Source organism: Marinomonas shanghaiensis, from assembly GCF_003259175.1.
Classification (GTDB): Bacteria; Pseudomonadota; Gammaproteobacteria; order Pseudomonadales; family Marinomonadaceae; genus Marinomonas; species Marinomonas shanghaiensis.
Genome location: NZ_QGOK01000008.1, coordinates 115,343 through 173,013 on the forward strand (window position 1 = coordinate 115,343; position 57,671 = coordinate 173,013).

The following is a 57,671-nucleotide window of genomic DNA, read 5'->3' on the forward strand; positions in this document are numbered from 1 at the left end:
CACTTAATCCAGTGGTTATGATTGCGGGCAACGGACTAACAGAGTCCGTTCTTACTGAAATCGATCGCGCCCTTGAAGATCACGAACTGATTAAAATACGCATTAGCATCACAGATCGCGAAGTACGTACGGCATTGATTGAAGAAATCAATAAAATCATGAAGTCTGAAACGGTACAAACGATTGGCAAAGTAGCACTTTTTTACCGCGCTGCGCTAAAACCCAATCCTAAATTGTCTAACTTACTTCGTTAACAGACCACACTGAGATAGTCTTTTTTGCTCAAAAAACAGACTATCTCTAAACTCTTTAAAATAATGGCCGATACCTTTGACAGCGAATAAAGGAGTCGGACCATGATATTTATAGAAGCGCTCAACAGAGCAAGTACCCAAACCAACGAAAGAAAGTTGATTGCGAGAAATAAATATCGCCCTATCATCAGCAACAAAGACTCGGTTGATCTCAGTTCTGCGGCCCATCAGGTCAAAGAAATACACTTAGACAGCCAAACAAAAAACACGCTTACCGCCTCAACCAGCATTTTCGCCAATCTCATTGAGCATGTATTAAGTCACATACTGCAATCTGCTCTTCATCTTCACTCACCAGAAGAACTCAATTTAGACACCAAAGAGTGGAAAATATTTTTACAAGTCCCGCCTTTACACGCTGAAAAGACAAAAAAAACAGACGATTACCTAGCTCCAGAAGTCCCGCAAAGACCGCCTGCGAAACAACTTATCTTCCATATTCCCGTCAAACCACTATATGGCATCCCTATTGAAATGACGGTTTTATTGTCCCCTCACAACGGGTCGCCGGAAACACCCATTTTTTTTCACACGCTACCAAAAGAAAATTTGCTGCCCATTTTACGCACGCCCTATTCGCCAGAATTTCTTGAGCAACAGATCACGCACTACCACATATTATTAGACCAAGATGGTGAACAAGATCAATTGTCGTCACTCCATGCACACATCAATCAAAGCAAAATCGCTGAAAACAACACCCAATCTGCTATTTACGGCTTGCGAATTTGGAGAGCAAAAAACAATGTTTTAACCCCCGCCGTGCTAGGAGATAGTAAAGTAGGATTACTGTTTGTCGGCCATTACACGCCCATTGAGGGAAACCCAGTCACTGAGGAAGAGAGAGCCAGACAAGCCAACAATCTTTATACAAAAGCATAAAAAAACCCTTCGCATCTGCATACGAAGGGTTATTTCTAAAGACGTCACAGACAAGCAACGAAAAGACTAAATACTGAAACTCGCACCACAACCACAGGTAGACGTAGCATTAGGGTTCTGCACGACGAAGCGCGAACCTTCTAAATTTTCTTTATAGTCTACTTCTGACCCAACTAAGTATTGGAAGCTCAACGGATCTACCACCAAAGTCACGCCATTACGCTTTACTTCCGTATCGTCTTCCTGGTGTTCTTCATCAAACGTAAAGCCATATTGAAAACCGGAACAACCTCCACCCGTCACATAAACACGTAACATGAGCCGATCATTCTCTTCTTCTTCAATTAAAGATTGCAACTTTGCCGCTGCTGCGTCTGTAAATTCGATAGGATCAACCGATTCAACCATGCTCATTTTGACACCACTATAACAATTCCCGATGATCAGATTATCCGCTTAACCTAGTAATTTAGTCAAGTATTGATCAATGTTCGCGGGTTGAACGAAAACGAACCTGAGGCCATTTCTCTTCCGCCATCATCAAATTTACTCGTGTTGGCGCCAAATAAGTGAGGTGACCACCACCATCAACAGCCAAATAATCACGGCACTTATTCTTAAACTCTTCAAATTTCTTAGCGTCGTCGCAGTCTACCCAGCGCGCCGTATTAACGTTTACTGCCTCATAAATACATTCTACTTTGTACTCATCCTGCAAACGGTACGCCACAACCTCATACTGTAGTTGCCCCACCGCACCCACGATTAACTCGTTATTACGTTGCGGCATGAACAATTGAGTGGAGCCTTCTTCAGACAATTGCTGAAGGCCTTTTTGCAAGGCTTTCATTTTCATCGGATCTTTCAAGCGAACACGACGAAACAACTCCGGTGCGAAGTGAGGAATACCAGTGAACTTTAAATCCTCCCCTTCCGTGAACGTATCCCCGATCTGAATCGTGCCATGGTTATGCAAACCGATGATATCGCCAGAAAAAGCCTCTTCTACCCCTTCACGATCGCCCGCAGTAAACGACACGGCGTCCGTCACTTTAATGTCTTTGCCAATACGACAATGGCGCATTTTCATACCGCGACTGTAGGTTCCCGAACACACTCGCATGAACGCAATACGGTCACGGTGCTTAGGGTCCATATTGGCTTGGATTTTAAAGATAAAACCAGAAAATTTTTCTTCCACGGCCGAGACTTTGCGACTGTTGGTTTCACGATCAATCGGCGATGGTGCCCACTCGACAAAACCGTCCAACATTTCACGCACACCAAAGTTAGATAAGGCCGTACCAAAGAAAACAGGCGTTAACTCGCCCGCTAAATAAGCCGCATGATCGAATTCATGGCTTGCACCACGTACCAGCTCGATCTCGTCTACGTACGCTTCCCAGTCATCACCCAATAAAGCCTTTGCTTCGTCCGACTGTAAGCCTTCGATACGAATATCGTCCATCAAAGTATGACCACGACCACGAACAAAGACATGAATCGTATCAGTGTATAGGTTATAAACCCCTTTGAAGAAATCACTCATACCAATTGGCCAAGTGATTGGAGCTGCGGCAATTTTTAAAACATCTTCAACTTCATCTAACAAATCAATCGGATCACGAATGTCTCGGTCCATCTTGTTGATGAAAGTCAAAATAGGTGTATCACGAAGACGACAAACGTCCATCAACTTGATTGTTCGATCCTCTACCCCTTTCGCACCATCGATAATCATCAATACCGAGTCAACCGCAGTCAGCGTACGATAAGTATCTTCCGAGAAGTCTTCGTGTCCAGGTGTATCAAGCAAATTAACAATACGATCTTTATATGGGAACTGCATGACAGAAGAGGTGATCGAAATACCACGCTGCTTCTCCATCGCCATCCAGTCAGATGTTGCATGCTTATCGCCTTTTCGGCCTTTCACAGAACCCGCCGTTTGAATCAGCTGACCAAGCAATAAAAGCTTTTCTGTTATCGTCGTTTTACCAGCGTCAGGGTGGGAAATGATCGCAAAGGTTCTTCTTTCATTTACTTCATTGAGAAAATTCTGGTTTGCCATTAAAAATATCTTTTAGGTTATACGCGGGCGTTGTTCGCATCTTGTGAAAGATCAGCACAGCATAATCAGCGCTTGCCAACCCCGTCATGTTAATCGTGATTACGTTTGACGCTATTTTCGCTGATCTCGAGGTTATACACAATCAATGTCCCTATAGAAGATCGTTTTAATGAGATAAATAATTCTTTAGCGCCACCAGAGAGCCTATTGTATGAACATAGCATTGCACCCAATCAGTTCGCATAAAACGCCTGTAGAAAAAAATCAGTCGTATTTTTTATACACAAACATGCATCGCAAACAGGTCGTATGACACAAACCAGACTAGACGTCCGCTAAAATAGACACCTGATTTCTACCATTATGCTTTGCTTGGTACAAAGCCTGATCCGCCGCCTCAATAAGGGTATCCGCATCGCCCAACCCATTTGAACTGCACACCAAGCCAGCCGAAAAAGTACAAGTAAACTGACGGTCCACTCCACTGAACTGGATATTTTTAAACGAATCTAAGAGAGATTCGAGCAATCTCTTGGCATTATTTACAGAACAATCGGGGAGCACTACTAAAAACTCTTCACCACCATAGCGCCCCGCTCGATCACTGCGACGTAGCCTTTTTTGCAATAACGTCGCTATCGTACTAATAACAATATCACCGACAGCATGACCATGTGAGTCATTCACGCTTTTGAAATGATCAAGATCGACCATAGCCACACAAAAGTGCTGCCCGTTACGCTTCATTTTTTCAAACTCAGTATAAACTGTGTCTTTGATTGAGCCGTGTCTCACCAACCCAGTTAAACTGTCACACTCAATCATAGATTTAATGTCGCGATTTCGAGCCAACCTTAACTTCACTGCACTCACCAAATGTTGATTACTGATTGGCTTAGTTAAAAAGTCATCAGCACCATAAGATAAAGCCTGCAATTGCCTGTGAATGTCATGCTCAGCCGATAAAAAAGTGATATGCAAACTACTAAGTTGGTCGTATTGACGGATCAAACCTGATACATCAGGACCTGAGTAGTCTGGCATATGCATATCTAACAACAACAAATCTGGCTTAAAAGACAGTAAATCTTGGATAATATATTTGGCCGACTCAATAACCTGAACCTCTATTCCTGCAGCACCCAGTACCCAGCTATAATGCTCTGCCAATAACGAATCGTCGTCTAATATACTCACCTTTTTATCCACAAAGTTCATCTCATCAAACAGACGAATAATTCTTTGCAAGATACGAGTGGAGTCTAGCTGACCAACAAAAAACGCTTGGGCCTGATGACGCACCGCATTAATACGAGTCTCAAAATCATCGTCCTTAGAGCAAAGCATTAATTTCGTCTTGTTTTGTACAATACAATCGAGTAAATCATGCTGAGAAAATAAGGAATCGCCTGCCAATTGCGTCTCGCAAAACAATAAGCCTGGCATGCTATCTTTGATTGCGAGAGAGCATTCAGCGTAGGAAGAAAAACTTCTGACTGTAAAGTCAAATGCCGTCAGTTGAAGTTCAAGTTCTGAACGAAAATTTGAGTCGGACAACACAAACCAAACACTTTGAATCGTGTTTGGAGCATTCAGGGCTTTACCCAAAAATTGAAACGTTACTGGCTGATCTTTATTAGAATTAGATTCTTCAATAAAGTTATTAATCGCTTCACATAAATTGAGTCGGGCAACATCTGAGTCTGTCTTATCGCGAATAAGCAAGGCATTCACTTCAATTTGACGCGCTAAGCGGCCAAGAAAGTGCAACCCAAAACTACCACAAGAACCGGCTAATTGATGGGCTTTGCTAATAACATCTGGCAGTTGTGAAAAGTCGTTCTCACGTATCGACACAAGGACTTGCGAAAAAAAATCCGTCCTTTGACTTAGAACATGCTTAAAATTAGCCTGCAATGACTGCATCGCTAATTGAATGTCTTCAGGTGTTTTTTTAGTAGGCAAACTTAGTGACCCCTATCCATAAATAAATTTAAGACGTTACTGGTATTGGTAAATGAAGATAAAATCTCGCTCCAGACGTTTTATTTGATGTGTAGCCAATCGTCCCTCCCATTGCTTCCACTAACTCTTTACACAGCGCAAGCCCTAATCCAGTCCCGCCCTTCATTTTTGAAGTGCTTGTGTCGGCCTGAGAAAAACGCTGAAAAATACGGGAACGAAATTCTTCTGGAACACCTTCCCCCTCATCTTCTACCGAAAGCTCGATATAATCGGCTATTTTTTGAGCAGACAATGTTACCATGCCCTCATTAGGCGAGTACTTAACAGCATTGGATAATAAATTTGCTAATATTTGCATCAAGCGATGTTCGTCAATAAGAATGGAGATCTCGTCTATACATTCTGCAATATTTAAAGCGAAGCGAACGCTTTTTCCGCCCAAATACAATTGGTGATCATGTATGGATCTTTGAAGCACCGACCTAATATTCGTCTCTCTCATTTCAAACGACATTTTGCCAGCCACAAGCTTCTCAATATCCAGTAGATCACTTATTAGATGTATTAGCTGATTACAATTATTACTTGCGATATTCAGTAATTTAGCAGACTTTTCAGATAAAGATGCAAGTTCACCCGACTGCAGCAAATTCAGTGCACCTGAAATAGACGTCAATGGTGTTCTTAACTCATGACTGACCGTTGCAATAAATGCTTCTTTCATTTTCTGCAACCTCATTCTTTCCGTAATATCTTGTACCGACCCGACCATAATCAACTCAGGATTTTTCTCTTCTGGTACAAACTGTGACAATTCATGTACCCAACGAATTTCGCCATCTGAGCGAATAATACGATGCACCATATTATAGATGCCAGACTCTCTAGCTTGCTCCTGTCCCTGCTCTACTTTTTTCACGTCATCAGGGTGAATCATACTTTTAAATAAAGAAAGGCTGGGCTGAATATCCTCAGAGTTGAAACCAAGTATTTGATAGATAATGGGAGACCACCACAGCGAACCATGTTTAAGCGATATTTTCCAATACCCTATTTGCGCCTGCTCACTAGCAAGATCTAAACTTTGCTGAGCCACTTTTAATTGCTGATTAAGCTTTTCAAGGGTTAAATAATATTCTTTTGTTTGAGTGATATCTTGAATGTAACCATGCCATAGCGTGCTACCATCGGGCATTTTTTCAGGTGTCGCATTACCTGACAGCCACATAATAGATTGATCTTCTCGGTGTACTCGATACTCATCTTGCCAAACCGTTTGATGCTCACGTGACACCTCAATACTTTGGATAATCGCGTCTAGATCATCTGCATGTATTCGAGAAAATGCCGCTGAAGCATCATCAATAACATCATCTGGAGTAACACCATAGATAGATTTAATAGCGACACTAGCATAAGGAAACGCAGAGTGTCCGTTAGGCCATAACTGAAATTGATAAACCATACCGGGCAGTTGTTGAGTGAGCTTGATTAAACGCTCTTGCAATTTCTTTTCATTGCTTACGTCTAATATAAAGCCGTTAAGATAAAGCACTTGCCCAACATCGTTATATTCTGCCGCTCCTCTTTCTTCAACCCAACGAATAGAGCCATCGGCATGTATAATCCGATAATGAAGTAACCAGCTTGATTTGTCATTAAGGGCAACCTCTATGCTATGCTCAAGACGCGCTCTATCCTCAGGATGGATAACGCTACTATACGTACGCACAGCGTTACCAATAAAATCACTCGACGGGTAGCCAGACAAAGGATCAATATGACCGCTCATAAACAGCATGGTCCAACTCTCGTCCGCCTTACATCGATAGGTTATTCCCGGAATATTCGCGACTAAGGTTCTAAACTGATCTCTGCTTTCGAGTAGAGACATCTCGGCATTCATCTGCTCTGAAATATCAGCGTGGGTTCCGTACATCATCAATGGCTTACCATCTTCCGTCCATGAAACCACTTGCCCTCTATCATGGACCCAGACGTAATGGCCATTTTTATGTTTCATGCGACATTTATGGTCGTAAAAAGCACTCAAACCATTGAAATGCTCTTCGAGTAACCGACCAGATTCAGCCAAATCGTCCTGATGAGCGAAAGACAACCAAGTTTCAATCGAAATAGGTTTAAGTTCATCCAGTTGATAGCCAATGATATTGGCCCAACGCTCATTGAAAATCGTCTCCCCTGTCTGAATATTCCACTGCCAGGTGCCTATTCTGGTGCCATCAAGCACAGAGCGATACATCTGCTCACTAATGAGTAATTTATCATGGACATATTCTTGCAACCGGTCTTCTATTTCTTGCTCAACGGCTCGTGCAAACTCAAACGCAATTTCACGTTCTTCAACAGAAAGAACACGGGGTTGACGACCAAGGAAGCACAGTGTGCCTACTGCTTGTCCATCGTATTTGAGGGGAACTCCAGCGTAAAAACGAATAGATGGCTCGCCCACGACTAGGGGATTATCAGCAAAGCGCTCATCTTGCAATGTGTCTGATATCTCAAGAATATTGTCACTTAAAATAGCATGACCACAAAATGAGATGTCACGGTCTGTCTGGCAAACCGCTAACCCTTGCCGAGATTTAAACCATTGTCTATCCTCGTCAACCAGTGAAATCAGTACGATATCACTCTTTAAGCTAAACTGCGCCAAGCGCGTTAATCGATCAAAACGCGGTTCTGACGGTGTATCAAGCATTTGAATCAGATGAAGTGCTTCGAGGCGTTTAACTTCATTGTCAGGCTTACTTGGTATTTGCATAAAAGATACCTACCACCCTTGTACTTTACACACCTTGATGGCACTGGTCATAAATAGACAATAATTCATTACCTAAGTTAGCGGCATCAAAAGGCTTTTCAATCACAGCAACCGCACCCGCTTCTAAATATTGTTTCTTTTCGGATTGTTGAACACGTGCCGTCATGAAAACAACCGGAATAGATTGGCAACTTGGTATTTTTCGAATTTCTGCTAACGTTTGTAATCCATCCATACTAGGCATCATGGCATCAAGCAAAATCAAGTCAGGTTGCAATCCTTCCACCGCAGCACTTGCATCCTTACCATTGTCAAACGAGAAGAGAGTAAACCCAAAGAGATCCACCAGCGCCATTTCTACAATCACTCGAATAGACTCATCGTCCTCTACATGTAAAATTGTATTTAATTCCATTAATCCCACCATCTCTGTTTTATTCTATATCAATCCATTTTATACATTTTAGCTTGATTTAGACGTTTGAATACGCGTGTTAATTCCATTCAGTAATTCTTGGCTAGACAACCGCGATTTAAGCATCACCGCCTCTACTTTGCTCGCTTCTTGTACGGCTATATCCTCACCCGATAATATGACGACTTTAGTGGCTGGCATAGACGCTCTTATTTCAGGCAGCAGTTCCCAACCCACCCCATCTGGCAGACTAACATCTAACAAAATAACGTCAAACGGCTTTTGTTTTAACTTTATCCGCGCCTCCTCTAAGGTACGAGCCACCTCAAAGTCAAACATTTCACCCGCCATCGCTCGAATCACTTCATGCAAATCAGCATCATCTTCTACATGCAGTACACGGGAATGCCGTTCACTTTTCAACGACAGCTGATGATGCACAATATTAAGAAGACGTTGCTGATCAATAGGTTTTGCCAACCAATCAATATTAGAAACATCCCCACTAATCTCTAAACGTCCTTGCTCTACTTTGGCTGAAACTACCACTATCGGCAAATTTAACGTCTCTGAATCTTGTCGCAACTTTCTAATAACATCTAGCCCTCCTATGTCTGGTAGCATTAAATCAACACTAACCAGATCATAGCTTTGCACCTGCAAACGATTTAAAGCATCTTGGCCTGTGAGAGCAATATCGACAACATAACCCGCTTCTTTCAACATAATACGCAGTAAATTAGCGACGTCTGCATCGTCCTCTATTACCAAGATACGTTGTGTTTTCGTCGTAATTTCAGTGTTCATATGGTTTACAACTGAAACATTGTTAATAGGCTGCATCAGGGGTAGTTCAAAAAAGAAACGTGCTCCTTCCCCTTCAACAGACTCAAAATCTACATGCCCTCCCATTCGCTCAACCAACTCACGAGTAATAGCAAGACCGAGTCCTGTTCCCTCTTTTGCTCTCGTATCAGAAGAATCGGCTTGCGCAAAGCGCTGAAAAATTCGAGTTCGAAAAGCCTCGGGGATACCAGGCCCATGATCAACCACACTGACAACAACTTTATCATTGAAGGTTTCTACCTCAACAGATACACGACCATTTTCAGGTGAAAACTTAATTGCATTGGATAGCAGATTAACCAGTACTTGCATCAAACGCTGACTGTCCACTTTGATCAATGTGTCACGGGCATTGGTTGTCAGTGTCGCAGTCACTCGACGCTCAGAGCTAAACTCTTGCATGGACTCTAATGCTTGCTCAAGTAAGGGCGTTAACTCTTGCACCTGCATATCAAATTGTAGTTTACCAGCGGTAATTTTCTCGAAATCTAATAAGTCATTAATCAATAAAGCAAGCCGCTTACTATTACGATGAGCTGTTATTAGTAGCTTATTGGCTTTTTCTGGCAAGACACCAAAGCTTCCTCCTACCATTAAACCCAATGCTCCGGATATAGAAGTGAGTGGTGTTCGTAACTCATGACTCACAGTGGAAATAAACTCACTTTTCATCTGGTCAATACGTTTTCGCTCTGTAATATCCTCAGCAATACCAAGATAACCAATAATATTATGCGCTTCATCACGCATCGGCGTGACAACAAGTGAAACGGGAATATGCTCGCCATTTTTATGCACGTAAGTCCACTCCCGCGTCTCAACACCTTGAGCTTCTGCCTTCTCTGCAAATACTCTAAAACCTTCTATTGGTTTACGTAACTCTGCCGTTAACTCGGCCGCCCTTGCTTTCACCTCGCTATCAAGATGAAAAATATTCGCTTTCTGTTTATTAACCATATCCAACTTAGTGTAGCCGAGTATATTCTCAGCACCTTTATTGAAAGATGTTATTAAACCATTAGGATCGGTCGCAATAATAGAAAACTCCGAAGCCGCCTCCAGTACACTGGATAAAAAACGCTCAGTATCTCGAATAGTAGCATTGGCCGCTTTTCTCTCGTTTTCGAGGCGATTCATTGCTCGTACTAACGCTCTTACTTCGGGTCCTCCTTGCTCTTGGAGGTCGACGTCAAAGGTATTTTTTTCTACCATCTTATCGATTCGATGAGTCATTTTTTCGATCGGGCGAGTTAAACTTCGTGCCATCCACACGCCCACTAAGCTAACCAACACCATGGCACACAGTGTAATAAATAAAAAATGACGGTAAGACGCTTTAGCTGGTGCTATCGCGTCTTCATAGGGTATGGCACGTAACGCAATCCACCCTAGAGTATCTAACTTTTCGGTCGCTACTAAATACCACTTTTCGTTGTATTCAACTAACGTACCTGCCGATGCTAGGGACAAAGCGGCATCGACCATAGCATCAGTGCCCTCAGGAGGAAGTCGTTGAGGCGAAGTAAACCTTTCCTGCATAGATACAAAAAGACGATGTCGAGGATCAACCACCACACTGAAAACACTGGAGTCGTCTTTTAGTGCAACCTTTGAATCAATAAGAGGAGTGTTCGATAAATCAAGCAAACCGGCAACAAAACCTTTTATTTCGCCATCAGAAGAAAGAATAGGCTGAAGAAATGAAAGCAAGGGAAGACCCGTTACTCTGCCTAAAATAGGTTCAGAAATAATGGCTTTTTTGGTGAGAAAACTTCGCTGAAAATGCGGTCTGTCTAAGTAACTGGTTCCTAATCTATTGGGCACATAAATACTTTCCGCTATAGCAACGGCATTCGCATCAAAAGCCAATAAGCCATCGGGGAAGAGCTCTCTTGCCACAGAAGGTTTTGATAGTAAAGTTTGTAGAGATTGAGTTTTTAATAGCTCATTATTGTCATCTAAAAATCGTGTCGAAAATGCCTCTAATCCCAGTACCCGCTGCTTTAATGACAGCTCCAATTCCGATGCTAAACGCTCTATTTGTACAGACTCTCGTTCAACCACAAGTTGAGTGTAGTCATCAACAATCAATCGGTAAAAAGTGATTAACATCCCACACACTAATATACCAATAGTGAGAAGAATTAATAGTATAACTCGAACATTAAGCGACAACCGGCTCATTTTTTTCCCTATATTTTCTGAGTAATATTTTTTTCAACATTATCCTACTACTTTACAAAAACGATCTACTTATATTCATAAAAACTCCCTATTCATCATAAAAATCACACCGGATTTTTTGCTATCAAATAAAATTAAGCGTAAAATCTTTAATTGGCAACTTTATTATAACGTGTGAAATTTATTGGTACGGTTTTACGATCTGTTCTACACTATCTGTAGAACGCAGGCTATGGGAGTTCTTTATGAATGTCTTGCATCGGAACAATGTGCATGTATCAACCCACCATGTTAACAAACCCACTCTACTTTATGCCCACGGCTTTGGATGCAGTCAAGCCATGTGGAATAATGTGATACCAGCCTTTAAAGAGAAAGCCAAGCAGATTTCTTTTGATTTTGTTGGAAGTGGTCAATCAAGCATTGCTGACTACAGTTTCGAACGTTATAGAAGGTTAGAAGGATACGCTCAAGATGTTATCGAAATTTGCGACGCTCTAAAACTTGATTCCGATGTCATTTTTATTGGCCACTCAGTCAGTTGCAGCATTGGGGTGCTCGTCGCAAACGAGAGACCAAATTTATTCAAAAAAATGATTTTTTTAGGCCCTTCTCCTTGCTTCTTGAACATGCCACCAGATTACCAAGGAGGCTTTGAGCGAGCAGACCTTGAAGGATTGTTGGAATTGATGGATCAAAACTACCTTGGCTGGGCTAGTTATTTAGGGCAAGTCGTGGCGGGTTCTGACAGCGACACTAAAATAGCGGGTCAATTATCTGATAGTTTTTGCTCAACCGACCCGATCATTACCAAGCACTTTGCAAAAACCACTTTTTTCTCAGACAACCGTCACGATTATGCAAAACTCCGTGTTCCTAGCCTAATATTACAGCATAAAAGCGATGTCCTTGCGTCTATGGAAGTAGGCACGTTTTTACACCAACAACTTAAAAACAGCACATTGCGAATCCTTGACGTAGCAGGCCATGCAGCACACATGAGTCACCCTCATCTGGTGATTGATGCGATTGAAGAGTATCTTCAATCGGATTTACAGTCATGACGCAACACTCTGAACTTGACGCTCTGCCCTGCCCTCTGGTTATTACTGACCAAGAGGGTGGTATCGTGTTCATCAATGAATGCGCCGTAACGTCTTTTGAACTGACAAGCCCACATAAAATAGAGCATATTGAGCAGCTTTTTCCTTTACCAGCTAGGATCTTTTTGCAAACCCACCTCTGGCCTATGTTAAGAGCCAATGGTGTCATCAAAGAAATGTATGTAAAAATCAATCTGGCAGATGGAATCACTCTGCCGATTTTATTAAACGCCCAATCCGGACACTTTGATGAGCAGCCCTGTTATCATTGGGTTATGTTACCCGCTGCCGAACGTGCCAGCTTTGAGCAAGAATTACTTAAAGCCCGCCAACAACTACAGGAATACGCACAAGAAGCCAACTCAAACCGTCACCTTCTGCAAACAGTACTTGATGGCGCTGAAGACATCGCAATCTTAGCCGTATCAGAACACGGACTTGTTATATTCGCTAACAAGGGAGCAGAGACACTGTTTGAACAACAACTCAACAACCTAAAAGATCAACCTATCCACACCCTACTCAACCCCGTGACACCATGCGCAGAATTAGACGCATGGTACAAAACCATGTTATCAACAGACATACCATTTTCTATGGTCAATAATGCCTGCGTATTTGATACCAAAATTCATCAAAGAAACACAAAAGCAATCGACATTCATATTCAAATTAGAAAGATAGAAACGGAGTTTAGTACTAACAATATTCAATTTATCATTATCATAAGCAACATTAGCCAAAGAAAGGAATACGAAGCCCTACAAAACAATTTCATTACCACCATAACACATGAACTGAAAACACCATTAACCTCCATTCTTGGTGGGTTAAATATATTAAAATCGGGAAAAGTTGGATATCTCTCTAAAAAATCAAGATATCTCATCAACATAGCATTAGACAATAGCAATAAACTTAAAGACTTAATCAATAACATTATTGACTTCTCTGAAATAAAATCTATCTCGACCCCCATGTCCATGCAAAGCGTTTTTTTACAACCGTTATTAGAAAAGTCCATCGAAAAGCAACAAGATTACGCAAACAAAAAACAAATAATACTATTGTTGGAAGGTCCTACTGAAAATATACCTGTCTACCTCGATCCTGTACGTTTTTTAAAGGTTATGGCAACTTTAATTTCTAATGCTATAAAATTTTCAACGTCGAATACGACGGTTAAAGTGGTTTTTTTTGTGGAAAATAAATACGTATTGTTAAGAGTTGAAGATCAAGGAATAGGCGTTAGTCCAGACTTTATACCTTATTTATTTGCCCCCTTTCGCCAACAGGACAGCAAGACAGATCGCCGCTATGAAGGTACAGGGCTAAGCTTAGCGGTAAGTAAGGGCCTAATAGAAGCCATGGGAGGAGAAATATCCTTTCTACCGACGCAAAAAAACGGTTCTATTTTTCAAATAAAGCTGGCCACTAGCTTCCGTAGTCAAAAATAACGGAATATTAAGCTCTTAAAATCATACAGCACGGCTCGTTCAGAGCAATTTACAAGCGAATAATGTCAGTAACAGGCTCCCCAGATGTCCAGTCTACCAACTTGATGTCGGGTATACACAAGCTTTCCAACCAAGCAAGAGTGATCACTCCCCAGGGAAAACCAAAGCTTTTTAAACAATATAGATCACCTTGCCAAAGCAAATCGTACGATGTCCCATTCATCAAACTTGGGGCACAGTTAATTTGACTCAAATTATCAATCAAGCCGCTGCCATTGGCTTTTAGTAACGCTTCTTTTGCCGTCCAGAGCTGAAAAAAACTTTCTTGTCGATGACAACACAAATCAAGCTGCTTTCTCTCATCTGGATGACACACCATGTCAATCATAGACTCAAGATCCTCCATGTCTTTGTAACGCTCTATGTCCACACCGACAGCGCACTTATCTCTAGATTCGACAAACGCCACCGCCACAGACTCTACACTGTGACTCAGATTAAAAGCGATGTTTTCTGGTATAAAAGGCTTACCAGATGGCGTTCGATCAAAACGCCACTCTGAGGCTTTATTGTGCGGAAAATAATGACTCAAAACACGACGTTTGAATGCATGTGCAAAAGTGTATTGTTCACCTAAATGCACGAAGCGAAACGAAGCCGCGCGCTGCTTTTCTAAGACATCCAGACTATTTTCAAGGGCAAAGGCTTTTTCACTGTACGCTAAGATCAACGACATTGTTTTTCCCAAATGGCTCACTCTCCATCATCAGGATCATGATATATTTCGATTAAATGAATTACCCAGTGCTTTGACATGGGACATTTTTGTCCTCAGCATCACCCAAGAGCCACAGAAACAACACATAAAAGTTGGCATTGATTTTTCATTGTATTGACAGACTGAGTCTATCTGTACAAAAGTCTCACCCCATTATAAAAATAACAGGACACATAACAAATGGGCATTCCCACATTATTTTGGCTTCGCAATATTGGCATTGGTGGTCGGCTCTTTCTCGCCTTTGTGCTGATTTCTTCTATCACGATTGTCGCAAGCGGCTTGGCAACCAATACCTATTTGCAATTGAGCGATCGTCTTTTACTACTAAAATACCAAGACATTCCGGGCCTAGATGCCGCCGCTAGACTAAACGATAAAAGCCGTCTCATCGTCGCAACCGCGCCACTTCTGGTCACCAGTGATGCCGCCATCTCCAGAGAACAAACCATGGAGGCACTGAGTCTGGCGATTAGTGAGATGGACGCGTTAATGCGTAACCTACCCGATTATAATCGATACTTTTTGGAGCTCATCACCCAAATTCAAAACAGCCTCACCCTCTTGAACCAAAGCGTTGAGCGACGCGAAGTCATAAGACGAGAATTAGCACAATCTTCTTTGCTTATCTTCCCTTTATTTCAAGCCCTGATTCAGCAACTGGATAATCTAGAGCGAAGTGCAGAATTAGAGCAAGTGATTCATCGGCTTCATTACTTTTCCGGCTTAATGGAAAAAATCAGCAACGATGCGTCATTCAACGAATTGGATTACACCTTTTTACGGTTGGAAAAGTTAGGCGGTCAGATTGCTCAATACATGACCTTACTACCGCAGATTTCACCGGCCCTCGAACAAGATGCACTAAGCCTTTTGCAAATGAGTTCTCGCCAAGGCGAACTTTTTCTACTGAAAAACGAAGAATTGGATTTACTGTATCAGCAAAGCTTCTTGCTTGAAAACAGTCAACGACACATTCAACAATTGGCAGCTCAAATCAACCAATACACGAATTACACCAACACCAGCATTCGCGGATCACTAGAAGGCGCGATAAAATCCATCAACAGCAGCATTCGTAATATTTTACTGCTGTCACTCATCAGCCTAAGTATCGCCTGTGCGATCTCTTGGTTTTACGTCCGACGTAACGTGCTGCAACGTATTATCGAGTTACAGCAAAACATGCGCGCCATTGCCAGCTCACAGCTAGACACACAAATCCGTATCGTAGGCAACGACGAAGTCTCCAGCATGGCCAGAGATCTGCGATACTTTCAACAAACCGCTATTGAGGTTGAACGAACCAACCAAAGGCTCGCCGCTGAAATCGAAGAAAGAGTCGCCGCAGAAGCACAGTTAAAAGCGACACAAAATGAGCTGGTGCAAGCCGGAAAACTCGCCGCATTAGGCCAACTTGGTGTAGGCATTACCCATGAAATCAACCAGCCCTTAACCGCCATCGCCAGTCACCTGCATACAGCGGGACGTCACATGGAAAAAAACCAACAAGATAAGGCGCAAAACAGCCTAGATAAAATAGGCCAACTACTCACCAAAATCACGCGTATCACCAAACATCTTAAAGCGTTTGCGCGCGTAGCAGGTACAGAACTCACACCTGTCTGTCTGGCTACGGTCATAGAAGATGCCATCGAATTGATGTCTAACCAAATTGATGAACAAAACAGCACACTCCACTATCAGCCCTGCGCATCGTCGCTGCACGTATTAGCCGAACCGATTCGTCTTGAACAAGTAATGGTTAATCTTATTAGTAACGCTGTTGACGCCCTGTCTAGCGCATCGGTCAAACAATTAGGCATAGCGGTATACGAACTCGACGATAAAGTCATGGTCGAGGTGAGTGATACGGGAATAGGCATAGAAGCAGACAAAATTGAGCAAATATTCGATCCCTTTTTTACCCAAAAAGACGTAGGCCAAGGTCTCGGACTGGGTTTATCCATCAGCTATAACATAGTGCAAGACTTTGGTGGTCAAATCAAAGTGGTGTCCACACCCGAAAAAGGTAGCCGCTTTACCTTAGTATTAAACAAGGCAGAAAAATAAATGAGCAATGCAAATAAAGTTATTATTATCGACGACGATCAGGCCATTATCGAAGCATTAACCGAAATGCTTGAACTCGAAGGTTTCCAAATCAGCAGTTATTTAAGCGCCGACAAAGCCATTTCCGCCTTAAACCAGCAGACGACTGCGGTCGTTTTAAGTGATGTCAGAATGCCTAAAATGGATGGCCTAAGTCTGCTGGCACGCATTCAAACGCTGGACAGCGAGCTGCCTGTTATCCTAATGAGTGGTCATGGAGATATTCCAATGGCAATAGAAGCCATGAAGGAAGGCGCTTACGACTTTCTCGAAAAACCGCTGCAACCTGCGCAACTGATCAACCAACTGCAACGCGCAGTGGAAAAAAGACAGTTAGTATTAGAAAACCGCAAACTAAAGCAAAACATTGCCCAACAAACCGGCCTAGAATCACTGATTATTGGCGAATCGGCGGCCATCAAGAGCATTCGTCAACATATCTCCTCTCTAGCACAAGCAAATATCGATACCATTATTTACGGTGAAACGGGCTGTGGCAAAGACGTTGTCGCCCGGGCTTTGCATCAGTTTAGCCATAGAAATAAAGGTCGATTCATTGCCATCAACTGCGGCGGCATCAGTGAAAGCTTGATTGAAAGCGAGCTTTTTGGTCACGAAGCTGGTGCCTTCACAGGCGCAAATAAACGCCACATTGGCAAAATAGAAGCCGCCAACGGGGGCACCTTGTTCCTCGATGAAATTGAAACCATGCCACTGCCCGCTCAAATTAAATTATTAAGAGTGCTGCAAGAACGTACAATTGAGCGCGTCGGCAGTACCCAACCCATTCCCGTTGAACTGACTGTCATCGCCGCCAGCAAAGACAATCTTGCCCAATTGGGCGAAGAAGGCAAATTCCGTAAAGATCTATTTTATCGTCTCAATGTCGCCAGCCTCACCATTCCACCTCTCAGAGACCGTCCAGAAGACATCCTTCCCCTTTTTCATCATTACGCTCATAAGGCCGCAGAACATTTTTCTAGACCCTTGCCCTCAATCACTTCCGCCTACTTAGAACACTTAATTCAGCATCCATGGCCTGGAAATGTCCGTGAACTGAAAAATGCCGCCGATCGTTTTGTGCTTGGCATCAGCGAAACCTCTCTCGCCTCCATCAAACGCGAAGAGGATGTTAACGGCAGTTACGAAGAACGCATGGAGCAATTCGAACGTCACATAATCGAAGAAGGGCTAAGAGTCACAAACGGTCAATTAAACGAAGCCGCCGAACTATTAGACATGTCACGCAAGACCCTATATCGCAAAATGAAAAAACACCAATTAGACAAACAACACTTTAAAGCGTCCGAGGATGAAGGACAAGAATGACCCATTTCACTTTTATGATGAGACTAGAAAGTCCCAAAGCCCCCATTCTCTAGCTTAAAAAAATACACAACCACATGTTTTATATAGACTTTTCACTATTGGCATTGGCTTTGCTATGTTTTATGTGCTCACAAGTCAGTCAATCCTGTGCTCTCACAAGATTGACTCATCTCCGACAACGGAACCTCCCGACCGGTGATAACAATAAAAAATACATCTCGAGGAAAACAATAATGTCTATTAAATTACTGACTGGTTTAATGCTCTCTGGCTCACTATTGATAGGAAGCAATGTCGCTTTAGCGGATGATTGCAGCTATCGTGGCGTACTGGATGATAAGTTCTGTGACGAAAACTACGATCTCGTCGCTGACCTTCCAAAAGATTCAAGCCAATGGCGCGACCCTAGTACTTTAGTGTTTACCTACACGCCAGTAGAAGATCCTGCGGTTTACAAAGACGCATTCAGTGACTTCCAAAAATACCTCAGTGAAGTCACTGGCAAAAAAGTCGTATATTACACAGTGCACTCCAATGCGGCCGAAGTGGAAGCATTGCGTTCAGGCCGTTTACACATTGCAGGGTTCTCTACCGGTCCTACCGGTTACGCGGTTAATTTAGGCGGTCTCGTTCCCATCGCCGTAAAAGGCACAGAAGAAGCATTTCAAGGCTATAACCTAGTCACCATTGTCCGTAAAGACAGTAGCATCATGAAAATGGCCGATTTAAAAGGCAAGGTGGTTGCTCATACGTCCGCCTCATCCAATTCCGGTAATCTTGCTCCGCGTGCGATTTTTCCAGCCCTAGGACTGATACCAGACCAAGACTATGAAGTAAAATACTCCGGTAAACACGATCAGTCTGTTATGGGCGTATTATCAGGCGATTACGATGCGGCTCCGGTTGCTTCTGACGTTCTAAAACGTATGGTTGATGCCAAACGTGTTAGCGAAGAGGACTTCCGAGTTATCTACACAAGCCCACGTTTTCCAACCTCATCATTTGGCTACGCTTACGACCTCAACCCTGAGCTTGTAGAAAAAATCAAACACGCCTTTTTCACCTTCCGCTTCCCAGCAGAAATGCAAAAAACTTTTGGTGGTGCTGATCGCTTCTTCCCTATTACCTATAAAGAAGATTGGCAGGTTATCCGCGATATTGCCCACGCGTCTGGTACAGCCTATACCAAAACAGGACTTAAGCAGTTGGCAGAAGCCGATGCTGCTAAAGCCGCTGCCGACAAACGCGCTAAAGAAGCCGCCAGTAAAAGCCAATAAGCGGCCACTTTTCGCTTAATCCACTAGAAAACACATTACTACCTGCTAACAGCCTAGATCACTAGGTTGTTAGCCTTCTTCGCCTGTAGGAAACGATTATGTCTGTCACTCAAAGCTCTGCTGAGCACTCAAACTTCCTTGAAATTCGTAACTTAAAAAAAGAATACACGGCTGGTAACCCGATTTTAAAAGGCATCGATATTCACATCACAGAACCAGGGATTGTGGCCATTATCGGCCCGTCTGGGACAGGAAAGAGCACTCTATTACGCTGTATCAACCGATTAATTGATCCCACAGAAGGGAAGATTTTATTTGATAACGCCGACCTTTGCTTAGCCAAAGGCGCCCAATTACGCAAGCTGCGCCGCCAAGTCGGCATGGTGTTCCAAGAGTACAACCTTGTTGAGCGTTTAACCGTCATTGAAAACGTGCTAACAGGACGACTTGGCTATATGTCTGCTTGGCAGGCTTGGCGACGCAAGTTTAGCCAACAGGATATCAATACCGCTTTTGAGTTATTAGAAGCCGTTGGTTTAACCGAACATGCGAGTAAGCGGGCGGATAGCTTATCTGGCGGTCAACGTCAGCGTGTTGGTATTGCCAGAGCCGTGATGCAAAACCCACGCATACTGCTTGCGGATGAACCCACCTCGTCTCTTGATCCTAAAACCGCTGTCGAAATTATGGAACTGTTAGAACGTTTTTCACAAGAAAAAAACATCCCTGCTTTGGTGAATATTCACGACGTTAAACTAGCGAGTCGCTTTGCGAAACGCATGATTGGCATGAGTAACGGTGTTGTCGTTTACGACGGTCCACCAGAAGGCATCACCGACGAACACTTAAAACAAATCTATGGAGGTGAATCATGGCTGGCATAAACACGACTTGCTCACAAGCAAAGATAGACAGAGAAAATCCGTTTAAGCATAACTGGCTAGTAAGCGCACTTTGGTTATTAGTCGTCTGTTATGTGGTGTACTCCTTTAATGCAATGGACCTTAGCTGGGGCCGTATTAACGATGGCTTAGGGCACGCCAGCGACTTATTAGCACGCATGGTGCCTCCTAACTTTAGCCGTTGGTCGCTATTATTAGGCGGTCTCATAGAAAGCTTAGAAATTGCTGTTATCTCAAGTATTTGCGGCATTTTCATTTCATTATTTCTAGGGTTATTTGCCGCACGTAATTTAATGCCAAGCTGGATTAGTACGCCGGTACGCGCCTTAATTGCGCTTTGTCGTACCTTTCATCCCGTAATCATTGCTATTTTGTTCGTCAAAAGTGTTGGCTTTGGCGCCCTAGCTGGCATTCTCACCCTGGTCGTTGCGTCAATTGGCTTTATCGCCAAGCTCTTTGCTGAAGCCATTGAGGAAATTTCTCTCAAGCAAGTGGAAGCCATTCGAGCGACTGGTGCCGGTTTTACCAGCATTATTTTGTTTTCTGTAATGCCACAAGTATTCGCGCGCTTTATTGGTTTCTCAACCTATCAGCTCGACTCGAATTTACGCAACTCCACCATGGTCGGCATCGTTGGCGCTGGCGGATTAGGAGGAACTTTGTTTTCGGCCTTCCAGCGCTTTGATTACGATTTTGTGGCGGCTATTTTAATCGTCATTATCGCTCTGATTATGTTTGGCGAGTTTCTTTCCAACATCGTTCGTCACATTTTTCGCTAACCTAACTTAGGAGCTTTTTTATGAACGCTATCGATCATCATTGGCAACGCTTTACCTTAAAACAAAAACTGTCTCGCTATGCTGTTTATTTGGTGTTGGTTATGGCTTTTGTACAGTCTATTCAGTCTGTTGAGGTCATTCCTGAGTTCTTACTGGATGCACCAGAACAAATGGCGGACATGTTCTCACGCATGTGGCCAATGGATTTCGCCTACTACCCAGTAACCGTCCATGACGCCATGATTGAAACCCTCAACATTGCCACATTGGGAACCTTGATTACGTTAATTTTTGCCATTCCTTTGGCTCTTATGAATGCCAGCAACATCGTAAGCTCCACTTGGTGTCACTGGATTTCAAAGTTTTTTCTAGTGTCTTCCCGCTCAGTCAATTCCTTAGTATGGGCCCTCTTGTTTGTCTCTATCTTTGGTCCTGGGGTCATCGCTGGTGTATTAGCGATTGCTTTTCGCTCCATTGGTTTTGTTGGCAAACTGTTAGGAGAAGCACTCGAAGAAGTGAACATGGGTTCCATTGAAGCCTTAAAAGCCACCGGAGCATCCTGGCTGTCGATTTTACTAAAAGGCTATTGGCCACAAGTCTTGCCTGCCTTTTTTAGTATTGTCCTTTTTCGTTGGGACATAAATGTCCGAGAGTCTGCGGTACTTGGCTTGGTAGGAGCAGGTGGAATCGGTGTGGTACTGGATGATTCAATGAATTTATTTCAATGGGATCGAGTTGCCGTCTCGTTATTGGCGATTTTCATTATTGTAATTCTGGCAGAAATTCTCGTAGTGAATGTGCGTAAGCGTCTTATCTAAACCATCATTGTGAATCCCCGTTTAGCAATAAAAAAGGAGTCCGTGTTGGACTCCTTTTTTGTTTACACCTTCAAAAAATCAATCAATATCCTTTGACTCAACTAGACCATCAGGACGCTTAGGGAAAATCCGTCGCACCACGACAAAGAAGAGAGGCACAAAGAAAATCGCCAACACAGTGGCGGTTAATGTACCACCCACGATACCGGAACCAATCGAGATTCGACTGTTGGCACCCGCGCCAGAAGACAACGCCAATGGTAATGTCCCCACCATAAACGCCATAGACGTCATAATGATTGGGCGCAGGCGCAAGCGCGCGGCTTGAGCGGCTGCATCCCATACGTTCAACCCTCGACGGTACGCCGCTTCCGCAAACTCAACGATCAATATCGCGTTTTTCGACGACAGACCAATGGTCGTTAGCAGAGCAACTTGGAAATACACATCGTTCTCCAAACCACGTAAATGCGCCGCTGCTGCCGACCCAATAACACCAAGCGGTATCACCAGTATCACTGAGAACGGCACCGTCCAACTTTCATATAGAGCCGCAAGACACAAAAACACAACTAGGATAGAAATCGCATAGAGTATTTGAGTTTGTCCGCTTGATAAGCGCTCTTGATAAGACAAACCGCTCCAAGCGCCGGTTACACCAGTGGGCAAATCATCAGAAATACGCTGCAACTCATCCATGGCAGCACCAGAACTCACCCCATCCGCTCCCGAGCCTTGAATTTCATAGGAAGCTAATCCATTGAAACGCGTTAAACTTTTCGGTCCATAGGTCCATTCGCTCTTAGCAAAAGCTGAAAACGGCGTCATGGTGTTATCGTTACCACGTACATACCAATGCTGCAGATCTTCAGGAGAAGAACGGTACTGTGCATCGCCTTGCATATAAACGGTTTTCACTCGACCACGATCAACAAAGTCATTGACATAAGAACCCGCCCAAGCACTGCTTAAAGTGGCACTGATGTCTGACAAAGACAAACCGAGAGCAGAGGCTTTTTCTTGGTCAATATCAATATGTAACTGCGGCGCTTCAGAATCCGATCCCAAACGCACCCCTGTCAGCAAAGGACTGGTGTTGGCGTTTTGCAATAACGCATCACGCATTTCCAGCAAAGTGGCTCGGTCAGTATTGCCTGTCGCTTGTAACTGGAAAGTGAAGCCACTGCTTTGTCCTAACCCTTGAATAGAGGGCGGTATCAAGGAAAATATTCTGGCATCACGCAATCCAGCAAACGCACCGTAAGAACGGCCAACAATCGCACTGGCACTGTTTTCTGGTCCAACACGCTCACTCCAATCTTTTAGCGCAACAAACGCCATACCAGCATTTTGTCCACTGCCCATGAAGTTAAAGCCAGAAATAGTGAAAATGGCGTTTACGTTGCTTTTTTCTTTCTCCAAAAAGTAGCTTTCCACTTCTCGCATCACTTTATCAGTACGAGACATGGCAGCACCTTCAGGCAAAGACACCATCACCATCACGCGGCCTTGATCTTCCGTTGGTAAGAAACCAGATGGTAAGGTCATCATCAAACCACTTAAACCCGCCACAATAACACCGTAGCCTAACATCCAACGAACGGGTTTCTTAATAATGCTACTAACGCCGCTAAAGTACTTCCCTGTCGCGCGGTCAAAATTACGGTTAAACCATGCGCCTAAGCCTTTTTTAGCCGTTTCGTGATTGGGTTTTAAAAAGGTGGCACACAAAGCAGGCGTCAAGGTTAATGCAACCAAAACAGACAGGGTCATGGCCGCAACAATGGTGATAGAGAACTGACGATAAATCACCCCAGTAGAACCACTAAAGAAGGCCATCGGTAAAAATACCGCGGACAAGACCACCGCAATACCAATCAAGGCACTGGTAATCTCGTTCATCGATTTGATGGTTGCCTCTTTGGGAGACAGCTTCTCTTCTTCCATCACCCGCTCAACGTTCTCAACCACGACGATCGCATCGTCCACCAGCAAACCGATGGACAACACAATACCAAACATGGTGAGCGTATTAATGGAGAAACCAAATAACTCTAAAACACCAAACGTGCCTAAAAGAACAACAGGTACAGCGATCGCCGGTATTAAGGTTGCGCGCCAGTTCTGTAAAAAGATGAACATCACGATAACGACCAACAAGATCGCTTCAAACAGTGTTTTCACTACCTCTTCGATCGAGATACGAATAAAGCTCGTATTATCAACCGGATACGACAGTTTATAACCATCTGGCAAACTGCTAGATAGGCCATTTAATACATTTTTAACCGCCTCAGAAGTAGAAAGCGCATTCGCTCCAGGCGCCAACATAACCGCCATACCTGAAGCTGGGTGACCGTTCAAACGTGGAATATAACCGTAAGATTCACTGCCCAATTCCACTCTAGCCACATCACTCAAACGAACCGTGGCACCACTGTCATCGTACGCTAGAATGATATTTTTAAATTGATCCGCTGTTTGTAACTTGGACTGCGCCGTAACGGTAACGTTTAACTCCTGCCCTTTTACAACCGGATAAGCCCCAAGACTACCTGCTGCGACTTGAGTATTTTGAGCACTAATGGCTGAAGACACATCAGAAGGCATGAGTTTATAAGACGCTAACTTCAGCGGGTCTAACCATATACGCATGGCATATTCGGCACCAAACACCTGAATACTGCCAACACCGTTGACACGGGAAACAGGATCTTGAACAGTCGACACTAAAAAGTCCGATATATCATTCGCTGTGTCTCGATCTGTTTCGTCATAAATGGCCGCAACCATCAAGAAATCAGAGTTCGATTTTCTAACCGTTACACCATTTTGCTGTACTGAGTTTGGTAAATTCGACGTAATTTGCTGTATTTTGTTTTGTACTTGAACTTGGGCAATATCGGCATCAGTACCTTGCTCAAAGGTCACATTGATACTGGTACGACCATTGGAACTACTGGAGGACGAAAAATACAACAAGCCATCAAGACCCGTAAGCTGTTGCTCCAATATTTGCGTGACACTGTTCTCAACCGTTTCGGCAGAAGCACCTGAATAGGTCGCCGAAATACTAATGGTTGGTGGTGCCACGTTTGGGTATTGAGCAATCGGCAGGTTCAAAATGGACGCAAGGCCTGCCAACATGATCGCGATGGAAATAACCCATGCGAAAACCGGACGATTGATAAAAAACTTTGCAAACATAGATTAGTTCCCTTGGGCTGAAGAGCCATTCGCATTGTCGGCAACAATCGCGCCTGTCTGACTATCACGCTTCATATTTACCGTGGTCACTTCACTTCCTGATCTGATTTTTAGCGATCCTTCCACAACGACCTTATCACCCGCTTTAATGCCATCCGTGACCAACCACTGATTATCAACTGTTCTTTCAACTGTCAAAATTCGGCTTTCTATTACGTTGTCAGCATTCACCACGTACGCGATAGGATTGCCTTTTACGTCTCTAGAAACACCCTGCTGTGGCACCAAAAGTGCCGCATTGTGTGTTAATTCATGAATCAAACCACGTACAAACATACCAGGCAGTAACAAGTTGTCTGGGTTAGGAAACTCGGCTCTTAACGTTACACTGCCTGTTGACTCATCCACACTCACTTCTCGTGCTTTTAAGGTGCCTTGATCTTGATATTTGGTGCCGTCTTCTAACAGCAACGCAACCTTGTTAGATCCCTTTTCAACATCGTCTAATGCCAAAAAAGTACGCTGTTTAAGCTGATCCAAACTGGTTTGCGCCAAATCAACAAAGATAGGATCCAGTGAGCGCACTGTTGTCATAACCGTTGCTTGACTGCCTGTTACCAAGGCGCCAACGGTTACCTGTGAAATACCGATGCGGCCATCAATAGGTGAACGAATTTTGGTGTAATCTAAATTGATTTTGGCACTTTCTAGTGCCGCTTCTGAACCTTTTTGTTTGGCTTTTGCTTCTAAAAAGGCCACTTGTGCATCGTCAAGATCTTGCTGAGATACGTTATTTTGCTTACGTAATTGTGTGTAACGCTCGTATTTTAGCTGTGCCGATTTTAGGCTGGCATTCGCAGATTCTAAATCAGCCTGAGCTTGCTTGTAGGAAGAAATGTAAGTGGAATCATCCAGCTCATAAAGCAAATCACCCGTCTTTACATCCTGACCTTCTTCAAAGAAACGCTTTTTTACGATTCCCCCCACTTGTGGACGAATTTCCGCAACCAAGCTAGACGTGGTTCGACCTGGCAATTCCGTAATTAAATCTACCTTTTGGGGTTCGATGGTGACAACACCCACTTGAACTTTCGGTGCAGATGGCGCAGCAGCAGACTTAGGTGCCTCCTCCTGACAACCAGCTAACAATAGAACAAGCAGCATACTTGAAGCATATTTAAATCTAGACAACATTGAGGAGACTTCCTTTTGAAACATTGAGAATGATCATTCACTAGCACTATAATATAAGCCATGTACCTAATATATGACAAAACGTGCAAATAAATGAGAACTAATAAATTACCCTATGACAGCGCTCAACGGAAACAATGCATTATTGATGCCATGGAACAACACGCACTAACAAAGGGCTTCCATAAAGCAAGTATGAGCGAAATCGCCAAATCGGCAGGATTAAGTGTAGGGCAAATTTACCGCTATTTTGCCCACAAAGACGACATTATTCGTGAGCTGGTGGAGCAGTTTACACAAAAAAGATTACAGTTTATGGCCTCTTTTCTAGATAAAAAAGATTGGTTAGACCGTCATTTTTCTGAAGAAAACCTAGAAACTCATAACATGAGAGTGATGCATGCAGAAATTCAAGCGGAAGCCACTCGAAACCCTGTCATTGCTGAAATCCATATAGAATCTCACAGCCGCTTACAAGACAGAGCCGTAGGAATTTTACAATCACGCTATCCAACCATAACCAAAAGTGAGGCCATAGCACGAATTGAAATGCTCGTAACACTGACAGAAGGATTACTGGTTCGCTGGGATTTCCAAACGAGACCTTTCAATGAAGAGACACAACAAATTTATCGTCAAACATTGGACATCATTCTGCCCGATAGCATTTAATGAATCATAACGAATAAGATCGCTTGGGTTTAAATATGGCTCTAATTTGTGGCCAACGGCTCACTATCATGGCAATAAAGATCAATAAACAACCAATTATCTGACCTGCCCCCATAGACTCACTAAACCAAAATACCGCAAAAATAGCGGTCCACACAGGCTCTAAATTCATAATCACCGCAGCATGACTAACGGGCGTCAAACTCATCCCGTAAGTCTGCAATAAAAAGCGTAAACTACTGGCAATCAGGGTGCTGGCTAAAAACCAGCCAGCGACTTCTATACTGATACTGTGCGGTAAGGTTTCCGTTAATAAAGAAAGAAACAGTAGTAAACACCCTGCCACACTTAATTGAATGGCCGTCAAAACTAAAGCGTGCATGCGCATCGAAAATCGCGACAACAAATTTAATTGCAACGCTGATCCTAAAGCAGCACCTAAAAAGTACACATGAGCAAACTCAAAATCCAAACCGTTGTTGAGCGCCAGAAAACCAAGCCCTAACACTGCAATAGGTAAAGCAATCCAAATGCTTAAAGCGGGTCTTGCACCGAACATGAATCGTGCAACCACGGGAACAAGCACCACTCCTAGGCTGGTAATAAAAGCACCCACACCAAGATTAGATCCTTGATCCAATCCCGTTACCCAAAACATCATGGTAATGCCCATGACCATGCCGACTAAACTGGCCTGCTTGACATCTTGCCAATCTAAACCGCGAAAATACTTCTGGCCTGCGAGAAACAACACAAAACCCGCAATAATAAAACGCACCCCCATAAAGAATAGAGGCGGCAAACCGGCCAATGCTTCCTTCGAAAATATCCAGCCAAAACCGGCAAGAATGGTAACAAACACCAAAATAAGCTCAGCTTTTACATGAGTAACCTGTTTCAAAAATTTTCCTTATAAAATAAAACGTATTAACACAGCACAAAAAAGCCCACCCATCCAGCGCAATAGGGCTAGATGGGTGGGCTCTGAAAGGAATTATTTACTGTTTACTGATGTCTATTTTGCGCTTTTGGCCACGCAATCACGATAGAAATCAAAGCCGCTACAGCCAGTAACCAGCTGTATTGAACATAACCAATCAAAGCAAATGGTGAGACAGCCGCTAAAGAAGAGGCTAACAGTATTTGCGCACCGTAAGGCAATATCCCCTGTACTACACAGGAAAAAATATCCAGTAAACTGGCACTGCGTCTCGGATCAACATTGTAACGTTCAGCGATATTTTTTGCGACTGAACCATTGATAAGAATAGACACGGTATTATTTGCCGTACATAAATTGGTTAATGCAACGGCCGCACTGATACTCAACTCTCCGGCTCGGGTTGACCCTGCTTTGGCACCTAAAGCGCGACTAATACGTTCAATCGCCCCCACTAACCATGCTAGGCCACCTTGAGATTTCATTAAAGCAGCAAGACCACCAATTAATAAAGAAAGAATCAGAATTTCCTGCATGCCAGTGTAACCAGCATAAATATCAGTAGACCAAGACGCCACTGTATAATCGGCCTCCATAGTCAAACCAATCACACCCGCCAAGATAATACCGCTAAACAAAACCAACATGACGTTCACGCCAGCAATGGCTAAGCCCAGTACCACAACATAAGGCAGAACTCGAATGAGATCATAATCTTGAATATCAGCGATCTGAGCATGACTGCCTTGGAAAAATAACCACACTAATGTTACCAAGGCTGCAGGCAAAGCAATCTTAAAATTCATGCGGAATTTATCACGCATGTCACAACCTTGCGTTCTAGTGGCCGCGATGGTGGTGTCTGAAATAATCGACAAGTTATCACCAAACATAGCACCGCCAATCACAGTACCAACCGTCAGTAATAGGGGCAAATCTGCCGCCTCCGCAACACCAATCGCGATGGGAGCAATCGCAGCGATGGTTCCCATGGATGTCCCCATCGAGGTCGCCACAAACGCGGTAATCACAAATAAGCCCGGTAACAATAAGGCTGGTGGCACAACACTCAAACCAAAGTTTACAGTCGCATCCACCCCACCAACACTTTTTGCGACACTGGCAAAAGCACCCGCCAGCAAATAAATCAGGATCATTGTAATGATGGTGTTATCACCCACGCCATTGATAAAGGTTTCAATGCGCTGATTAAAATGCCCTTTACCCAATAAAATAGCCAAGGCTATCGCAGGCAAAATCGCGACCGGGGCAGAGATCTGATAGAAGGCAAAGTCTACACCTTCGGACTGATACCAAAGGCCACTACCAACAAAAAGCACAAGAAAAAGTAACAGAGGCAAAAGTGCCAGAGGAGATTTAGAAGTCATATCGTCTGAGGATTCCAGATTGAGTTAGCCCTGCGACTTGTGATCTTAGGGGAGAAGGCGCGAATGATAGTAAAAAGTCGTGCATGAGACTAATAATAAATCGCGATGTCGTTGTTACCAAACATTATAACAAAAAAGATAAAATCATAAATCCTTTATATCAAATAGATATATGTTTTCAATGTAAAAAGCCCAGCATCCATCAGCCATTAATCTGACCAATTTTCGCTGGGCTGGGTCGCAATCAAATATATCTAACGATACAAAAAGAGTAACAACGCAAACGCTATTTTTTCAGTTTGTAGGCCACCACATAGTCACCAATGGTGGTGCCAATCGAACCGTGTCCACCAGCCACTTGAACGACCATTTGCTCTCCCTTACTGTTTAGGTAGGTCATTGGGGTCGCTTGCCCGCCAGCGGGTAAGCGCCCCTTCCATAACTCTTCGCCAGTAGACATGTCATACGCTCTTAGGTAGTTATCAACCGCTGCGGCCATAAAGACAACGCCACCGTCAGTTATAACGGGACCACCAATGCCGGGCATGCCCATTTCTATAGGCAGCTTCAATGGTGTCATGTCTTCAATCGTGCCATTTTTATGCTGCCAAACTGTTTTACCTGTTTTCAAATCAACGCCAGCAACATAGCCCCAAGGCGGTTGCTGACAGGGAACCCCCAAAGGCGATAAAAAAGGTTTTAATTCCACAGCATAGTCAGCGCCTTCATTGGAATTAACGCCCTGTTCGCCTTTATTGGCATCCGTCAAATCCGCACCTTCTCTTGGCACCAAAGTTGATGTAAACGCGAGATACAAAGGCATACCAAACATTTGTTGACGTTTTGGATCCACCGCAATGCTGCCCCAGTTAAATACACCAAAGTTGCCGGGGTACACAATCGAGCCTTGCTCAGAGGGTGGCGTATAGCGTCCCTCATAGCGCAATTGCTTGAACTGAATACGACACATTAGTTGATCCAAGGGGGTCGCGCCCCACATGTCGGCTTCCGTCAACTTAGCAGGCTTAAAGGATAACGCAGAGGTTGGTTGGGTTTTCGCCGCATAATCGCCAGGAATGGTTCCCTGTGGAGCGGGTTCTTCGGTAATAGGGAAAATAGGCTCACCGGTTCTCCTATTCAATACGTACACATCGCCCTGTTTCGTCGGCACAACCAAAGCAGGTTGTGTTCCTGTTGACGTTTCAAGATCCAACAAAGCCGGTTGCGCTGGCGTGTCCATATCCCATAAATCATGATGAACAAACTGTTGTACCCAAGCAACCTGGCCTGTTTCTAGACTTAAGGCAACAACGGAAGTCGCGTATTTTTCTTCCGCAGGACTGCGGTACATGCCAAGCTGATCTGGAGTGCGATTGCCCATGGGAAAATACGCCAAGCCTAGGGCCTCATCTGCGCTGGCAACAGACCAACTATTTGGCGAGCTTGTCGCGTAGGTTTCATCAGGCCCAATTGGCGTTGTATCATCAGGGTGACCGGAATCCCAATTCCATTTCAATTCACCGGTTTTCACATCGTAAGCGCGAATCACGCCAGACGGTGAATTCACATCATAGTTATCGTTCACTGACCCTGAAACAATCACCACGCCACCAGCAACCAAAGGTGGTGAAGTGGAATAGTAATACCCAGACTGTTTAAACGGCATATTGTGCATTAAATCCAGTTCACCATTTTCTGCAAAATTTGCACAACGAGCCCCAGTGGTTGGATCTATCGCCACTAAACGCGCATCAGACGTTGGCAAGAACAGCTGCGCATCACACTGCATACTGGCTAAGCTTTGCGCAGGCACAGACGCTTTTTCAACCGGCGGTAATGTTGCTGTATTAGACGGCGGTAAATAAGACACCCCACGACAAGTCTGATGCTGTCGTTGGCTTTCAGCAGGCACTTTCGCATCATACACCCATTGCTCTTGCCCTGTATCCGCATCCAATGCGACAACCCAGTTATGTGGCGTACACACATAAAGTGCATTGCCCAGCTTTAAAGGAGTCGCTTCGTAAGTGGTCTCACCCACATCTTTTGGGCCTTTTTTGTCGCCCGTTTGATACTGCCAAGCCAATTGCAACTGCGCCGCATTATCCGGTGTAATCTGCGCTAACGGAGAAAATCGTTGACCTAAATTACTGCGGCCGTAGGCGTCCCAATCACTCTGAGCAACATCGCCGATGTCAGCGTCGGGGACGCTCACAGAACGCGTCATTTTACCTTCCAGCGTGGTTGGTGATGCCATAAATAAAGGCGATAAGGTCACCAAAGCGGTTGCCAGCCAAACAGGAAATAAAAATCGACTGCCGCCACGGTGTTTAAAATACGCGATGAGAATAAGTGGAACGGCAAGCACCAAGAAAAGCCCCATTCGCGTTGCAAGAGGCCACCAACTTAAGCCTGATTCCATAATTGACCAAACTAAGGTGCCAATTAAAAATAAAGCATATAGAAAATTCGCTACTTTACTGCGCTTTGTTAACAGCCCAGCAACAGCAATAAGGGCCACACCAGCCACCACGTAATAAAGGCTGCCATCAAGTGACACCAGCCAACCACCACCCAGAAGCAATACCAGGCCAATGGCAAAAAAGAGTACCGAGAGAGCAATCATAGGACACAATTCCTTCGTGTTTACATTCGTTTTCGTTCATAAAAAATAGCAAAAAGGCCGTTAAACAGCCGTGCCGCTACTTAATTACCATAAATGATTACAACTCAAAGGAAAAGCATCGCGTACAAAATGACAAAATAGACTCTTTTTTTACATATTTATCCCACTATCCGTCTCAATCCTTGATCACATCATAACCATACACGGCATCTAATTTAGATTGAATAACAGTAGGAACAAAGCGACCAGCGGCTTGCAGTGCTTTTAATTTCATCTTCCCAAGCACACCGCCGTGCATATGGTATAAACCAGCATTGGCTTTTGACATTTGCTGAATGGCAGTCGCTCTGGGTTTGCGTAAACGCTCATATTGAGGCAAGGCATCATTCAAGCGGTGGCGAAACAGGCACTTTGCTAACACATAACCATCTTCGATCGCCATCGCCGCGCCTTGCGCCATAAAAGGCAACATTGGGTGGCAGGCATCCCCCAATAAAACCACTCGTCCTTGGTGCCATGTTGGCAATGCCTCACGTCCATTTAACGCCCACAAAAACGTGCTGCGTGCTGATTGAATTAACTCACTCACTTCAGGATGCCAATCAGCAAACGCTCGTTTTAATTCATCGACATTGCCTTCTTCGCGCCATGACTCAGACAACCAATCGCTACGTTCTTCCACAGCAACAAAATTCACGTAATCGCCACCACGTAAGTAATAACTGACAAAATGACGTCCTGGTCCCACCCACACACAGGCATCGGGCTTCACATCCACTGTCAGATCACTCACTGGAATCACTCCGCGCCAAGCAACTTGCCCCATAAAGGTTGGGCGTTCTTGCCCTAACATTTGCTCGCGTATTTTTGAACGAATCCCATCCGCGCCAATCAACAAATCAGCACGAAACTCACGACCATCTTCGAGCAGCAAACTGACTTGTTGATGTTCGGGGTCCTCGTAATAACGCACCACCTCGGCATTTAGCACCAAGGACACATCCGCTTGCAGACACGCTTCCACAAGAACTCGATGTAAATCAGCACGATGTAAGTGCCAATAGGGCGCGCCATAACGACTTTCAGCCACAGCGCCTAAAGGCGATTTGAGATAGTATTCCCCCGTTTTATAGTCACGGATTGCCGCATGTTCCGGCACAAAAGCAAAGGGCCGCAGCTCTGCCTCTACCCCCAAATGTTGCAACACTTTTAAGGCGTTTGGACTCACCTGCAAACCTGCCCCCACTTCACTGAGCGTAGCGGCCTGTTCACATACCACCACTTGAATGCCCTGCCGAGCAAGAGCCAATGCAGCACACAAACCACCAATCCCCGCCCCAGCGATCACAACATGACTCAGCTGATCCACACACCTTTCCTTTTTATAAATAACGAATTTATACGAACGACAGGCCCATATTAGCGAATTTCAACGGGAATAAAACCGATCTGTATCACGCTTAATGAAACCTAACAGGCAAAAAAACTTTTCAAATACTATGGCTCGATCCTTGCTTTATTCCCTCAGTAGTGCGAAAACACTATGCGTGACCTACAAAAAGACAACGATATCACTGGGTCTACCCTTATAAAGTGAAGAAGTCTCCCCAATGTGGGGCGGATGCACAAAAAAAGCACACAAACATGTGCAAATTTAAAGCACCCACCTCCGGCTTGATAAAGAGAACGAGGTATACATGGAAAAACTAACGAGCCATTATCAGTCATCTAATTTTTTTGATGAGTTAATTGATGACAAAGGCGCCCCAAGATCTCCCGCCAAACAACTCTTGGGATATTTGGACAGTCTTTCAGAAGACGAACTTGAAAAAAGACGCCTTACCGCCGAAGCCACAATACAAGAAATGGGCATCAGCTTCACGGTCTACACAGAAGAAGGCAACATTGACAGAGCATGGCCCTTCGACATTGTTCCCCGAACCATAGAGGCCTCAGACTGGAAAATCGCAGAAGCAGGATTAAAACAACGTCTCACCGCCCTTAACCTTTTCATCAACGACCTCTACCACGATCAAAACGTCATTAAAGACGGCATCATCCCAGAACACATCATCAAAGACTCCAAAAATTTCCGACCAGAATGCGTTGGCGTATCACCCGCCTATGGCGTTTGGGCGCACATTTGCGGTACCGATTTAGTACGCGATGAAAACGGTGACTTTTTTGTGTTAGAAGACAACTTACGGGTGCCTTCTGGTGTGTCTTATATGCTAGAAAACCGCGCCATCACAAAGCGCGTATTGCCAGAACTGTTTGAAAACGAATCCATCCTGCCAGTTGACTCTTACACCTCTCAGTTGTTTGACACGCTCGTCGCTTTATCGCCCAGAGACATAGAAAACCCAGAGATCGTTGTACTGACACCAGGTATTTATAATTCCGCCTACTTTGAACATGCTTTCTTGGCACAGCAAATGGGCGCTGAATTAGTCGAAGGTAGCGACCTGTTTGTCGACAATGACGACTGCGTTTACATGAAAACCATTGATGGTCCAGAACGAGTGGATGTTATTTATCGCCGTATTGACGACTTATTTATCGACCCTGAAGCCTTTGACCCAGAATCTGTACTAGGCGTAGCTGGCCTAATGCGCGCATGGCGTGCAGGGAATGTGGCATTGGCAAATGCACCTGGTGCTGGTGTCGCCGATGACAAGGTCGTATATGCGTATGTCCCTGCGATTATCCGCTACTACTTAAACGAAGAACCCATTCTTAATAATGTCGAAACTTTCTTGTGCGATGACCCAGAGCAGCGAGCTTATGTGTTGGAAAACCTTGATAAGTTAGTCGTAAAACCCGCCAACGAATCCGGTGGCTACGGCATGCTGGTAGGCCCACACTCCACCAAAAAAGAACAAGCACTGTTTGCCGAATTAATTACGAAAAACCCTCGCAATTATATTGCTCAGCCAACACTAAAGTTATCCACCGCGCCAACACTGATTTCCAAAGGTGTCTTAGAACCACGCCACTTAGATCTGCGTCCTTTCATCTTGCAAGCCAAGGAGACCTATGTCACCACTGGCGGCCTCACGCGTGTGGCCATGAAAAAAGGTTCCTTGGTCGTTAATTCGTCACAAGGTGGTGGTAGTAAAGATACTTGGATCGTAGAAACAAAGGGGCAGTAATCATGTTATCTAGAGTCGCAGAACGCTTATATTGGAGCGCCCGATACTTGGAGCGCGTTGAAAACACGGCCCGCTTGGTCAGTGTCTATGATGATTTATTATTCGATCTTCCCAGAGACATTGAAGTGTCTTGGTACAACCTTATTGAAATTTTAAGTGGCGAAGAAGTATTCGAACAGCGTTACAAAGTAAAAGACGAGCGTAACGTAGTGAAATTTCTATTGGCCGACGACACCAATGCCAGCTCAATGCTGTCATCGTTAAAAATGGTGCGAGAAAACATTCGAACCACTCGTGACGTTGTGCCAAAAGAAACGTGGGAGCTTATTAACGAGCTGGATCTGTATGCTCAGCAAAACATCAAGCAAGGTATAAACCGCTCGGAACGCCATTTGTTTTTAAACACCATCATTGAAGGCTGTCAAAAAATCATTGGATTATTTGCAGGCGCCATGAGCCGTGATTCCGGCTGGCATTTCCTTATCATGGGGCGTTATTTAGAACGGGCCGACATGGGTACTCGCATCCTTGATGCGGCGGTTTCGCTGATGTTGAAATCTGAACCCGAAGCGAGAACGCAGCTTGGTCAAGTTACCTGGTCAAAAGTACTCAAATCACAAAGTGCGTATTTAGATTATCGTCGCACCGTAAGAACGTCGATTAATGGCGCAAAAGCAGCCACCTTCTTAATGAATGACCCCTGCTTCCCGCGTACCTTAGCGTATTGCTTTGGACAAATAGGCGAAGCGGCGACGAAATTACCAAGAGCAGGACTCATTACGGCTAAAGTGGATAAAATTCTTGAATTCGATTATCCACTGATTAGTTCGGAAGATTTGGATGAGGATTTCCACAATCATTTGAACGATCTACAGATCGCCATCATTGAAATAAATCACCAGATCACCGAAAACTGGTTTCATTTTCGGCAAGGAGACGCTGCATGACCATTAGAGTCGCAATACAGCACAAAACGACTTATGAGTTTGACCGCTTTGTAAACGTGGCCCCCCACGTTTTACGACTAAAGCCTGCGGCCCATTCGCGCACTAAAATTCACGCATACTCACTCAAAGTCTTGCCTGAAACGCATTTTATCAACGTACAACAAGACCCATTTGGTAACTTTCAAACTCGCTTGGTATTTCCCGAAAAAACCAACAAGCTAGAGTTCTATGTGGAAGTCATCGCCGATATGACGGTCATCAATCCATTTGATTTCTTTGTCGAAAGCTACGCAGAGACGTTTCCATTCGCCTACAAAAAAGAGCTCAAAAAGGAACTTGAACCCTATTTGCAAGTCACCGAATCCTGCCCATTGTTAGACAAGTGGCTATCCACCGTTGATCGCAAAAGTGTGCCGATTAATGATTTCCTTGTTTCCATCAACAGCCGCCTAGCGGCCGAGATTGGTTACGGAATTCGCTTAGAACCTGGTGTTCAAACCTGCGAAGAAACCCTGACCCTTAAAAAAGGTTCTTGTCGTGATACCTCTTGGTTACTGGTTCAAATATTGCGCAGCTTAGGCTTGGCCGCTCGTTTCGCATCCGGCTACCTAGTACAACTGACAGCAGATGTGAAAGCGCTTGATGGCCCGTCCGGCCCAGAAGAAGACTTCACCGACCTACATGCTTGGTGTGAAGTATTCTTACCGGGCGCAGGCTGGGTTGGCTTAGACCCAACATCTGGCTTGTTTGCTGGCGAAGGACACATTCCTCTCGCATGCACACCAGAGCCTGCATCAGCGGCTCCCATCACCGGCTTTGTTGACGAATGCGAATGCGAATTTAGCTACAGCAACATCGTCACGCGTATTCACGAAGACCCACGTGTTACCAAACCTTACGCAGAAGGCGAATGGGAAACCATCAAAGCCCTTGGTTTTGCAGTCGACAAGCAATTGGAAGAAGGCGATGTTCGTCTCACCATGGGGGGCGAACCAACATTTGTTTCCATTGATGACATGGATTCAGAGCAATGGAATACTGGCGCATTGGGCGCAGAAAAACTCAAACTCGCCAAAGACTTGCTCATCAAAATGAAACAAGAGTTTGGCGCCAATGGCTTACTTCATTATGGGCAAGGTAAATGGTATCCGGGTGAAGAAGTACCACGCTGGGCACTAGGTTGTTTCTGGCGCACCGACGGTGAAGCCCTATGGAATGATCCCAAATATTTAGCACGTGTGGACAAAGACTACAAACACACCATCAAAGACGCGCAAGCCTTTGGGGAATTGTTGTGTGAAAAGCTAGCGCTGGATAAACAATACCTACAAAGCACTTATGAAGATACCCTGTATTATTTATGGATGGAGCAATCCCTTCCGGTAGACGCAGACCCAACGAAAGCGGATTTAAAAGACGATCTAGAACGCCGTCGTCTTGCAAAACTGCTCAGTCGTGGGTTGAGCACCACCACAGGCTTTATTTTGCCGCTGGAATTCGATGGCTATCAAAATCGTTGGAACAGTTCGCTTTGGCCAATGCGCAGCGATGTGATCACCTTGATTCCGGGCGACAGTCCAATGGGATATCGTTTGCCATTGAACTCTTTGCCAGCTCAGGCGGAAGAAGATCGTATTCCAGAACGGGACCCATTCGATCCTCGTCAACCTTTAGCCAACAAAAAAGACAACCCAGTGTTAGACAGTGTGGCAAAACAACACTTTGCCCAAAAACCTAACAAACCCGCTTTAAAAGCGGAAAAAACCTTAAAAAATGTGGTTCGCACGACTCTTTGTATTGAACCACGTGATGGTCGATTGCATGTTTTCATGCCCCCTATGACACATCTTGAACACTTTGTTGATGTGCTTGAGCAGCTGGAAGCAGTCGCCAAAACGCTGGATTTGCCTATCGTTATCGAAGGTTATGAACCACCAAAAGATCCACGTTTGCAGAAGTTTCTGATCACGCCAGATCCAGGCGTAATCGAAGTAAACATTCATCCTGCAGCCAGCTGGAAAGAATTGGTTCATAATACCGAAACCTTGTACCACCAAGCGTATCTTTCACGCCTTGGTGCCGAGAAGTTCATGCTAGATGGTCGCCATACTGGCACAGGCGGCGGCAATCACGTGACACTAGGTGGTCGTACACCGGCGGACAGTCCACTGTTACGTCGCCCTGAATTATTGCAGAGCTTAGTCACCTTCTGGCAGCATCACCCAGGCTTGTCTTACCTTTTCTCTGGCATGTTCATTGGCCCAACGAGCCAAGCGCCGCGTCCAGATGAAGGTCGCGATGAAGCCTTGTATGAAATGGAAATCGCTTTCCAAAACATGCCAGAAGGTTTTGTTGAACAACCTTGGTTGGTGGATCGTTTAATGCGGAACCTGCTGGTCGACATTACCGGCAATACACACCGCTCTGAATTCTGTATCGATAAGCTATACGCTGCTGGTAGCGCCAGTGGTCGCCAAGGTCTATTGGAATTCCGTGGCTTTGAAATGCCGCCACATCCACACATGTCACTGGTACAAATGCTGCTGTTGCGCTGTCTCGTGGCCCGTTTCTGGAAAGAACCTTACAAAAAACCTTTGGTTCGTTGGGGCACCAGTTTGCATGACAAATTCATGCTGCCACATTTTGTTTGGCAAGATGTCAAAGAAGTGGTCGAAGACCTTCAACGTCATGGTTTCCCATTCAAACTAGAATGGTTAGCGCCATTTGAAGAGTTCCGCTTCCCTCATTATGGCCGTCAAAAAATCGACGACATGGAAATAGAGCTTCGCTGGGCGATTGAACCTTGGCATGTGTTAGGTGAAGAAATTACCGGATCGGGCACCGCGCGTTATGTGGATTCTTCCGTTGAGCGTCTTCAAGTAAAACTGTCCGGCTTAACAGACAGTCGCTATGTACTAAGCTGTAATGGCCGTCGCGTTCCTATCCGAGCCACAGGTCGCAAAGGGGAATACGTTGGGGCGGTGCGCTACAAAGCCTGGGCACCACCGTCTGCACTCCATCCTACGTTGGGAACGGATACGCCATTGGTATTTGATCTTATTGATACTTGGAACGGCCTGTCTGTGGGTGGCTGTACTTATCATGTGTCTCACCCAGGTGGACGTACGTATGACAATGTACCGGTCAATAGCAATGAAGCGGAAGCCCGTCGTGTTAACCGTTTTTGGGATCACGGCTTCACTCAAGGCACGCTGTCTCCACCGCCAGCCTTTAGTGCATTGCGCTCTTTTTATCCGAATGGCAACGAACCACGTGCCATGTCACCACCAGCAGAAGAGCCAATGAATGAATATCCGCATACATTAGATCTAAGGAAGCAGTATAATGTTCTCTAATAATTAATTTTTTAGGCTCAAGCACATTATGCAATTTCAAACAGGTACTTTTTTAACGTCGGTGATCGATGAGAAACCGACGTTATCTTCCGCCTATGATACTCCTATGCATGCTTATGATGAGGCCTTCACGGAAGATCGCCAACCTCGCCCTCATTGGGAGTCCATCATGCGTCACATGGGGAGTCTTACCAACGAGGAGATGCTTGATAGGCAGCGTCGTGCCCAGCGTATCCTTCGTGAAGATGGCGCCACCTATAATTTAACCAGCGATCCACTCACCCCCAGTGTGTGGTCGCTGGACCTTATTCCAAATATTATTCAGACTGAAGAATGGCTCACGATTGAACAAGGTTTAGCGCAGCGCTCAACCTTGTTTGACCTATTGCTAAAGGATCTTTATGGACCGCAAGAACTGCTGAAAAACGGCATTATTCCTTCTGAAATCATTTTTAGTCACCCAGGCTTTTTACGCCAATGCCATGGCGTAACGGTACCTGGCGCTCACCAATTATTGTTGCACGCCGTGGATTTGGTACGAGATCCAAATGGGCAATTTCAAGTTATTGGGGACCGAACTCAAGCGCCTAATGGCGCAGGTTATGCGTTGGAAAACCGGACCGTTGTCTCACGCGTGATTCCAAACAGCTTTAGAGACAGCCAAGTACGTCGGCTATCAGGCTTCTTTTTATCTTTCAAGAGCATGTTATCGTCGTTAGCTAGCCAATGGACGGACACACCGCGCATTGTGGTACTCAGCCCTGGGGCATTAAGCAGTACCTATTTCGAACAAGCGTATCTTGCGAACTACCTAGGCTTTTCCCTTGTACAAGGCAGTGATTTAACTGTACGTAATGGTGCTGTATGGATGAAGTCACTCAATGGCTTAGCCCGTGTCGATGTGATTTTACGTCGTGTCGATGACGCTTATTGCGATCAAGCGGAACTAAGAGCCGATTCTTACCTTGGTGTACCAGGCTTATTAGAAGTAGTTCGTGCAGGCAACGTCGTACTTGCTAACCCGCTAGGCAGTGGCATTTTAGAAGCCCCTGCTTTGATTAAGTTTTTACCGGCCATCAGCGAATTTTTGATGGGAGAACAACTGTCGATTCCCTCCGTGTCGACATGGTGGTGTGGCGACAATGATGATTTCCATTACGTCCTTGCCAACATACACAATTTAATTATTAAGCCGGCCATTCGTCGTCATGACAGTAGCAGCGTTTATGGTCATACCCTGTCAGAAAAACAAAAGCTCAGCATCATAGAAAAGATTAAAAAACACCCACATCTTTATGTGGCACAAGGCTATGTACCGGGATCCATGTCCCCCATTTGGTTAGATGGCAAAATACAAGCTCGTCCGAGTATTTTGCGTGCCTTTACTGTTTCTAACCCAACGGGATACACAGTGATGCCTGGAGGCTTATCTCGCACGGGCGAATCCTCACAAGAAACCATTGTCTCGCACATTAGCCGCTCCAAAAGTAAAGACACTTGGATACTGGCCGCCGAGCCAGAAGAACAAGCCTCTAATCAAATCGAGCAAGTGCTGCTGCACGATGAAGCATTACAGTCCAACCTACCCAGTCGAGTGATTGAAAACTTATTCTGGATGGGACGCTACGCCGAACGCGCTGAAATCAGCATGCGTTTGCTGCGTACCATTTTTAAGCAAATGAATGGTGTGGACCCACTTCCCAAAGAAAGCCAACGCACTTTGTTGGAAATGGCCTCGACACAAACCAGCTGTTTACCTGGTTTTATGGAAGCCGATGAGGAGATGTTTGCAAATCCTGAAGCCGAATTAGTGTCCATTATCACCGATGGCAGCCGAGCAGGATCCGTGAAAGCCAACCTACAAGCAATGCTGAGCTGTAGTGAGCAAGTCAAAGAAATGCTGTCTGCCGACACGCGTATTATTATTAACGAGTTACGGGATCACATTCATGAATTGGATCGCGCCTACACCAATGGCTTACCTTCTGCGCCAGAAGAGTCTTTAGACAGCCTTGTTACCTCACTATTGGCACTGTCTGGTTTAAACCATGAAAGTATGTTGCGTGGTCTCGACTGGACTTTCCAAGAAATTGGTCGCCGTACAGAACGTGCGCTTCAAACCGCAACACTGCTTCGTTCCGCCCTGACCAAGCCACTCCCTTCAGCGCCTCAGCAACAAATTTTAGAATCGGTTTTATTGAGTGTGGAAGCCCTGATTTCCTTCCGTCGTCGTTACCGCAACCGAGCTCGGGTCGCCTACGGACTGGATTTGCTGATGATTGACGGCACCAACCCACGCTCTTTGTTGTATCAGGTGGAACAACTACGCAAATACATTATCGAGTTACCACGTAACAACAGTGCAACTGCCGGCCTCAGCCCTGAGCATAAAATCATCATTAAGTCATTAAATGATATTCAGCTTGCCGATTTAGAAGCCCTCGCTAAAGTCGATGAAAAAGCACAAAGCCGTGTCAAATTAGAAGCCTTAATGACCGAACTTCTAGAGCAACTCGAACAATTTACGGTGCTCATTAGTGATAAGTATTTTGATCATACCGCTGGCCCTCAATCATTGACCGACGCTATCAAAGGAACTCGCCTATGAGATATCGCGTTCGCCATATTACAGAATACACCTACGGTGCGCCTGTCAGCTTGTGCTATAACATGGCACACCTACTGCCGCGAGATACCCGTAATCAGCGTTGCCTTAACCAAAAAATACAGATCAATCCGCCCCCCGTTTATCAAAACGATGGGGAGGATTATTTTGGTAATCAAACCTTCTACTTCTCCATCCAAGAAGCCCATAAAAAACTGGTCATCGACGTCACAACCGATTTTGAAATAGCTTCGCTAAACGTACTCGAGTGGCAAGCACAAAGCACCCTCACCTGCGGTGAGTTACGGGCCATGCTGCAAGCACCCAACACGCCTGAATTGCGTATGGCAAAAGAGTACTTATTAGACTCGCCACAAATTCGCCGCTCAGACGATTTAAAAGCCTACGCTCTAAGCACATTTGCCGATGACGAGCCTGTTTTACAGGCCGCCATGGCGTTTACCCACAAAATTTTCAGCGAGTTTAAATTCGACCCCAGCACCACAACCGTTGCTACCCCGCTCGAACAGGTACTTAAACAACGCAGTGGTGTGTGCCAAGATTTTGCCCATTTGGCCATCGGTTGCTTACGTTCAGTTGGTATCCCAGCACGGTACATGAGTGGTTATTTGGAAACCTTGCCCCCACCAGGGCAAGAAAAGTTGGTTGGGGCTGACGCTTCTCACGCTTGGTTTGCGATATTTACACCGGATTTCGGCTGGGTAGAATTTGATCCTACGAACGATTTAATGCCAAACGAACAGCACATTGTAACCGCATGGGGCAGAGACTATTCGGATGTCACTCCATTGCAAGGCGTCATATTTGAGGGCGGCGGTTCCCAACAGTTGGCAGTCTCAGTGGACGTAAGAAGAGTTTGACTTGATAGTACATAGCATGTGAATCAGATATAAGGTAAGCTTCGCACAATTCTTGCATAACCTGACCATTCAGCTTTGCGCCTGCCTTTGATATAACATGAGAACATCTATGAGTTTCAACAAACTTGGGCTTTCTGCCCCCATCCTAAAAGCCATTGAAGACCAAGGCTATACTGAGCCCTCTGCGATACAAGCTCAGGCTATACCCGCCATCCTTGAAGGCCAAGATGTGATGGCCGCAGCCCAAACCGGCACAGGTAAAACCGCTGGTTTTACCTTACCCTTGCTTGAACTGCTTAGCAAAGGCGAGCACGCACAAGGCAATCAAGTTCGTGCCCTTGTCTTGACCCCCACTCGAGAGCTTGCAGCCCAAGTGGCGGAAAGTGTGAAAGATTACGGCCGTCATCTTGCCCTAAAATCCACTGTGGTTTTTGGTGGTGTGAAGATCAACCCACAAATGATGGCACTGCGTCGTGGCGCAGACATTTTGATCGCAACACCCGGCCGCATGATGGATTTATACCAGCAAAACGCGGTGAAATTCGACAAACTTGAAATACTGGTACTGGACGAAGCAGACCGCATGCTCGACATGGGATTCATCCATGACATCAAGAAAATACTCGCGATTTTGCCGAAAAAACGTCAAAACCTTTTATTCTCTGCGACGTTTTCACCCGAAATTCGCCAGCTCGCCAAAGGCTTGGTAAACAACCCAATCGAGATTTCCGTCACTCCGCGCAATGCCACAGCGGTGTCTGTTGAACAATGGTTGCATCCAGTCGATAAAAAACGCAAAACAGAATTATTGATTCAACTGATTGCCGATGGACGCTGGGATCAGGCACTGGTCTTTTCTCGCACCAAACATGGCGCCAACAAGATCACCAAGCAGCTAGAAGACGCGGGCATTCGTGCCAGCGCCATTCACGGTAACAAAAGCCAAGGCGCTCGTACTCGTGCTCTATCTGACTTTAAAGAAGGCCGCATTCGTATTCTTGTGGCGACAGACATTGCCGCACGTGGACTCGATATCGAACAACTGCCGCACGTGGTGAACTTCGACTTACCCGATGTGGCAGAAGACTACGTTCACCGTATTGGTCGTACGGGTCGTGCCGGTGCAACTGGCAAAGCCATTTCATTGGTAGCAGCTGACGAGCTGGATCAACTGCGCGCCATCGAACGCTTAACTCAGAAACTCATTGAGCGTCGCTATGAAGACGACTTCATGCCCACGCACATGTTGCCAGATACGACGCTAGATACACGCCCAATCAAACCCAACAAGCCAAAAAAACCGAAAGCACCACGTGATCAACAAGGTGGCGCAAGACAAGGTAACGGCGCAAAACAAGGTGGCAACCCAGCAAAACAAGGCAACGCACCTAAATCTGGCAATCGTCGTCCAGCCCCAAAAGCCGAAGTGACACCTGGCCAAGGTCTGCGCAGCAAGCCATTGGCTCCAGCGCGTCGTAATCGCAAGCCAAGCAGCGACAATTAATCGTTACCCATCGCGTGAAAAAAGCGAAGTAAACACCATAAAAAAACCACCGTTTAGGTGGTTTTTTTTATGCATGACACTCTAAAAGAGAACTAACTGTTCTTCAGTTCAGCTTCTGGTACTTCATCTTGTTCAAACACATTCGAATCTGTATGACCTAGCCACTTCGACGTAATAGTACCGGCTGTCATTGCACCATTTACGTTTACAGCCGTACGACCCATGTCGATCAAAGGTTCGATAGAAATCAATAAACCCGCTAATGCAACAGGCATATCCAAGGCAGACAATACGATCAAGGCCGCAAAAGTCGCGCCACCACCAATACCCGCGATGCCAAACGAACTGATGGTCACAATGGCAATCAATGAAATGATGAAACTTGGATCCAGTGGGTTAATACCAATCGTCGGAGCAATCATCACCGCCAGCATGGCTGGATACAAACCCGCACAACCATTCTGGCCCATTGTCGCGCCAAAAGACGCCGAGAAGTTAGATTCACCTTCACCGTTACCAAGGCGTTTGACCTGAGTATCGATATTAAGCGGAATCGTGCCAGCGCTTGAACGGGACGTGAAGGCAAACAACAATACAGGCAAGACTTTCTTGAAGTAACGTAGTGGTGAAATACCGTTAAATGCCAACAAACATAAATGCATTACCAGTATTAAAGCCAGACCCACATAAGACGCCACCACAAAGTTCAGCAAAGTCAAAATGTCAGACACATTGGATCCCGCTACCACTTTGGTCATCAACGCAAGAATACCGTATGGCGTTAGGCTTAACACCATACGAACCAAGGTTCTAACAATAGATTGAGCTACATCAACAAAACGTTCAAAACTCGCACCCAATTCTGGCTCTTTACGAGCAACCGCGACACCAGCTATCCCCACAAAAGCAGCAAAGATAACCACTGCAATGGTCGACGTCGGACGACTGCCCGCTAAGTCCGCAAACGGGTTACCAGGAAAAAACGAAGTGATCATGTCAGCAAAAGACACGCTGGCCAGTCCTTCAAGACGCGTTTCCAAGGCCGCACCACGGGCCATTTCACGAGCGCCCTGTACAATACCTTCTGCAGACAAACCAAAGAGGTTACTCACAAACACGCCAATCAGAGCAGACACCGCCGTCGTCGCCAGCAAAATACCGATGATACCGCCAGACATTTTACCCAAAGAACCCGTGTCTTTTACTTTCACAATGGCGCCAATAATGGACACCAGAATCAAGGGCATAATAATCATCTGTAGTAAGCTGACATAACCATAACCAACAATGTTCACGTACTCTAACGTCTCATTATTGGTAGCACTGTCAACACCATAGATAAATTGCAATGCCGCACCAAAGGCCACACCTAAACCTAAGCCAGTAAACACCTGAGTGGACAAGGTCTTTTTGGCTTTTTGCAATTTAAACAACAACGCGATTAACAAAGCGAACACCGCTAAGTTAAGAATGGGATACAACATGGAGGAAAACCTTAAAAAAATAAACCACAGAACACCGCTTCTTAGTTCATGAACATAAACAAACTAAGAAAATTGGTAAGTTACCACCATGTTAACAAAATGCTGACCAAATGGATAAGACGGAAAAATCATTAACTTATATAAGAAAAACAAATAAGAAAGCTTTCTTTTCATAAACCCGTCAAAAATGCTCATTATACTCGCTAATGATTTGCAAAAACCGTCAAATTAAACTTCTATTAAAAGACAGCCGCGCCCCCTTAACACAACCTCAACCTATAGACCATGGATGTAAATAGTGACGATTGAAAAGCCTATGCTCAGACGCTTCCCGATCAGAATACTCGTTGCCAATATGTTCCTGATGGCTATTTTGATTACCGCGGGTATCGCCATTTCCTTGCAATACAATGCCAGTAAAAATATGGTCGTTGCTCACGTGCTGTCTAGCATGAATTTACTGTCAGCTCATATGAGAGACAGTGTTCACAGTCTAGAAAAAGACGCAATACAAACCGTTAATCTCCTAGCAGAGCTCATCGATTCAGACTTATCAGACACCAGTATTGAAGAGAAAAGCAGTTTACTAACCGCCTTTTTACTTGAACGACCCGAGTTATACAGTCTTTATATTGGCGACAAACAAGAGAATTTTTTCCAAATAGTTAATTTGGATTCCGCCAAAGACATTCGACAAAGAATGTCCGCTGGCCCCAATGATCGCTGGGCCGCGGTCGATATATCAGGCCGTGGAGAAGATCGCCTACGCCGCACCTATTACTACTCTGATACCTTGCGCTTAAACCATCAAAATATCGAAAGCAGCCATTTCTACCCGACAAAACGGCCATGGTTTGCAGCATCAGAGCAAAATCACATTAACAAAACAGAGCCCTATCTTTTTCAGCACTTACAGATATCGGGGCAAACCTATGCGAAAAGAATTCGCAACACAGAACAGGTCATCGGCCTCGACATACTGCTCTCTTCCCTATCAGAGCAACTTACCTTATCTTCATCTAGTTTTTTCAATGGTCAAGAACAAGCCATCTTAGTGAACCATGATGGCAATATCATTGCCTCAAACATGACGCGCGATGATTCATCAGACAAAACCGTTCCCCATCCATCCTTACAAGACTATTTGGGCACACCGCTAAAACGTTTAATCGATCTAGCCAATGACCCAAATGCACAACAGCCCATCCTGATCGAAAAAGAAGACCATCAGCCATATTATGTGTTTGTCACTGCCATCGGTAACGACATACTCACCAGGCAATACCTCACCATGCTGTTGCCTAAGGATCTGCTGTTTCATCAGGCCACCAAAGAAGCACTCAATACCACCTTATTGAGCGCCGTCGTGATGCTTGTTTTATTACCCATTATCTGGCTATTCAGCGCGCCGATCGTGCGCCCTATTCGACAACTGCAACGCGAAACAGAAAAAATCAAACAGCGTCAGTTTGATGATGTCACCTTTACAGACTCGCACATTAAAGAAATCTGGCAACTGTCTAACGCCTTTGTTTCCATGTCGCAAGATATCAAGCAACATGAGGAAAGCTTAAAAGAATTTTTAGAGGCCTTAATTCGCCTAATCGCCACCGCCATTGACAATAAATCGGCTCATACGGGCGGACATTGTTATCGAGTACCAGAACTGGGTCTCATGCTGTCCGAAGCCCTAGAACACACCCAAGAAGGCCCTTATAAAGACTTCCAGTTTGCCAATGCCAATGAACGCTTAGAGTTCCACCTTGCCGCTTGGCTGCATGATTGCGGCAAAATCACCATGCCCGAACACATCATGGACAAGGGATCCAAGCTGGAATGTCTCTATAATCGCATTCATGAAATCCGCACTCGCTTTGAAGTCTTATGGCGCGACGCTGAAATTGATTACTTACATGCGATACACACACAACAACAGGACCCCAACGCCGCCTTAGCCACCTGGCAAGCACGCCAAAACGACTTGCAAGAGCAGTTTGCCTTTATTGCCAAAGCCAATATTGGCAGTGAATTCATGAGTAAAGAAGACCAACAGAAAATCAAAGACATTGGCGCGCAGACATGGACACGACACTTTGATAATCGCTTAGGTTTATCGCCTGCAGAAGAAACAATGCGTGCCGAACAAGCCCAAGCTGGCCATCTAAACAACGAAGAAACACCAGCACATGGCATCACCGAAAGCCTGTTATCGGATAAACCCGAGCACATTATTCCGCGCTTCAAAGAAATAACATTCGATCCATTATTAGGCATCAAAATGGACATACCAGAACACCAATATAACCAAGGTGAAATCTACAACCTCATCATACAAAAAGGCACACTGACCGAAGAAGACCGATTTAAAATCAATGAACACATTATCAGCACCATCACCATGCTCGAAAGCCTACCTTTCCCACCCGAGCTCAGTCGTGTCCCGCATTATGCCTCCACTCACCACGAAAGAATGGATGGCCAAGGTTACCCACGAAAACTCAATGCAGAGCAACTGAGCATTCCCGACAGAGTCTTGATGATCGCCGATGTCTTCGAAGCCCTCACCGCCTCAGATCGTCCCTATAAAAAGGCCAAACCAATCAGCGCTGCCATCGACATCATGTACAAGATGTGCCTAGAAGGCCACCTAGATCTCCAGCTATTCCGCTTCTTTCTTAGTAGCGGTACTCACTTAAAATACGCGGAAAAATTCCTACCCGAAAACCAAATAGACGAAGTAGATATCCAAATGTATCTAGAAGACAAAAAATAAAAAAAGTAAAAATCGACCACGCGACCAGACTTGCACCATAGCGTTATATATCGCAATATACAACGAACCGATAACGATCCCATTTATCACCAACACCATAGGAAATAACGCCATGCGACAATGTCTTGCACTCAGCAGTATCGTGTTTAGCGTATTGCTCGTTAGCCCTTCCGTCTACGCGGAAGCGGTCTATGCTGCTGTCGCCTCTAACTTCACGGATGCCATGAAAGACATCGCCCAACAATACGAAGCCGAATCGGGTAACAAGGTCGTACTCACCTTTGGCTCCTCAGGTAAATTCGTCGCTCAAATTCAACACGGCGCGCCTTTTCAAGTGTTTTTATCCGCGGATCAAAACAAACCAGACGCACTGGAAAAAGCCGGCTTAGTCGCTGCAAATAGCCGCTTCACCTATGCCATTGGCGCCCTAGCTTTGTGGTCTGCTAAGCCAAATTTTATCGATAACAATGACGCCCATTTAAAAAGCGGCGACTTCAATAAAGTCGCATTGGCCAACCCAAAACTGGCGCCTTATGGCGTTGCAGCCATGGAAGTGTTAGCGGGCCTAGGGCTCACAGAATCAACGAAAGAAAAATGGGTAATGGGCGAAAATATTTCACAAACCTATCAATTTGTCAGCACAGGAAATGCAGACCTAGGCTTTGTGGCTCTATCACAAATCATGAGCCAAGGGCAAATTAAATCAGGCTCAAGCTGGATTATCCCCACGGATCAATACAGCCCAATACGCCAAGATGCGGTACTGTTAAAAAGCGCAGAACACAACGTCGCGGCACAAGGTCTACTTGACTATCTACGCAGTGACAAAGCCCGTAGCATCATTCACTCATACGGCTACCAAACGGAATAACCCCATAAAATGCTTTCTCCGTCTGACCTAGAAGCCATTTGGCTCACTTTTAGAGTGGCGACAACGGTCACTGTTATTTTACTGTTGATCGGCACCCCAATCGCTTGGTGGCTGGCACGTACGCGTTCGCGCTTAAAAGGGCCAATTAGTGCCATTGTTGCCTTACCTCTGGTGTTACCGCCAACCGTATTGGGTTTTTACCTTTTAATCGCCATGGGGCCAAACGGCTTTATTGGCCAATTAACCCAAGAACTCGGCTTAGGAACCCTGCCCTTTACCTTTTGGGGATTGATCGTGGCGTCGGTATTTTATTCCCTACCTTTTGTCGTGCAACCCATACAAAACGCCATTGAAGCCATCGGAGAAAGGCCATTGGAAGTGGCCGCCACTTTACGAGCAGGAAGCTGGGACCGTTTTTTTACCGTCGTCTTGCCTCTTGCCAAACCGGGCTTTATTACCGCAGCAATTTTGGGCTTTACTCATACCGTTGGTGAGTTTGGCGTTGTCTTAATGATTGGCGGCAATATCCCAGGGCAAACGCGAGTCGTGTCGGTACAAATCTACGACCACGTCGAAGCACTAGAATATGACCAAGCTCACAAACTTGCTGCCATCATGATCATTTTTTCTTTTTTAGTCCTACTCAGCCTGTATAGCTTCCAACGAAAAAACACACTCTGGGGAGCGAAATAATAATGACCATTAAAAACACCAGAATGAAAAATGCAAAACAAGGCTTGCAGGCTAAGTTTCATCTGCAACACTCAAAATCTCGCTTTGCTTTAAACGTCGATCTCACGCTGCCGGACAGTGGCGTCACCGCTATCTTCGGCGAATCAGGCTCAGGGAAAACAACTCTATTGCGTTGTATTGCGGGGTTAGAAAAAGCGCAGCAAGGGCATTTTGTAATGAAGGGGGAAACATGGCAAAGCGACACATCTTTTTTACCAACACACAAACGGTCATTGGGATATGTGTTTCAAGAATCTAGCCTCTTCCCTCATCTAACGGCGAAAGGCAATTTGGATTACGCCATAAAGCGCAGCGGTATTCCTTTACCAGCTCATTTATATGACCAAGTCATCAACTTAATGGGCATTGAATCCATACTAGCAAACAACTCACAGCAACTGTCTGGTGGCGAAAAGCAACGAGTTGCCATCGCGCGCGCTTTATTGATTCAACCGACATTATTACTGATGGATGAACCCTTGGCTTCGTTAGATAACGCCAGAAAACATGAGATTTTACCTTATCTAGAAAAGCTGAAATCGACCCTCAAAACACCGATTTTATACGTCAGCCATTCGGTTGAAGAAGTCATGCGTCTTGCGGATCATGTGGTGCTGATGCACAACGGCCAAGTCGCCACACAAGGGTCAGTAGCAGACGTTTTCTCCCAGTTAAAATCACCACTTCTCATGAATCATGACACCAGCGTCATTTGGCAAGGCAAGATTGTCGAACAAGATGACAAATGGCACTTATCAAAAGTGTCTTGCTCTGGCACTGAACTATGGCTACGTAACAACGGCGACGCTCTAGGTCAAACGATTCGAGTACGCATACTCGCCACCGACGTCAGCTTAACACTCACTCACCATGACGACTCCAGCATAGTCAATAAATTGCCCGTCACTGTGCTAGACATCGTTCCCGACCAAGACCCAGCCATGGCACTCATTAAACTAAAAACCGAGCAAAATACGCTCATTGCCCGCTTAACCTACCGATCCGTAGATCACCTCGCCTTAACAGCAGGAAAAACACTCTGGGCACAAATCAAAAGCGTCGCCTTGGTCAGATAACCAAAACCGCATCACGCGTCTTTCAGCAAAATAACACTGGGGGCTTTAAATAATGCACAGGCTGTCATGCCTGGTTCCAATGCCAGCTCTGTCGCACTCACATTAGTAATCATTGCCGATACTGACTTGCCACCACCAATGTCTATCGTCACGTCCGTGTTCACCGCGCCGGGCAACAAACGTGAAACCGTACCGATCAGCTTGTTTCGAGCGCTGGTCATAATGTCGGTATTTGTACTCAAAATCACCGAAGAAGCTTTAATCAAGGCCACCACGTCACTGCCTTCCTCCAAGCCAAGCTGCTCAACGCTTTCCTGAGTGATCATCGCGATGATCGATTGATCAGTGCCAATATCCAGCTCCACTTCAGCATTCACCGCGCCAAGCGTAATATGGCTCACCGTACCGCGAAATTGGTTTCTAGCACTGGTTTTCATCCTCTCCCCTCTCATAAAACTCGCCACGTCATTTAGGCTATGTAACTTATCCCCAAGACGGGCAATAAAGTGCTGATGCTCTTCTTGCAAAGCTTGAAAACCCGCAATCACTTTGTGCCCCAATTCCGTCAGCCGCGTCCCACCGCCTTGCGCACCACCCGTAGAGCGGACCACCAAAGGCTGACTGGACATATTATTCATCGCATCAATACGATCCCACGCCGTTTTATAACTGATCCCCACCTGCTTCGCCGCCTTGGAAATAGAACCACACGCCTCAATCGCCACCAGCAACTCAATCTGCGCCGACGCAAAAGACTTATGCTGATCGGTTAACAGGAAAACCTCCCCCTTTAACCCTGACAATGCTGTTTTCTTATCCGTCATAAACACCTGCTTACTCATTTCATCTCGGGTCTTAATAAACAGTTTACCCTAGAAGACATTTTAATCCCTATGGTGTTAAAAAACACAATCAGACAAACCAAATCAAAAAGTAGTAATATGTTGTGATGCGTGTTTTGTTGATATAAATGAACAACCTAGATTACGGCTTTGTAGGTCGCGGCTTTAGCCCGACAAGATGGCTTCACCCCTTTACCGGTGATTATCGACTAACCCATTCAAAATGCAGACAATAAAAAAGCCCCGATACGTCAGTTTTCACTAACCTATCGGGGCTTATTTTATATGGTGGGCCTGCCCAGACTTGAACTGGGGACCTGCCGATTATGAGTTTTAATCCCTATTGGTTGATGCAGCTTCACGCAGATTGATAAAAATATATTTATACTTATAAATCAATTATTTAAATTTTAAACAGTTTTATTAAACTTTACTTAACTATACCTATATTGATAGATTATGTAGCACATTTGTAGCACGTAATTTAGGTATCATATGAAACTGAAGTTCACTAAAGAGATCATTTCCGCCATAGAGCCGTCAGATAAAAGACAGCGCATTCAAGACGCCAAGGTCGATGGTTTAGTAATAGAAGTGCTTCCCTCTGGTAGAAAATCGTTTCGTGTCTACAAACGCCTCAAAGGGCATACCTCTCCTGTAAGCATTACATTAGGTCAATTCCCTTCTTTGACTATTGAAAACGCTCGAAAAAAAGCACTAGAGGAATTATCCAAGCTTGCACATGGCATCAACCCAAATGAACAAGCAAAAGCCGATGCCAAGTCAAAAATCACACTTATAGAAGTTTATGATGACTACATATCACAAAAGGAGCTGTCTGAGTCGAGCTTACGAGGCTATAACCAAATAATGCGATCCTATCTTGCTGACTGGCATAAATCGGCTCTTGCAGACATTACAGAGAGTATGATCAAAGAAAAACACGCGAGTCTCTCATGCACTAGTCGAGCGCAAGCCGACTATTGCATGAGAGTACTCAGAGCTTTGTACAACTTTGCTCAATTCGAATATAAAAACGCCCAAGATAGACCAATCTTTCTCTATAATCCCGTTCAGATACTAAGCCATAAAAGACAATGGAATCACGTACCACGAAAGCAAACACGTCTGACTCGATCTGAAATCCCTAAATTATTGAGCGGCTTAAATACGATTCGTGAAACCGCAGACACATTTTTGTTTGCGGTCTGTGACTTTGTTGAAATAGCCCTATTCACAGGATTAAGAAAATCAGAACTACTAAACTTGAAATGGGAACAGGTAAACCTTGAAGAACGAACTTTCCGAATTTTAGAGACAAAAAATGGTGATGCGTTAGAACTACCAATGGCAGATCATTTACATTCTATTTTTGAAAGACGCAAGGAAATGACCAACAATGATTATGTTTTTCAAGCAGATAACGACTATGGATATGTTCGAGAGCCCAAAAAATCAATACAGAAAATTATAGATGAAACAGAGATTAACTTTACACTTCATGACCTTAGAAGAACATTTACAAGCTCAGCTGAAATATTAAGGATAGGAACTTACACTATAAAAAGATTACTTAATCACAAAACTCAAAGAAACGATGTTACTGCAGGCTACTCCATCTTAACCTCAGAAGAATTGAGAATACCATCTCAGGAAATTGAAAATCATTTAATTAAATTAAAAGAAAATCAACCTAAGAATTGATTTTCATATTTTTTATAACTTCCTATCTTTATAAATTTTATTAATTGCTTTTTCTATAGATTTTATTATTTTACCACTTACAACTAAAAAATCATTATCAATAGATCTATCTTTTCTATCAAACTCATGAAATGATATCAAATATGATCTATAACCAACCAATAAATTTAAAATTTGACTTTTTTCATATTCGCTCCTGTACTTTGAGATACCTTTATTATAATAGTTAGTCTTATCAAAATCTTTTTTTGCATATTTTTTCAAAATGATTTCATACGACCACCCCTTTTTTAGAGCGTGAATGATTTTATTTATATTCTTCAATTTACTTGACGATAATCTTAGCCCTTTCCTTTCTAGATACGAATCAATAACATAACCATTAACTGACAAAACCCCTTTACTCTGGATCGTTTTTGCATTATTCAGCTTAAACCCGCCTCTATTTAAAATATATTTAATTTCTTCATGAAATCTATTAGAAAAAAGTGTTTTATCACTAATATTTGAAGAAAAAAGCATATCGTCAGCATATCTTGAGTACTTTATATTATGCTTTTCACAAAACTCGTGAATAACTATATCAAAACGCCTAAAAACTATATTGGATATCAATGGAGAAGTGGAAAACCCCATTGGTAAAATCCTCCTTCCAGAAATAAAAGAATCTCCATAACTCGAAGGAACATTAAGCATAACCAGATTCAAGAAAACATCTATTATTTTCTCCTTTCCCTTCTCCTTTCCATTATCAACGAAATATTCATCTAAAAAGTAAGATTCAAATGTTTCTTTTATAATTTCATAGGATATAGAATGAAAAAATGATTTTAGATCAAGCCTTAAGAAGTTGTAGTTCTCTACGTGCGGTGAAAAAAAATCTAAATAGCTTTTACCATTTTTATATGCCACCGAAGCTGAATTTATTTTGATTTTACTCAAAAAACTTAAGTTTAATTTTTTTAAATATCCATCTCTTTCGACTCTAGACACTAAACTAAAGAATGTTTTGTTATTGAATTTTAAAGTTTTTACGTCATCAACATTGAGCATCGGCCAAGACTGCGTTAAAACAACTAGCCTAGACTGACTATCAGAGGAGAGTATATTTAATAGGTCTTTAGAGTTTAATTTTTTAAACATATGAGGAAAGCTTCTTCTCCGATACCATGAACAATCTTTACACACCGTGAGTTGCTAGCAACTTAAAGGCATAGTTGACAGATAGATAGTAAATTAGGGCTAGAATCGTTAAACGATCAGGTGCGAACACCCCCCACTTCTATCGAAGAAGAAGCTTGCTCTAAAATATACGATAACTCAGGAAATGCCAACTTAAAATTAGGCATGAAGTAATTATAATCTAACTTCTCAATTTCTAAAATTGAAAAATCTAAGAATTCAGTCACCCAACCACTAGTTTTTTTCATATAAGGAGATAGTACCTTAAGATCATTTTCCTTAAGTTGTTTTATAAGATTAAGAATTTTTTCGTCCAGTCTATCGGATGAGTTATTTTTAATACTAATCAAACTATCTGTCTTTCCCTCAAAAATAAGTCTATAAAATACAACTTCATTTTCTTTATTTAGAATAGATCTAATTTTATTTCTCACTTCACGAAGATACTTTTTTTTCACATTATCTAAAAATAATTTATCATTACCATCACATGTAAATCCACGATCCTGAGAAGTGAATAGCTTATTAAATGATTCTATATAATTAGCACTGTTGGACTTCATCTTTATAATATCAGCTCTAGGGTTTTTTGATGCTTGATAGCATTTTCCAAATACCAAACTAACAATCCATCTTTCAAAAATCCATTTTGACTCATTACAAATCAACAAACCTTCAATTGTGTCATTTAAAAAATTATAACCTCTTTTATTTGCAATGAAATTCAACTTGCTAGTTACAATTTTATTATTAAAACCTAAAAAAGAAGTACCTAAAGAATCTAAAGAAAATACTTTTTTATCCAAAGTAAATATGTAATCTAAATGATAAAGAGCTACATTTTTAAAATTTGAATAAAGCGAAAATCTTTCTTTATTAAATGCACCTTTAAGTTTAAAATTGTCATCAATATATTTAAGCTTTCCAGTGTTGTAATCAAACTGAACTATTTTATCCAAATCATATAAAACCATATATGGAATAGATGCATTACTATAACTTGGTGCTATATACTTAAGTGTGACATTATTTGCACCATAAACATCAATTCTATTTAGAATTGGAAATTTCCTTGACAGATTAAAATTACCAAAGAGTTCAATTTCAGTTTGTCCTTCAACAAACAAAATAAAATCACTAAAAAATAACCTCGCTTCATTATCCCCAAAAGAATTAATAAATCTAGCATCAGAATATGTTGAATTAAGCACATTTATTCTTGTAGGTTTCTTACTTTTTTTTGTGAAGTGGTAAACTCTTTGATTATTTTTGAAAAGCTTTATACATTGTTTTAAAATATTAGGGGAATGTGTGGAGAGAATCACTTTGGGATATGGCGTCTTATATTTCCCTACCTCAACATCATCTTTTGTTTTTTTAAATGACATATATACATCGTAAATTCTATTTATTAACTGCTCATTTAATCGTGGGTGAAGACCAACTTCAGGCTCATCAACAAATATAAACGGAGAAATATATTCTCGTCTTGTTAGGCTTATTAACAGTGTTATCATTATTTCAATAAATTTATGTGAATTCGTTCCATCAGATTGAGTTTTTATATCTTCTCCAAAATGAACAAAATCATGTCCTTTTAATGCTATTTTTATATAACTAAGAACCTTATCTCTATAGCTATAGCCTTTTGTATCAATTAATTTTTCAACAGATTGAACATATTTTTTATAGTCGCCGCTACCATTAGCAATTTTATCGTCTAAGAAATCCATCAACTCATTGTTAGACAAGCCTTTAAGGTTGAATGTATTCAATTTGCATACAATATCCCAAACCTTATTCCAATCATATAAATCTATATGCCTAGAATCAATATCAAAAAAAGGAAATAAATTATAAACACCTTCTCTTTTTTTTGAGTCTTTATCAGACCAAACGATTGCTCCATCTTTAAAAACTTTAAGAGTTAGACTAAAAAGTATAGGTTTATTTTCTGAAAACTCAAACAAACTAGCTATATCTGTAATACTATTTTTGAAAAAAACATTATAGATATTTTTAAGGTAGGCACTTTTTGTGTTTGACCTAACAATCGATTTAATTCTGGTAAGATCATATGTTAATGTAATAGAGCCAAAAGAGTCATATTTTGAATTCAGCTCAGGAGAAATAACCTTTTCACCGTTAAGACTATTATAGAAAAACCTCAACAATTTCAACAAATTAGATTTCCCTACATTATTCTTACCTATAATACAGTTAAAATCATTAATATCGTCCATTAAAAAATCATCAAATGACAATAGATTTTTAATCTTTATCGACTTTATAGTCATCGCACTTCCATTTAGTTAATAGTTTTAATTGGAAAATTAAAATCAATTTTACACTTCAATATCTTTTTCGATATCAAAATTTTCCATTGCTAACCTAGCCGTGTTTTCCTTAGACATAATACTAATAAGCATTTCTTCTCTCTTACCATCTAGTATTGACATGTCTCGGTTTGAGTCAGGAAGAAGTTCTCCTATCTCATAGTGATTATAGAAAATATGAG

Annotated in this window: 40 protein-coding genes (2 of these 40 running past the window's edge); 22 read left to right on the forward strand and 18 right to left on the reverse strand. The window is 43.7% G+C overall.

Features of this window, described 5'->3' with window-relative positions; all coding sequences use genetic code 11:
* Positions 1 to 254, forward strand: partial view of a YhbY family RNA-binding protein gene (locus DKT73_RS08530; protein ID WP_111605596.1) — the 3' portion only. Its footprint begins 49 nt before the window's first position; 254 of the gene's 303 nt are visible here — the last part of the coding sequence; the start codon falls outside the window, past its left edge; its stop codon occupies positions 252 to 254.
* A gap of 102 nt (positions 255 to 356) precedes the next feature.
* A complete protein-coding gene (locus tag DKT73_RS08535) occupies positions 357 to 1,196 on the forward strand; it encodes a hypothetical protein (protein WP_111638135.1) in 840 nt (279 codons plus the stop codon).
* Between the two features lie 66 nt (positions 1,197 to 1,262).
* Here DKT73_RS08535 and erpA read toward each other — a convergent pair whose 3' ends face one another.
* The 6 genes from erpA to DKT73_RS08565 form a co-directional block, all read right to left on the reverse strand.
* Entirely contained in the window at positions 1,263 to 1,610 is a 348-nt protein-coding gene (erpA, locus tag DKT73_RS08540; protein ID WP_111638136.1) for an iron-sulfur cluster insertion protein ErpA, read from the reverse strand.
* A gap of 70 nt (positions 1,611 to 1,680) precedes the next feature.
* Positions 1,681 to 3,267 (reverse strand): peptide chain release factor 3, encoded by a 1,587-nt coding sequence (locus DKT73_RS08545; protein WP_111638137.1) that lies wholly within the window; start codon positions 3,265 to 3,267, stop codon positions 1,681 to 1,683.
* A 324-nt stretch (positions 3,268 to 3,591) separates the two neighbouring features.
* The gene (locus DKT73_RS08550) at positions 3,592 to 5,232 is read right to left on the reverse strand and encodes a diguanylate cyclase (RefSeq protein WP_111638138.1); all 1,641 of its coding nucleotides are present in this window, start codon (positions 5,230 to 5,232) and stop codon (positions 3,592 to 3,594) included.
* 28 nt (positions 5,233 to 5,260) lie between these two features.
* The gene (locus DKT73_RS08555; RefSeq protein ID WP_111638139.1) at positions 5,261 to 8,017 is read right to left on the reverse strand and encodes a PAS domain-containing protein; all 2,757 of its coding nucleotides are present in this window, start codon (positions 8,015 to 8,017) and stop codon (positions 5,261 to 5,263) included.
* A gap of 25 nt (positions 8,018 to 8,042) precedes the next feature.
* Positions 8,043 to 8,432, reverse strand: a complete 390-nt coding sequence (locus DKT73_RS08560; protein WP_111638140.1) for a response regulator — start codon at positions 8,430 to 8,432, stop codon at positions 8,043 to 8,045.
* Positions 8,433 to 8,480: 48 nt separating this feature from the next.
* Positions 8,481 to 11,390, reverse strand: coding sequence for a response regulator (locus DKT73_RS08565; RefSeq protein ID WP_232827824.1), 2,910 nt, complete (start codon positions 11,388 to 11,390; stop codon positions 8,481 to 8,483).
* Between the two features lie 317 nt (positions 11,391 to 11,707).
* On the opposite strand from DKT73_RS08565, the gene DKT73_RS08570 reads away from it, so the two are divergent.
* Positions 11,708 to 12,526, forward strand: a complete 819-nt coding sequence (locus DKT73_RS08570; RefSeq protein WP_111638142.1) for an alpha/beta fold hydrolase — start codon at positions 11,708 to 11,710, stop codon at positions 12,524 to 12,526.
* Complete coding sequence (locus tag DKT73_RS08575; protein ID WP_111638143.1) at positions 12,523 to 14,022, forward strand: sensor histidine kinase; 1,500 nt, start codon at positions 12,523 to 12,525, stop codon at positions 14,020 to 14,022. The genes DKT73_RS08570 and DKT73_RS08575 overlap by 4 nt, the downstream gene beginning before the upstream one ends.
* Before the next feature lie 49 nt (positions 14,023 to 14,071).
* Here DKT73_RS08575 and DKT73_RS08580 read toward each other — a convergent pair whose 3' ends face one another.
* Entirely contained in the window at positions 14,072 to 14,758 is a 687-nt protein-coding gene (locus tag DKT73_RS08580; RefSeq protein ID WP_111638144.1) for a 4'-phosphopantetheinyl transferase family protein, read from the reverse strand.
* A 222-nt stretch (positions 14,759 to 14,980) separates the two neighbouring features.
* Between DKT73_RS08580 and DKT73_RS08585 the strand changes: the two genes are divergently transcribed.
* From DKT73_RS08585 to phnE (DKT73_RS08610), 6 genes are all read left to right on the forward strand, one after another.
* A complete protein-coding gene (locus tag DKT73_RS08585; RefSeq protein ID WP_111638145.1) occupies positions 14,981 to 16,873 on the forward strand; it encodes an ATP-binding protein in 1,893 nt (630 codons plus the stop codon).
* Complete coding sequence (locus tag DKT73_RS08590; protein WP_111638146.1) at positions 16,874 to 18,241, forward strand: sigma-54-dependent transcriptional regulator; 1,368 nt, start codon at positions 16,874 to 16,876, stop codon at positions 18,239 to 18,241.
* Positions 18,242 to 18,474: 233 nt separating this feature from the next.
* A complete protein-coding gene (gene phnD, locus DKT73_RS08595; protein WP_111638147.1) occupies positions 18,475 to 19,518 on the forward strand; it encodes a phosphate/phosphite/phosphonate ABC transporter substrate-binding protein in 1,044 nt (347 codons plus the stop codon).
* Positions 19,519 to 19,616: 98 nt separating this feature from the next.
* Positions 19,617 to 20,402 carry a phosphonate ABC transporter ATP-binding protein gene (gene phnC / locus DKT73_RS08600; RefSeq protein WP_111638148.1) on the forward strand — a complete coding sequence of 262 codons (786 nt, stop codon included), beginning with the start codon at positions 19,617 to 19,619 and terminating at the stop codon, positions 20,400 to 20,402.
* Complete coding sequence (gene phnE, locus DKT73_RS08605; protein ID WP_111638149.1) at positions 20,390 to 21,199, forward strand: phosphonate ABC transporter, permease protein PhnE; 810 nt, start codon at positions 20,390 to 20,392, stop codon at positions 21,197 to 21,199. The genes phnC and phnE (DKT73_RS08605) overlap by 13 nt, the downstream gene beginning before the upstream one ends.
* Before the next feature lie 20 nt (positions 21,200 to 21,219).
* Positions 21,220 to 22,017, forward strand: a complete 798-nt coding sequence (gene phnE, locus DKT73_RS08610; RefSeq protein WP_111605611.1) for a phosphonate ABC transporter, permease protein PhnE — start codon at positions 21,220 to 21,222, stop codon at positions 22,015 to 22,017.
* 78 nt (positions 22,018 to 22,095) lie between these two features.
* Here phnE (DKT73_RS08610) and DKT73_RS08615 read toward each other — a convergent pair whose 3' ends face one another.
* Positions 22,096 to 25,224 carry an efflux RND transporter permease subunit gene (locus DKT73_RS08615; protein WP_111638150.1) on the reverse strand — a complete coding sequence of 1,043 codons (3,129 nt, stop codon included), beginning with the start codon at positions 25,222 to 25,224 and terminating at the stop codon, positions 22,096 to 22,098.
* 3 nt (positions 25,225 to 25,227) lie between these two features.
* Positions 25,228 to 26,418, reverse strand: coding sequence for an efflux RND transporter periplasmic adaptor subunit (locus DKT73_RS08620; protein ID WP_111638151.1), 1,191 nt, complete (start codon positions 26,416 to 26,418; stop codon positions 25,228 to 25,230).
* A 93-nt stretch (positions 26,419 to 26,511) separates the two neighbouring features.
* On the opposite strand from DKT73_RS08620, the gene DKT73_RS08625 reads away from it, so the two are divergent.
* Entirely contained in the window at positions 26,512 to 27,090 is a 579-nt protein-coding gene (locus DKT73_RS08625; protein WP_111638152.1) for a TetR/AcrR family transcriptional regulator, read from the forward strand.
* Positions 27,091 to 27,094: 4 nt separating this feature from the next.
* On the opposite strand, the gene DKT73_RS08630 is transcribed toward DKT73_RS08625, so the two are convergent.
* The 4 genes from DKT73_RS08630 to DKT73_RS08645 form a co-directional block, all read right to left on the reverse strand.
* On the reverse strand, positions 27,095 to 27,991 hold the full coding sequence (locus tag DKT73_RS08630) for a DMT family transporter (RefSeq protein WP_111638153.1): 897 nt from the start codon (positions 27,989 to 27,991) through the stop codon (positions 27,095 to 27,097).
* A 104-nt stretch (positions 27,992 to 28,095) separates the two neighbouring features.
* Positions 28,096 to 29,418, reverse strand: coding sequence for a Na+/H+ antiporter NhaC family protein (locus DKT73_RS08635; protein WP_111638154.1), 1,323 nt, complete (start codon positions 29,416 to 29,418; stop codon positions 28,096 to 28,098).
* 286 nt (positions 29,419 to 29,704) lie between these two features.
* A complete protein-coding gene (locus tag DKT73_RS08640; RefSeq protein WP_111638155.1) occupies positions 29,705 to 32,044 on the reverse strand; it encodes a glucose/quinate/shikimate family membrane-bound PQQ-dependent dehydrogenase in 2,340 nt (779 codons plus the stop codon).
* A gap of 175 nt (positions 32,045 to 32,219) precedes the next feature.
* Entirely contained in the window at positions 32,220 to 33,413 is a 1,194-nt protein-coding gene (locus DKT73_RS08645) for an FAD-dependent monooxygenase (protein WP_111638156.1), read from the reverse strand.
* A 328-nt stretch (positions 33,414 to 33,741) separates the two neighbouring features.
* Here DKT73_RS08645 and DKT73_RS08650 point away from each other — a divergent pair, with 328 nt between their 5' ends.
* The 6 genes from DKT73_RS08650 to DKT73_RS08675 all read left to right on the forward strand — a co-directional run bounded on the left by DKT73_RS08650 (position 33,742) and on the right by DKT73_RS08675 (position 44,489).
* Positions 33,742 to 35,196, forward strand: coding sequence for a circularly permuted type 2 ATP-grasp protein (locus DKT73_RS08650; RefSeq protein ID WP_111638157.1), 1,455 nt, complete (start codon positions 33,742 to 33,744; stop codon positions 35,194 to 35,196).
* A gap of 2 nt (positions 35,197 to 35,198) precedes the next feature.
* The gene (locus DKT73_RS08655) at positions 35,199 to 36,143 is read left to right on the forward strand and encodes an alpha-E domain-containing protein (protein ID WP_111638158.1); all 945 of its coding nucleotides are present in this window, start codon (positions 35,199 to 35,201) and stop codon (positions 36,141 to 36,143) included.
* The gene (locus DKT73_RS08660; protein ID WP_111638159.1) at positions 36,140 to 39,499 is read left to right on the forward strand and encodes a transglutaminase family protein; all 3,360 of its coding nucleotides are present in this window, start codon (positions 36,140 to 36,142) and stop codon (positions 39,497 to 39,499) included. Before DKT73_RS08655 ends, DKT73_RS08660 begins: the two co-directional genes overlap by 4 nt.
* A gap of 28 nt (positions 39,500 to 39,527) precedes the next feature.
* Complete coding sequence (locus tag DKT73_RS08665) at positions 39,528 to 42,107, forward strand: circularly permuted type 2 ATP-grasp protein (RefSeq protein ID WP_111638160.1); 2,580 nt, start codon at positions 39,528 to 39,530, stop codon at positions 42,105 to 42,107.
* Positions 42,104 to 42,985, forward strand: a complete 882-nt coding sequence (locus tag DKT73_RS08670; RefSeq protein WP_111638161.1) for a transglutaminase family protein — start codon at positions 42,104 to 42,106, stop codon at positions 42,983 to 42,985. The genes DKT73_RS08665 and DKT73_RS08670 overlap by 4 nt, the downstream gene beginning before the upstream one ends.
* Positions 42,986 to 43,094: 109 nt before the next feature.
* Positions 43,095 to 44,489 carry a DEAD/DEAH box helicase gene (locus DKT73_RS08675; RefSeq protein WP_111638162.1) on the forward strand — a complete coding sequence of 465 codons (1,395 nt, stop codon included), beginning with the start codon at positions 43,095 to 43,097 and terminating at the stop codon, positions 44,487 to 44,489.
* A 92-nt stretch (positions 44,490 to 44,581) separates the two neighbouring features.
* Here the strand turns inward: DKT73_RS08675 and DKT73_RS08680 are convergent, their stop codons facing one another.
* The gene (locus tag DKT73_RS08680) at positions 44,582 to 45,973 is read right to left on the reverse strand and encodes an L-cystine transporter (RefSeq protein WP_111638163.1); all 1,392 of its coding nucleotides are present in this window, start codon (positions 45,971 to 45,973) and stop codon (positions 44,582 to 44,584) included.
* A gap of 298 nt (positions 45,974 to 46,271) precedes the next feature.
* Here DKT73_RS08680 and DKT73_RS20275 point away from each other — a divergent pair, with 298 nt between their 5' ends.
* From DKT73_RS20275 to modC, 4 genes are all read left to right on the forward strand, one after another.
* Positions 46,272 to 48,746, forward strand: coding sequence for an HD domain-containing phosphohydrolase (locus tag DKT73_RS20275; RefSeq protein ID WP_232827825.1), 2,475 nt, complete (start codon positions 46,272 to 46,274; stop codon positions 48,744 to 48,746).
* Between the two features lie 112 nt (positions 48,747 to 48,858).
* Entirely contained in the window at positions 48,859 to 49,617 is a 759-nt protein-coding gene (modA, locus tag DKT73_RS08690) for a molybdate ABC transporter substrate-binding protein (protein WP_111638164.1), read from the forward strand.
* 9 nt (positions 49,618 to 49,626) lie between these two features.
* Positions 49,627 to 50,310, forward strand: a complete 684-nt coding sequence (gene modB, locus DKT73_RS08695) for a molybdate ABC transporter permease subunit (RefSeq protein WP_111638165.1) — start codon at positions 49,627 to 49,629, stop codon at positions 50,308 to 50,310.
* A gap of 2 nt (positions 50,311 to 50,312) precedes the next feature.
* Complete coding sequence (gene modC / locus DKT73_RS08700) at positions 50,313 to 51,425, forward strand: molybdenum ABC transporter ATP-binding protein (protein WP_111638166.1); 1,113 nt, start codon at positions 50,313 to 50,315, stop codon at positions 51,423 to 51,425.
* A gap of 11 nt (positions 51,426 to 51,436) precedes the next feature.
* Here modC and DKT73_RS08705 read toward each other — a convergent pair whose 3' ends face one another.
* A complete protein-coding gene (locus DKT73_RS08705; protein WP_111638187.1) occupies positions 51,437 to 52,249 on the reverse strand; it encodes a molybdenum-dependent transcriptional regulator ModE in 813 nt (270 codons plus the stop codon).
* Positions 52,250 to 52,762: 513 nt separating this feature from the next.
* Between DKT73_RS08705 and DKT73_RS08710 the strand changes: the two genes are divergently transcribed.
* The gene (locus DKT73_RS08710; RefSeq protein ID WP_111638167.1) at positions 52,763 to 53,971 is read left to right on the forward strand and encodes a tyrosine-type recombinase/integrase; all 1,209 of its coding nucleotides are present in this window, start codon (positions 52,763 to 52,765) and stop codon (positions 53,969 to 53,971) included.
* A 12-nt stretch (positions 53,972 to 53,983) separates the two neighbouring features.
* Here the strand turns inward: DKT73_RS08710 and DKT73_RS08715 are convergent, their stop codons facing one another.
* The 3 genes from DKT73_RS08715 to mobF form a co-directional block, all read right to left on the reverse strand.
* Positions 53,984 to 55,114 (reverse strand): reverse transcriptase family protein, encoded by a 1,131-nt coding sequence (locus DKT73_RS08715; protein ID WP_111638168.1) that lies wholly within the window; start codon positions 55,112 to 55,114, stop codon positions 53,984 to 53,986.
* A 116-nt stretch (positions 55,115 to 55,230) separates the two neighbouring features.
* A complete protein-coding gene (locus DKT73_RS08720; RefSeq protein WP_111638169.1) occupies positions 55,231 to 57,450 on the reverse strand; it encodes a retron Eco8 family effector endonuclease in 2,220 nt (739 codons plus the stop codon).
* Between the two features lie 48 nt (positions 57,451 to 57,498).
* A protein-coding gene (gene mobF, locus DKT73_RS08725) for a MobF family relaxase (protein WP_111638170.1) crosses the window boundary here: on the reverse strand, positions 57,499 to 57,671 show its final stretch. Its footprint extends 2,353 nt past the window's final position; the window shows 173 of its 2,526 coding nt (coding positions 2,354–2,526); its start codon lies off the right edge, out of view; its stop codon occupies positions 57,499 to 57,501.

Coding starts and splice junctions, on each gene's coding strand:
- phnD (WP_111638147.1), top strand. CDS start 18,475: ATGTCTATTAAATTACTGACTGGTTTAATGCTCTCTGGCTCACTATTG.
- DKT73_RS08555 (WP_111638139.1), bottom strand. CDS start 8,017: ATGCAAATACCAAGTAAGCCTGACAATGAAGTTAAACGCCTCGAAGCA.
- DKT73_RS08535 (WP_111638135.1), top strand. CDS start 357: ATGATATTTATAGAAGCGCTCAACAGAGCAAGTACCCAAACCAACGAA.
- DKT73_RS08545 (WP_111638137.1), bottom strand. CDS start 3,267: ATGGCAAACCAGAATTTTCTCAATGAAGTAAATGAAAGAAGAACCTTT.
- modB (WP_111638165.1), top strand. CDS start 49,627: ATGCTTTCTCCGTCTGACCTAGAAGCCATTTGGCTCACTTTTAGAGTG.
- modC (WP_111638166.1), top strand. CDS start 50,313: ATGACCATTAAAAACACCAGAATGAAAAATGCAAAACAAGGCTTGCAG.
- DKT73_RS08710 (WP_111638167.1), top strand. CDS start 52,763: ATGAAACTGAAGTTCACTAAAGAGATCATTTCCGCCATAGAGCCGTCA.
- DKT73_RS08615 (WP_111638150.1), bottom strand. CDS start 25,224: ATGTTTGCAAAGTTTTTTATCAATCGTCCGGTTTTCGCATGGGTTATT.
- DKT73_RS08660 (WP_111638159.1), top strand. CDS start 36,140: ATGACCATTAGAGTCGCAATACAGCACAAAACGACTTATGAGTTTGAC.
- DKT73_RS08580 (WP_111638144.1), bottom strand. CDS start 14,758: ATGTCGTTGATCTTAGCGTACAGTGAAAAAGCCTTTGCCCTTGAAAAT.
- DKT73_RS08590 (WP_111638146.1), top strand. CDS start 16,874: ATGAGCAATGCAAATAAAGTTATTATTATCGACGACGATCAGGCCATT.
- phnE (WP_111605611.1), top strand. CDS start 21,220: ATGAACGCTATCGATCATCATTGGCAACGCTTTACCTTAAAACAAAAA.
- DKT73_RS08565 (WP_232827824.1), bottom strand. CDS start 11,390: ATGTTAATCACTTTTTACCGATTGATTGTTGATGACTACACTCAACTT.
- phnE (WP_111638149.1), top strand. CDS start 20,390: ATGGCTGGCATAAACACGACTTGCTCACAAGCAAAGATAGACAGAGAA.
- DKT73_RS08585 (WP_111638145.1), top strand. CDS start 14,981: ATGGGCATTCCCACATTATTTTGGCTTCGCAATATTGGCATTGGTGGT.
- modA (WP_111638164.1), top strand. CDS start 48,859: ATGCGACAATGTCTTGCACTCAGCAGTATCGTGTTTAGCGTATTGCTC.
- DKT73_RS08705 (WP_111638187.1), bottom strand. CDS start 52,249: ATGACGGATAAGAAAACAGCATTGTCAGGGTTAAAGGGGGAGGTTTTC.
- DKT73_RS08620 (WP_111638151.1), bottom strand. CDS start 26,418: ATGTTGTCTAGATTTAAATATGCTTCAAGTATGCTGCTTGTTCTATTG.
- phnC (WP_111638148.1), top strand. CDS start 19,617: ATGTCTGTCACTCAAAGCTCTGCTGAGCACTCAAACTTCCTTGAAATT.
- DKT73_RS08720 (WP_111638169.1), bottom strand. CDS start 57,450: ATGACTATAAAGTCGATAAAGATTAAAAATCTATTGTCATTTGATGAT.
- DKT73_RS08680 (WP_111638163.1), bottom strand. CDS start 45,973: ATGTTGTATCCCATTCTTAACTTAGCGGTGTTCGCTTTGTTAATCGCG.
- DKT73_RS08650 (WP_111638157.1), top strand. CDS start 33,742: ATGGAAAAACTAACGAGCCATTATCAGTCATCTAATTTTTTTGATGAG.
- DKT73_RS08570 (WP_111638142.1), top strand. CDS start 11,708: ATGAATGTCTTGCATCGGAACAATGTGCATGTATCAACCCACCATGTT.
- DKT73_RS08635 (WP_111638154.1), bottom strand. CDS start 29,418: ATGACTTCTAAATCTCCTCTGGCACTTTTGCCTCTGTTACTTTTTCTT.
- erpA (WP_111638136.1), bottom strand. CDS start 1,610: ATGAGCATGGTTGAATCGGTTGATCCTATCGAATTTACAGACGCAGCA.
- DKT73_RS08665 (WP_111638160.1), top strand. CDS start 39,528: ATGCAATTTCAAACAGGTACTTTTTTAACGTCGGTGATCGATGAGAAA.
- DKT73_RS08675 (WP_111638162.1), top strand. CDS start 43,095: ATGAGTTTCAACAAACTTGGGCTTTCTGCCCCCATCCTAAAAGCCATT.
- DKT73_RS08640 (WP_111638155.1), bottom strand. CDS start 32,044: ATGATTGCTCTCTCGGTACTCTTTTTTGCCATTGGCCTGGTATTGCTT.
- DKT73_RS08715 (WP_111638168.1), bottom strand. CDS start 55,114: ATGTTTAAAAAATTAAACTCTAAAGACCTATTAAATATACTCTCCTCT.
- DKT73_RS08670 (WP_111638161.1), top strand. CDS start 42,104: ATGAGATATCGCGTTCGCCATATTACAGAATACACCTACGGTGCGCCT.
- DKT73_RS08575 (WP_111638143.1), top strand. CDS start 12,523: ATGACGCAACACTCTGAACTTGACGCTCTGCCCTGCCCTCTGGTTATT.
- DKT73_RS08560 (WP_111638140.1), bottom strand. CDS start 8,432: ATGGAATTAAATACAATTTTACATGTAGAGGACGATGAGTCTATTCGA.
- DKT73_RS08655 (WP_111638158.1), top strand. CDS start 35,199: ATGTTATCTAGAGTCGCAGAACGCTTATATTGGAGCGCCCGATACTTG.
- DKT73_RS08625 (WP_111638152.1), top strand. CDS start 26,512: ATGAGAACTAATAAATTACCCTATGACAGCGCTCAACGGAAACAATGC.